This is a genomic window from Achromobacter sp. 2789STDY5608621 (assembly GCF_001299375.1).
Taxonomy (GTDB): domain Bacteria; phylum Pseudomonadota; class Gammaproteobacteria; order Burkholderiales; family Burkholderiaceae_B; genus Achromobacter; species Achromobacter insuavis.
Genome location: NZ_CYTU01000042.1, coordinates 1 through 52,438, shown reverse-complemented (window position 1 = coordinate 52,438; position 52,438 = coordinate 1). Strand labels below are relative to the sequence as shown.

Below are 52,438 nucleotides of genomic sequence, written 5' to 3'. Positions count from 1 at the left end.
GGAACCGCAACGGTTCCCCCGCGCCCGCCACGCGGGCGCGGCCCCCCCTCCCGTCAACCCCGTTTTGCAGCCCGGAGGCGCCGGGCATTTCATCATGCAAAAAACTCAAGCTCCACCACGACCTCCTGACGATGCGGACGCCGTTCAGCAGCTAAACGCTCTGCTGCAGTCGGACACTCGTGCCAGATTTCGAGGCTTACTACCGCTCATCGACGACCTCGTCGGCCAGGGCGTGCCATACGGCGCAATCGCTACCGCTCTGGAAAAAGCTGGGATCACCATGAAAGCGGCATCCATTCGCCAAGCACGATGCCGATGGCGAAAGAGAAAGTCCAAGACCGCGACGCATGCCACTGCGCCTGGGCATGGTGATTTCCCCAAACCGCAGGCCACAGCCCCGGCGCCGCAACTACCCAAAGCGACCGGCACCATCGCAAGCAAGGCGGACCTCGTCCAGTTGCGCAGATCCGCCGACACCCTTGACCTCAACCAGTTGGCCGAACTCGGCCGCCAGAAATAGGAATTTCCCCCATGAAAATCGCAACCCTGAACTACTCCGGTTCCGTCGGCAAGACCATGGCCACCAGCCACGTCTTTGCGCCGCGTGTGCCGGACGCGGAGATCATCGCGGTCGAATCCACCAACGAAAGCGCCGCAGATCTGGGCCTGGACGTCGAGCAGCTGCGCGGCGAACAATTCGGACGTCTCTTTCGCAAGCTGCTCATGGCCGAAGCGGCGATCGTCGACGTGGGCGCCTCCAACATCGAAGACTTCCTGGCCGAACTGGTGAAGTACGACCAGGCCCACCTCGAGGTCGACTATTACGTGCTGCCGGTCGTGGCCTCCGGCAAAGCCCAACGCGAGACCATCAAGACGATCCAGGCCCTGGCCGAGATCGGCGTGCCGGCAGAGCGTGTGCGCGTGCTGTTCAACCGCGTCGACGCTGATGTGCGCGATGAGTTCGCCGCCATCTTCGGCTATGCACGCCAGGCGGGCGGCTTTCTGGCCAACCCCGAGGCCGCCATCTTCGAGAACGAGGTCTTTGACCTGCTGGCCAACAAGCGCACCACCATCAAGGAAATCCTGGCCGACACGACCGACTATCGCCAACTGCTGCGCGAAGCCGACCGCACAGACACCGCGCTCACCTCCCATCTGAGCGACATGCACGCCCTGCAATCGCTGGCCCGCCCCGTCGATCGACAGCTCGACCGAGCCTTCAATGCGCTCTTTGCCTAGGAGCCAGTCATGACCGATGTCCCGCAGACTGCGCCGGCGCCGCCCCGAAGCAAGGTGGAGCTGCTCTACCAGGAGATCCTGCGCGAGAGCCACCAGTTGATCGGCCGCCTCGAGCAGATCGCCCTGCAGCAGGCCGATGTTCAGCAGGCACTGTCGGCATTGCCCGGCACCATCCGCCAAGCGGGCCAAGAGGCCGCCACTCAAGCGGCCGACCACGCCAGCCGGGCCATGCTGGATGCCACACGCGCTCTCGCCCGCGCCACGAGCGAGCTGCGCGTGTCATCGCGCTCGGCCCAGGGCGCGCTTCCCGCCACTGCCTGGCGCGCCGGCCTGCTCTGCGTGGCCAGCAGTTTCTTGGGCGGCGCGCTCTGCGCGGCCGTCCTCGCCCTCACCCTCTGAGCTGCCCTCTGCCCCGCTCTTTCTTGCCGGCCCGGCCATCGCCCGGCCGGCGCCTCGCGCCACGCGCGCAGCACGTCCTCTCTCGCAAGGAAATCCATGGCACCCGATACTCGCCGGCGCATCCTCCGGTTCGCTGTCCTGCTTCTCCCCTGCTTTGCCTGGTTCTTCACCGCCAAGCTGATGTCAGGCATCCCGCTCAATCAGATCACCTGGCTGGTGCTCGCACGCTGGATCCTGGCCACGCCCGAGCATCTTCCGCTCATCGCCGCCCCGATCCTCGGCTTGGTCATCGCCTTCTCGCTTGCCTTCGCGCTCAAGCGCCACGCCACCAAGAAGGGCTTTGATGGCGCGGGCTACGCCAAACACATCCGCGGCACCGAGGCCGTGCCCATCAAGAAGCTGCGCAAACTGTGCACGGAACCCCATACCGCCCAGATCGACGTGGCGGGCGTGCCCATGCCCACCAACATCGAAAACCTGCACACGCTGCTCAACGGCGCCACCGGCAGCGGTAAATCCGTGCTGCTGCGTGCCCTGGTCTTCTCGGCGCAAAAGCGCGCCGATCGCATGGTTATCGTGGACCCCGACGGCGATCTGTACAGCCGCTTCGGGCGCCCCACCGATGTTTTGCTTAACCCCTACGATCAGCGCACCGAAGGCTGGTCGTTCTTCAACGAGGTTCGTGCCGAGTACGACTGGAAGCGGATTGCGCTCTCCATCGTGCCGCTGGGCAAGGACAACAATGCCGAGGAATGGAATGGCTACGCCCGCCTCTTGCTGCGCGAGACCGCGCGCAAGCTCCATGAGCTGGGTACGCCCTCAGTCGAGGAACTGTTTCGCTGGACCACCATTGCCTCGGACAAGGACCTGCGCGCCTTCCTGACGGGTACGCTCGCCGAATCGCTGTTCGCCGGCTCCGCTGAAGCGAGCAAGGCACTCACCAGTGCTCGGTTCGTCTTGTCCAAGTATCTGGCCGAGCACGTCACGGTGCCGGCCGGTAAGTTCAGCATCCGAGATTGGATGGAGACCGGCACCGGCAACCTCTACATCACCTGGCGCGAGGACATGAAGGAGGCCATGAAGCCGCTTGTCTCGACCTGGGTCGATGTCTTTTGTTCGGCGCTGCTGTCACTGCCCGAGAGTTATTTCCGGCGCTGGTGGCTCGTGATCGACGAACTCGCCTCGATGGAGAAACTCGCCAGTATCGAAGACTACCTGACCAAGGGCCGTCGCAAAGGCGGCTGCTGCCTGGCGGGCCTGCAAACCGTCTCGCAGTTGGACGACATCTTCGGTGAAAAAATGGCGCAGACGCTGCGCGCGAGCTTTCGCTCGCTCGTCGTGCTCGGCGGGTCCAAGACGGATCCGGCGACCGCCGAAGAGATGTCCAAGGCCCTGGGCGAGCACGAGGTCGCACGTCCTGAATACACCGACAGCCGCAATCCGGGCAGTGCGCGCAACACCAGCGAACGCATGGTGCGTTCGACCGAGCGCGTCGTCACGCCCGCGCAGGTCCAGACGCTGCCGGATCTGACCGGCTGGGTGGCCTTCGCCGGCGACCGCCCGATCGCCAAGTTCGTCTTGGAGCCTGTCACCTTCGCCGTACGCAACGCGCCCTTCGAAGAATCCACGCGCATGAAGGCGCGTCCCGCCAGGCACCCCGCCGCCCATGCTCCCCAATCTTGGGAGCAAGTCGACCTGCCTGAAGACCCAACGATGGCTGGTCAAGCCGCGGCCGCTGGCTATCGAGCGATCGCCTCCAGATAGGATCTCCGCACATGATTTCTCTCAAGACGGTTCATCGCAGCGCGGCGACGAGAGCGTCCCACTACTACGCTGACCAGAAGGACGACTATTACAGCCGCGACGGCACCGCAGCACAGTGGCAGGGAAAAGCAGCCGAAGCACTGGGACTCACCGGCAGCATCTATAACCAGGACGAATTCCTGGCAGCTTTGCGCGGAGACTTTGGCCCAGACATCAAGCTGTCCAAGTCCATCCGATTGGACTCCGAGGCTCGAGCAGCGCTGGACATCACCTTCTCGCCGCCCAAGAGCGTCAGCATTCAAGCCTTGATCGGCAAGGACGCGGCTGCGATCGCCGCCCATGACAAGGCCGTCACCGCGGCGCTGGCGTTCATCGAGAACGAACTCGTGCGCGCTCGCCAAACTGAGAAAGGCGTAACCACAATGGAACGCACCGGCAATGCCGTCATTGCCAAGTTCCGCCATGAGACCGCTCGGCCGACGGAAGGCCATTATTGCGATCCGCAGCTGCACACCCATGCGGTGATGATGAACATCACCCAGCGCGCCGACGGGCGCTGGACGGCGATTTCCAACGACGAGATCTTCCGGCTGAAGTCGCTGGCCGAATCTGTCTACCATGCCGAACTGGCCAGCGAGCTTGAGCGGGCTGGCCACAGCATTCGCTACGATGGCAAGAGCTTCGAACTGGCCCATATTTCGAGAGAGCAGATCGAGGGCCTGTCAAAACGCTCCGGAGATATCAATGCCGAGCTGGAGGCCATGGGCCTGGACCGCAAGACGGCCAGCCGCGAACTCAAACAAACGATCACCCTCAAGACTCGCAAGGGAAAGGCGCCCGAGGTCACTCGGGAAGAGCTGCAGCGGGACTGGGAACGCCAGGCGACCGAACTTGGCGTGGACTTCAACCGGGAAAGAGAGCCGGCCCAAAAGGCTCGAGAGCATTCGCCGGATGCTCTTGCCCTAGTCGCGGACGAGTGTTTGAAATGGGCGATCAAACACCATACCGAGCGCGAGTCGGTTATGGATGGCAAAGCCCTGCTCAAGACCGCATTGCTCCATTCCCGAGGCTCCGGCGTGCAGCTGCGCGATCTCAAGGCTGCCGTGAGACGTTCGCTCGACAAAGGACATCTGATCCTCGGTACGCTGGAGTATCGCCTGTCTCGCAACCGAGAAGGCGAAGGAATGTCCCGGGCGGCATGGATCAGCGAGCACATGCAGGACGGGATGACAAAGAGGCAGGCCGAAGCCCATGTGCGGCAGGCAGTTTCGCGCGGTGAACTCGTTCCCACTGGTGCCCGATACACCACCCAGGTAGCGCGTGAGCGTGAAAAGCGAATCCTGCAGATTGAGCGTGAAGGAAGAGGAGCGGTCGAGCCGATCCTGCAGACGGAATCGGCTCAAGCAGCATTGCGAGGCCGATCTCTCAAGCCTGGCCAGCTTGCGGCCGCCGAACTGATGCTCACCAGCTCGGACCGCTTTGTCGGCGTGCAAGGGCTTGCCGGCACTGGCAAGTCCCATATGTTGAAACAGGTCAAGGCGGCCGCGGAATCGGCTGGCTTTACCGTCAAGGCTGTTGCCTCCTATGGCAAGCAGATTGAAGCATTGCGCGAACTCGGGATGGAGGCAAGAACTGTGGCTTCGGTGCTGGAAGCGCACCACCAGGATCGTTTCAAACTGGATGCGAATACCGTCTTGGTCATTGACGAGGCGGGCGTGGTGCCGGCTCGCATTATGGAACGCCTCATGAAAATGGCCGAAACGGACGGCGCCCGCGTGGTCATGCTGGGGGATACCGGCCAGACCAAGGCGATCGAGGCGGGGCGCCCGTTCCACCAATTGCAGGTTGCAGGCATGGCCACCGCTCTGATGGGCGACATTGTCCGCCAGAAATCGCCCGAGCTGAAGGAAGCAGTCGAGTTTGCAGCGCGGGGCCAGGCGTCCACTTCGTTGGGGGTCATCGACACCAAGCTGAAGGCGGTACACACCATTGGCGAAGACGTGAAGCGCTATCAGCGCATTGCGGGCGAGTACGCGGCACAGACCGCCGAGGATCGACGCGAAACGCTCATCGTTACAGGAACGAATGAATCCCGGAACGCGTTGAACGAGGCAACGCACCAGGCTCTGGGATTGGCAGGGCGTGGCTTCGACTTCAATCTGCTAACCCGGCGCGACACCACGCAGGCCGAACGCCGGGTGGCGCACTACTACCGTTACAACGACATCATTCAACCTGAGCGAGACTACAAGTTTGGTGATCTCAAGCAAGACGAGATGTACCGAGTGATCGGCGCTACCGGCAAGCCGAACGAGTTGGAGGTCGAGCATTTGGCCACGAAGACGAGATCGACGTTTAACCCAGCCAGGGCCACGAAACTCTCGGTATATCAGCCCGTGGAGGCCGAACTGTCAGCGGGCGACTGGGTCCGCGTGACACGGAACAATGCAGAGTTGGATCTCGTAAACGGCGGACGGTTTGAGGTGCTGGCGGTCACGCCCACTACGGTGACTATTGGCAATGGAGGCAGACGCCTAACGTTGGACGCCTCGGCTACCCCACTCCACCTGGATCGTGCCTATGCGACAACAAGCCATAGTGCGCAAGGGTTGACGTGCAATCGAGTGCTCATCAACGCTGAGAGCTACAGCCGGACAACACAACGGGACGTGTACTACGTTGCCATTTCTCGGGCCCGTCATCAAGCCGACATTTACACCGATAACGCTGGGAAACTCGGTCGCGCAGTCAACCGTCTCGAAGAGAAGACGGCGGCGCTCGATATTGGGATGGAGACGAGCCGCCCATGGCGGCACAAAGAAAACGTGCGGCCAATGGAAAAAGAAAACTAAACGCTGGCTCGCGACCGATGCCGTCCAATATCCGCCCGTCAAAATGGGTGAGCCTCTGACTGGACCCACCAGTCAGAGGCTCGTATCGCGATCGAACTTAAGTCCTTAGGAGAAGCCAAGACAATCGTGATTGCGGGAGGTTATCAAATTGCCGGCTGTAAAACAACACTCGCCCAAGCCCATACAAGATACACAATACAAATTCCGCGCGAGGCGGCCGACTTCCCGCTGACCAAGGCAATTATCCGGCGGCGTAATCGCACCAGGGCCATTACGGCCACCGGGTATCAGCGTTGTACAAGCGCAACTATAGGGCTTATGTCAATTGTCCTATCCACACTCCCCGCTTAAAAACGTTCACCCCCTGCCAACAATAATGAGATCACAAGTCCCGTTCATTGGAGCTATTGGCGGCGGACCCCTTCAATCGAAAATCTATAAAACCGGAGAAGCACTCGTGAAACGTACCGCTCTATCAGTTGCATTCATCAGCCTGGGCCTCGTCGCCGGCACCGCCTCCGCTGAAACCAGCGTTACCCTGTATGGCATCGCCGACGTCAGCATGCGCTACGTTAATACCAGCTCAGGCCAGGTAGGCGAGGACGGCAGCCGCCTGTCGATGGAAAACGGCGCCATCTCCAACAGCCGCTGGGGCCTGCGCGGCTCGGAAGACCTGGGCGACGGCAACCGCGCCTTCTTCCGCTTGGAGCAAGGCTTCAACGTGCAGAACGGCAACTCGTCCAGCTCGGGCAAGACCTTCAACCGCCTGGCCTACGTCGGCCTGGACGGCGGCAGCATCGGCGCGCTGACGCTGGGTCTGCAGAACACGGTGATCCAGGACCTGATGGCGGACTACTTCGATCCGCTGACCGTCGGTAACTATGCGGAGAACTCGTGGCTGCCCGCCGCCATGGGCCGCGTGCGCAACAACAACACCTTCCGCTACTCGAACACGTTGGGCGACTTGAACGTGATCGCGTCGTGGGCCAATGGCGACAAATGGTCGGACCGCAAGGCTGGCCAACAGATGGGCGTGAGCCTGCGCTATACCGCTGGCCAGCTCGGCCTGGGCGGCGCCTTCATGCGCACCTACGAGGGCAACGATTCCGAGCTGCGCCAACAAGTGTGGAACTTCAGCGCGTCGTACCAGTTCGAAAGCGCCAAGGTCTTCGCCGGCTACTTCAACGGCCGCGACCAGACCGGCTGGGTCAATAACGTCATGGGCGGCACCACCACCGCCCAGCTCGACCGCAAGGACAACGGCTACTTCGCCGGCGTGACCTGGCAGGCCACCCCGCGCTGGGCCATCACCGGCGCCGCCTACTACGACCAGAGCAAGAACGTGGTCGAAGACGGCGACAAGGGCAAGCGCTACGCCCTGGTGGCCGTGGCCGAATACGCGCTGTCCAAGCGCACCCAGGTATACGGCACCGTGGATTACAACAAGGTCCGCGACGCCGCCACCGGCGAAATCGCCGGCCGCACCAGCCAGGTCGGCGCCGGCGTGGGCATCCGCCACATCTTCTAAGTCCTACGCGACTCACGGCCCTACCCCCCGGCCGCATATCGAACAGCCCGTCGCTCATGCGACGGGCTTTTTTTTCGCATCAACACGCGTCCTCGTGCGAATTGGCCCCAAATGCAAAGCGCGGGCCAATTATTGTCGGCAAGTCGTCACGGTCACGTAGACACAACGTCACGGCCTGGCGACATTGAGTCACACCGCGTAGACAAGGCGGAACGTCCCGTAGACGTATCGTCACGAGCGGTGCATCTTCAACGCGGGAATCGGCAAAATCGGCCGTTTGTATACGCTGACAATATCCGCCAAGGCCCGAATCGGCGCGGGCTTTCGCCAACGGGACGTTTTCGTTGTCGGACAAAAGAAAACAGCTCGACGCGGGAAAAACAAAAACAAATCAAAGAGATAACTGCACCCGCAGGGTGCGTCCTGTGTGGTGACCTTAAGGGACCCGACGCCGCCCTGGCGGCGGGGGCCTTAAGGGTGCCTGTGAGCGTCCGGGGGACGCTCACGACGTCCGACGGACGGCCCCGCCGGCGCAGCCGGTGGGATCAGCCGCCCCGCTCAAAGCCCCTGCCTCCACAAAGCAAATGGGCCACCCGAAGGTGGCCCATTTGCTTTGGCGCAGGTTTATCGCGTTGGCATAGCCCGGCGCTGGTCAGGTCAACTGGTGAGTCTCAAGCCAGTCCCTCAAGGCATTGTTCATGCGTGTCTGCCACCCCTGCCCAGTCGCCTTGAAAGCAGCCAGGACCTCTACATCGAGACGAATGGTGGTAGCGGATTTACGCACGGCCGCAGTGCTTCCGACAGGCCGGCCCCGGCGGCGCGCCGAGATTTGCTCCGGCGTGTGGACACGGGCGTACCGCCCCGCAACAGCCTGGTCAGCGCTGCGCAAGAGCGCGGCTTCGAATTCAGCCACTTCGGGATCAATTTTCTTGGGCATCGAATTTCTCCTTCAATTTCGCCAGGACGGCAGCCGAGATGTTGTCGAACTTCGCCTTGGCGTACACAATCAGCAGCACCACTTCGCCGTTGGCCAACCGCAAGTAGTAGATGACCCTAGCGCCACCACGCTTTCCCATGCCGGCGCGAGACCAGCGCACCTTCCGGCACCCTCCCGAGCCAGGAATCACGTCACCCGCTTCCGGGTTTGCGGCGATCCAATCTACGAATGCCTCCCGCTCGGATTCGCTCCAGACCTTCGCGGCCCAGGCACTAAATTCGTCGGTTTCGATAACGGTTAGCATGAATTAATTGTACTAACAATTTAATTGCAAGGCAAGCCCTACCCATCTGCCCGCCATTCATCTGTACGACGCGAGCAAGGCCGACTTCGGACGGCCTTGCATTGGAGGGCGTCGCGGGTTACGCCTCCATCTCGCCGATCGGGTGTTCAACCGGCATTTCGATCTCAAGAGGTTGAGCGCGCATCATTTCAGGCACCCAGCCCTTCCCTTCCAGCAGTTGCTCGGCTGCGGCGGCCGCCTGGGCCTTCTTCATGGCAAGCAGCGGCTTCGCCTGCTCTGCATCGAGCGCCTCGGTGACCACTGCCGCAATTCGGTCCTTTGACACGTGTGCAAGGTAGGATTGCGTGGTCGGCTTCCACCACTTGGCCATGTCCAGGCCAATCACTGCGCTCAAGCGGTCAAGGTGACGGGGTTCTTCACCATAGGCATGGCTTTGGCGGCGGTAAATCGAAACGCTGGTAAGCACGGCCAGCAAATCGATGAGGTCCGCGCGCGATTGCTTCAACAGCCAGGGCAGTACCGCCGCGCCGTCTTCTGGAACCTGCTTCGTCACGGCATCAATCTGAGCGTGGACCGCCGACCAGGCCGCACTGTCCTTGATGCCTTCGTCCGTCTTCGCCAGTTCGTAGTGCGCAGTCCGAATCGAAAGATCGAACGTGTCTCCGGCGCTGTTGCGGCGAGTCCTGTCGAAATCACCCAACATCTGCTCGATGAGCAGGCAGAGCGCGAGCGTCGGGCGGGCCATGATTTCGGCCTGGAGGGCAATGACGCGCTGCGATTGGAGCCGGTTGGTCAGGGCCTCGGAATGCACAGGACGGGTCATGACGGGGGGCAAGTCTACCCCCGCCGTCGGCTGGCCTTCTCCGTCGCCGCTGCGCATGGCCTGGGCAACCGCGTCACGCTCGTCCTGGCGGATCAGGCCACGGGTGACGGTCAATTCGCCTTGATAGTCTAGGTGCACAATCGCGCCGCACAGAGCTTTCAAGTCGGCCGGATAGTCGTAAAGCTCGGCCCGGATTTCACGAATCTGCCCTTCATAGCCGCGAATCGAGCCGCGAACTTTGTCCAGGCCGGCCGCGTCCTGGTCTTCAGCCTTTTGCAATTCAGCCAGCTTTGTCCGCGCAGCATCGATCTTCTTTTTCAGTCCGTCGATCAGCTTGGCCTGGGCCTTGCTGGGCTCCTGGTGGACGCGCTGAATTTCGCCAAACGGCTTTTTGTCCCCTTGCTCGAAAGACACGCGGCATTCCACCCACAACCAGCCCTCTGCTTGCACCGCCTTGAACAGCTTGGATCGCTGCATCTTGGCATCGGCCATGCTGCGCGCCTTCTCCGGGTCGACGAGATAGGCGTCGTTCTCGAAGAGGTCACGGCGAACCTCGCCGCCCGCCTTCTCGTACGCGGCGACCGTCACGTACCGCGCCACGGGTGAATCGCCGCGCATTTCCGTTTCAGCCAGCAACTGGCGGATGTGGTAATCGCGGTTCCAGGATTGGCCCGCCGATGCCTTCCATGCCGCCTCCTGGCGGGCATGGTCAGAGACGGATGCCAGCGCTTGCATTTCGTCCATCTTGATTTTTCCGTCACGGAACAACTGCATGAGCTTGGGCGACACGCTCCCCAGCGCTAGCAGCTTCTTGACGGCCGATTCCGCTGCGCCGTGCGCGGCGGCGATGGCCGCGACCGTCCAGTTCTCGTCGCGCAGGCGCGCATATGCGGTGTACACGTCAGCCGGGTGCATCGCCTTGCGCCCGACGTTCTCGATCAGACTGGCGTGGTGCGCGTACTCGGCCGGGATAACGAGGCACGGGACTGGATAATCGGCCGGAAAATCACCGTCGTCGATCAACAGGCCCAGGGCCGTCCAACGCCGCCCACCCGCGCACACCTCATAGAAGCCGTCTGGCGCTGCCACAACAACGAGGTTTTGCAGCAGAACGCGCATCGCCCGGATGGTGGCTTTCAGTTGCAGAATCTCCGCGTCTTGTTTGCGGTCCTGCGCGCCACGCGCTTGATACGTTTCGCTCAAACGCAGTTGCGAATGGGGAATGTCGATGCGCTTGGCAGCGGCATGGATCGCGGCGAGTTCATTGGAATCGAATTGCATGATTGGGTGTCCAGTCGATATCTAGATCAGTGCATTTGGGCGGGAACTTCGGGCGCGTCAAGCGCGGCGATGAGAGCGGTAAGCTGACGCATCGTCATCGCGGGGATGCGAAAGTTCAGGCCCAGCCGATGGGCGCGGCGCATGTCATGCGCCAATCTGATAAAGTCATGGTTCATCACGGTTCTCCTTTTGACGGGTGGGTCGAGGTGCAAGCCCCTATCGGTTGCAGCCGAGTAGGGGCTTTTCGTTTAGTAGCCGAGCCAGTTCAACAGGTCGCGCCCGCGATACAGCGGGTGGTTTCCGTGATCGGCGAAAAAGCCTTCGGCGCTCAGTTGATGGTCGCGAATCTCCTGCATGATTTGGAACCGGGTCAGCACCGCGTCCTCTGCCGCGTCCCTGTCGCGCAGGCCGTGCGCACCAACCGGGCCGGTGTCCATCAAGTCGGCCAGCATTTCGATCAGCTCCGGGCGATGGCCTTCCCATGCGATCAACTCGTTCTCAACTGTGACGGTCAGCACGGGCGCGGACGAGAAGCCTTTCGCCGAGAGGGCGGCTGCGTAATCCGTCGCGCTGCGCAAAGTGAACTTGATCCCACGATCGGTCAGAGCGACTTTAGAAAGGTCGCTTTCGGCGCAAGCAGGCCGGATGTAGAGCACGACGTTGGTAGACATTTGGACTCCTCATTAGAGAGATTCGGGCAAGGTCCAGGTGTAGGCGTGGTCCCACCCCTGGGACCAAGAAGCCGCCAACTCCGGGACGTCCGCGAGCAGCGGCGGCACATCACTCCGCGCACGTCCGGCTTGAAAGTCGTGGTAGCCGTCGCCCTCTGCGACCTGCATGGCGAAAATCGGGTCGTCTTCACGACCTGTTTTTGCCCATTCAAGGCGGGCCGTCAGGCCGCGAAGAAAAACTGCAACCGGCTTGGAGTCGTTGGCGATCTGTACGGTGTTAGCCATGGCGTTTCCTGTGCAATCGTTTGGTTTGAAGTGCTGACCTGGACTGAAGATTCCGAGCCCCTGCGTAGGTTTTCGAATCGGGTTTCGCAGTTCGGCGGCTGCGCGTTGTTTGCCGCCCGTCCTGTTAGTTCGTCGCCCTTGCCGTGCTGGGTCACGGAGAGACGACTGGAAAGGGCGGGCGCGGATGCCGCATGCGGAGCGCAGGCCGAAGGCCGAGCACCGAACGGGAGAGCACCCGGCGAAGCGAACCCTTGGAACGAGGAACGCAGTGATACAGTCGGCGGTTTAGGGCGGCGGACTAACAGGACAGGCATTGCGCCTGCTCGATAGCGATCCCGAGTCGGCCGCGCGGCGAGCGCCCCAAGCCCGTAGGGCTCAAATTCGGCCGAAGGCCGCGCGCAGCGCCGCCAGGCGCGGAGGCGTGAGCCGACCGGAGGGAGGGAAGGATGGAGCCCGAAGGGTCGAGACTGGCCGGGGGTTGGCCAGGCTCGATGCGTAGCACGAGAGCCCGGCCCGTAGCCGCCAGGCGTAGGGACACGCCCTAGCGTCTCTTCCGGTAGTGATCCACCATCCCGGCCAGGTAGGCAGCCTCCAGGGCATCCCTAATGCACCAGACCGCTTGCTCCCGAAAATCCAGGCCACTTTTTCGGGTCTCGAGCGTCTCCAAAAATAGATGCTCGCGTGCAATACGCAGTAGTTCCTGCTGCGCAGCTTCGGAAAGTGTCGGTTTTGCCATGGTTTAGTCCATTTCCAGATGGGCCAGAATGTCGCGGGCTAAGTCGTTGAGATGAATTTCGCCATTCGCTATGGCGACCACTTCGAGATGCGGAAGTGATTCCAGTACCTTCTCCATACGTCGGTCCACCTCCCTGCGGGCAAGTGCCGGCCATCCGCGATATTCGGTAATGGTCACCAAACCATCGCGGTTCGTACGCCCGTACCCCCGCAGGTAAGAAGACAACCCCTCCAAATCGATGCTCTTGTGGCTCATGCTGCGATCCTCTCTTGCTTGGCCAGATGTAGACGCTCCACCGCGGCCGCGTGATATTTGGGGTCCATTTCGATCCCGTAGAACCGCCGGCCGACCTGGCGGGCAGCCACGCACGTCGAACCGGAGCCAGCAAAGGGATCCAGCACAATGTCTCGCGGCCGGCTGAAAGACTCAATCAGCGGCGCCAGGCATCCGACGGGCTTTTGCGTCGGATGGTGGCGGTTGCCGCTGTACTGCCAAGGCATGACGTCCGGCAAGGGCTCGGTTGGCAGCGCCGGCTGGCCCTTGGCCAGCAGGTAGGCGGACTCATGTTGGTACGCCAGGAAACGCGCCTTGGACTGGTACTGCTTTGCGAAGACGAGGTGACCGACGACGCGAAAGCCGGCGGCGCGCCAGGCGGCGAAGAAGCGATCAACACGGTTCCAGCCGTAGAACGAAATGCAGAAGGCATCATCGCGAAGGACGCGAAACATCTGCGCGAATGCCGGCGCCAGCCACTCGTCAGTACGATCGTTCGCAATGCTCCGGCCGGAGCGGTCCACGTAGTTGACGAGGTACGGCGGATCGGTCAGCACCAGGTCGACGCAGCGATCCGGCAAAGTGGGGAGAATGGACAGGCAATCGCCCAGGACAACACGGCTCATGGTTGGCTCCTTGCGTGCAGCAATGTCAGCCGATCTGCATTGCACTGCACGGGGCATGCGGGCGCAGCCCATGAGAGCGCGGTCAAGGGACGTGGAATAAATAGCGAGCATAGCGAGCGGTTTATGCCGCGAAAGCCCTTGAAGATGGGCCGCGGCTACAAAGCCGCGTGCCGCGGCCCGATCGTCCGTGCGGGAGGGGGATGCGACTGTGTGCACCGTGCAGTGCTTGATGGCCCCCGTGGGAAGAAGATGGCGCGCCGCCGGCGCGCCAGGCCCCGCGGGGGCCAATTGCAGTCTCCCTAGAAGAGCGACATCTGGCCAGCTGCAGCAGCTTGGCGGACTGCCTTCGAAATCCCCTGCAACGGCTGCTCGATCTCGGATCGGTCATCGTCAGCGGTATCCCGGAAGGCGTCCGACTGTGCCGTGGCCACCGAGTCTTGAAGGCGGGGTCGAACGCCCTCTTCCGCCTCACGGCGCCGAAGCCGCGCATTCCAGCCACCCAGGATATGAGCCGGCGTTAACCACTGCTCGCGGCATTCCCCCGTCAGGCCGTTGCCGTGAATGACCAGGGCCGGCACGTGCAGCAGAGCGAGTTGGATAAACGTCATATGCACGCAGCGCTGATCGATGTCGATCGCCGTCGCGTGCATGCACAGCTGGTAATTCAGGCCGGCGTCATGCAGCGCATGCGCTGCCGCGATCAACATGCCGCCGGCGCCGCAGGCCGGCTCCAGCACACGGATGAATCCGTGAGCATCTGCCTTGTCGGCCAGCGCCTGGCCGTCGCCCATCATCATGCCTCCCATCAGGCGCGACACCTCGTACGGCGTGAAAAATTGACCGGCGCCCGCGTTGCCCATATCCAGCATCATGAAGGTGCTCCCCAGGACGTCGCCGAAGTCTGCCGCCTCAACGCGCAGTTCGTACGACATAACCAAGTGCGCGAAGGCCTGCACGAGCTTGTCGAGTTCGGCCCGCTCGTACTGGGCGATCACCTGCAGGTAGCGTTGCTCGCGCACCTCCTGTTGCGCGAGATCTGCACGGGCCAATGCGATCGCGCAGATCTCCACCCAATCGCTCCAGACACGGTCGATCCCCCGCGTGTGTGCTACTTGGCGCAGCAAGCCGACGATCTCCTTCTGGTGGGCGTCGGCGTTGTTCAGAAACCGACGCTGTTGTGCATTTGAGGTTTTGGCCATTTGATCTCTCCGGTTGCCAGGGCGGGAATGCCCGGAACTTGAGAGGCACGGCGCAGCGCAGCGCTCAAGTGTCGAAGACGGCCGCGGCCGCAAGCGGTGCCGGCAAAGCCGGCACCGCGCCGCACTTGAACGCGAGAACGGCGTGGCATCATGACCGGGACAGCAGACCCGCCACCCCGTATGGCTTTCAACGGTCCAATTTCAAAGCACAGCCGTCCCCCTGCAGCGCCACTTAGCAGGGGCTGAAGCACGATGATCCGAAGGCGCGTAGAAGAAAAATGGCCCGCCGAAGCGGGCCGGGATAGCGTCAATCGATCGCCGCGAAGATGGCGTTTGCCTCGGCGTGTTCGCCGGCGAAGTCGCGCAGCGCGTGGTACTTCTCAATCAAGTCGACCCTGGGATACTGACCGCACAATTCGCAGAGGGTGAAGAGCGTGGCCACGATGCCGGCGGCGTCCGCCGACATCATGCGATCGCACCGGTTCATCGGCCATTCGATGCGAAGCGTTTTGTAGTCGGCCGGCGCCATGTAAAAGCCGTTCGGAATTTCGTAGTAGTGCCAGTAGCCGCCCGCATAATCTTTCGAAAGACGGTCGAGCCAGTTGTAGACACTGATTTCGCCGCGCAGCATCAGGCGGCGCCCGAACGCCCTGGGCAGAAAGTCGGTGCGATCGCCATCGGGCACCAGGCGTGCGACGGATAGAGTGGCTTGGGTCATATCGTGCTCCTCAGAAGTAGGGCCCGGCCGGGTGGCGGGACGGGAGCACTGGCGCCCTGCGGAACAAGCGCCGGGGGCAAGGGGTCGTGGAATATATAGCGAGCGCAGCGAGCGGCTATATGCCGCGAAAGCCCCTTGAGCCCGGCGCGCGCAGGGCAAAGATGCGCCCAAGGCCTGACACCAGCGCCAGGCCAGGCGCTGCAGGTCAGGGCATGATCCCCTTCTCTACGAACGAGACGATCTTGCCGCCGCCCACGATCAGGTGATCGAGGACGTTGATGTCGACCAACGCGAGCGCATCTTTGAGCTGACGCGTTATTTTGATGTCGGCCGCGCTCGGCTCGGCATGGCCGCTCGGATGGTTGTGCGCCAAGATCACGCTCGCCGCGTTTTGCGCCAGCGCAGCTTTGACGATCTCGCGCGGGTACACAGGCGCGCTGCTCAACGTGCCGCGGAACGGCTCTTCATATGCGATCAGCTCGGCGTGTGGGTTCAGGTACATGACGGCGAACACTTCGTGCTCCAGGCTGTGGTTCAACCGCAGCTGCAGGAACTCGCGCACGAGCTTTGGCGAGTCCATGAGTTGGCCTCGCTGGATCTCCAGCAGAACGACCTCGCGTGCCGCGGCGAGGATTTCTTTTGGCGCGGCCGGCCGCACGGCGCCGGTGGAATCTTGCACGAAGAGTGCTCCCGCGACGTGGTCGATGGTGTTGAAGGCGATGGAATACTGCATTGCTGGATCTCCAGTGCCGGGCGGGATTGCCCGGCGATCCTGGGATACGCTGCAGCGGAGCTGTCAAGTGGCCTGCCGGCCCTGGCCGCAAGCAGCGCCGGCGCCGCCGGCGTTGCGCAGCACTTGACGGCGAGAACAGCGTGTCAAAATCGCCAAAGACGCAAGACCGCCCTCTCCCCCGCTGGTGGCCACCTGCAGCGCGGTACGTGCGCGCCTCTACTGCCGGCGGGGCATCTGCAATCACAGAGATGATCGATGTGCGGTGGAATCGTTCAGAAGCCGGGTGAGCTGGATTACGTTGAGCGGACCTTTACCGAGCAGATCCAGATCTTCGCGGACCCAGCGGGGCCGCGCTTCAACCCCCCTCGGGCGTGAGCCCGCTCGCTTTGCATCGCCCGGATGAAGACGCCGAGGCCCTGATCAGGCTATCGTGGGGATACAAGCGTCCCAATCTAATGGGATCCCGTCCTTCAGAAGCGAGGCCACTATGTGCTATTCCGCGCAAGTCGAAGCTGCCTACAAGAAGCTCGGGCGCCACTATCGCGCCGCTGTCGACTTCGATGAATTCGTCAATCTGTACCTGTATCAACCCAACGGCGCCCGGCCCTTGACGCCCCGGGCGATGGATCGGTCATTCAGTGCAACGGATGGTGGACCTGCAGCCGTGATTGCGGGTGCTGTCGACCGGTGGGATAAGCAGGAAGCGAGCCAGCTCGAGGAGGTGGTCTTCACTCAACGCACGCGCCTGGTCAATGCGGAACGAAGCCTGCAGAACAAAGTGACCAAGAAGGCTCAGAACGACGTGCGTGTAGCCTCAAGCAAGGTCGATCGCGCTCTGGCCAAGCTGTCCCGGTTGCGGAGCGACACGCTCCTGCCATCCGACAGCCGAATTTTTCCGGGGTCCTATGCACCCGTGATCACGGGTCATGGCCAGGATCGCCTCATTCGGCCGATGCGCTATCAGTGCAGGCTCGCGGGCAAACCTGCGAGCTACGACGTGCGGTTCCCGGGCACCTACAACGCGAGGCGGGACAGCCTCGAGCGGTACTGGGGCAATACGTTCGGGCATACCCACGCGATCATGATCGTTCGAAAGTTCTATGAACATGTGGCCAGGCATGCAGTGGAACAGCGCGAACTCGGGCCAGATGAAAAGGAAGAAAGCGTGATAGTGGAGTTCTCCCCCGAACCAGCGCAGGAGATGGTCATTGCATGCCTGTGGGCTGAATGGACTGGCCCTGAAGGGCGCCTTCTGTCGTTTGCTGCGATCACCGATGAGCCGCCTCCTGAGGTCGCTGCAGCTGGCCATGACCGTTGCATCGTTCAGATCAAGCCCGAGAACATCGATGCGTGGCTGAATCCTGATCACCGCGACCTGGCCGCCTGCTACGAGATCCTGGATGACCGCCCTCGTCCTTACTACGAGCACCGCCTGGCCGCCTGAAACCGAGTCTGGCCGTTTGACTTCTCAAAGTGGCCGTCGTACAAATACTGTATATTTGTACAGTATTTGATATGCCAGCCCCTACCGGCGCCAATTCCGCCAACCACACCTGCTTCTGTTGTGCGCACTTCCGTGGCCTGATTGGGACCAAGGCGAACTGCGGCCACCCGAGGTTGAGCCCGACCCATGATGCGCCCGAAACGGGGTGCAAGCGCTGGTCGTTCGCCGCCGGCGCGGATCGCGATATCTGGACCTGCGAAGATTGGCACGTCAATGCCTCTCGCGAGGTGCCCGGATATGTGGATGCGCCGCGGAACAGGTTCCGCGCTCCACTCAGCGGTGCCGATATCCGGCGGCTGTACGACTTCCCTGGCGAAAGTTGGGACGACGTTCGTGCCTCCATCGCCAAGTTGGCCTGGGAAATTGGGCGAGAACGAGATTTCAATTGCCGCCTGCGTCATGCGTTGCTGGCCATGGCCCAGGAGCCGAAGACACCATTGCAGACGCGGATTTACTTGCGGCGACTGGCGCAGCGCATGCTTGAAGATCCTGGTGTGCGAGAAGAGATTGAACGGCAGACGATGATGGACGCCATTACACATCGAGGCGAGTAGGTCAGTAGAGTTCCGCACATCCCGTTTGTGCGCACATGTTTAGCCGCTAAACGCGTCGTTTCCCCTGTCCTAAGCTAGCATCTTCGATATGTATCCGGCATCTTCTTCAGGTCGTACTCCCCTGGATACTGCTTGCCGTGCCGCCCGCGGCGAGACTGAGCCGCATCTACCAACCAAGCCCTGTAGGGATCTCAGCCCAAGCCATGGTGCCTTCGTTCTACAAAGAGTGGACCGCCCCTGCCGATTCACTTCCAAGAATCTACTTGCTTGCAGTCAGAGAAAGGCATCTGCCGAATGGAGAACCGGTCCAATGGATCCTCGTCGAAAGGTCCGAAACCCGATTAGATCGCCAGGACGGCAGCACCATCACTGCGAGCATTAGGCTCTCATTTAAGCCTTTGCGTCTGTCCGAAGAATCGGGGTTCGGAGACCACGAGTCTTTCAACGGCAATTATTCTTCTGGCCCTGGCGGTCACGATGCGAAGATCTCGATAACCGGCGGCTCCCTGATGATCAGGGACCGACGGCTTCGAAGCAAGCGGATCGGTACTCATCTGATGAACGAAGTAGTCCGATGGGCACAACAGTGGCCGACCGCCGTTGTTAGGGCGGTGTCGGTTTCTTCCGTCGACGATTATTTGGACAAAGTTGACGGGCAGGATGGCGAAGGAATAGAGAACAAGCTTCGACGCAATCTGCTTTATGAGAATTTTGGCCTAAAGATGATCTACGCCGACGATCTCAAAGCAGAAGGGCATTCGCTTCCCATGCTGGCCCGAGAGTTGATTCCTCGTGACACGTGGAAGCAGAATATAGAAGTCCGCGACGTCCCTGGATACATCCGAGACCTGCGTAACGACATTGCCGCATTGAAGCGAAAGGATTCACAACGCAGCCAGCACATTGTGCGTTTGAAGAAGCAGATCAAGAGCGCAGAGCGTTCCCCTGTGCTTTGGGCCTGCCACCAGGTGTTGCTTCGACTTCGCGGCAAGGCACCGTGCATTGCATTCCTTGGCTCGATCCCCTTGTTGCTTTGGATGGTGTTCTCGTGGCTCTCACCCGCTTAGACGGCGCATCAGCATCGCCGCTGTTTTGAAGTCAGTATTTCAAACTGGGACGTGATGGGGGCCGGTGGGTATGTGGGTGAAGCCCAGGAGCCTGTGGGCATACCCTGTGGGCAAGCGCGTGGTCAGGCGCAGCCTGTCCACCGTTTGTCCAGCAGGGTTGTCCATGGGCCGAGCGCAGCGAGCTGGGCGGTCGCGCAGCGATCATCCACATATCCACGGGTCCGTGGTTTCGGCTTTGAGGACAGGGATAGGCCGTGCGAATGCCACCAACGGATCATCAATCCGCCAAACGTGCCATGCCGGGCGTCTCCCCGACAGGCCCGCTATCGCTCGGGGAAGTGCAAGAAACGCACTCGGTGCTGCGCTATATGGGCCGATATCTCGAATTGGCGGAAATCGTCGACGCTTTGAAAAGCGAGGGCGCATCCACGCTTGTCTGTCGTTAGGCCGTCGATGGTCCGCAAGACCGACTCTCGATCGATCAGAACCGTATCATCCAATGCCGCGACACCGCGCCTACGCAATGAGGACAGTAGGCGTGTTTTGCCCGAACGGGTGGGGCCTATCAAAACAACGAGGTCACCAGCGTTCAGGCACTGTATCAGTTGCTGGCGACGCCACCACCAGCGGACGCCCGTCTGGCTATGAGACCCGTGCGGAAGCTGGCTCGCAAGCCACGACCTGAACGGTATAGGTTCGCGCTTACCACCGCCAATCTGCGCCATATGCGCAACATTCGCCGCGTGATCGCTGACATACGGGGTCAGAGCGAATGTGCGCTTCGTGCGCTGCTTAGGGAAGAGATCGTCTGCTGTTAATGTCTTTGTCATAGCGCGTGGGACTCATGCAGGTGTAGATGGCCTAATAGCTCTAGCAACCCGGGGAAACTCCGAATCCCTCGGCCGGCTCTTGGCGAAATTCGCCAGCAGAGATCCGCGCCCGCACGCTCTGGAGCACTTCGGCGATTGTCAGTTCCCCCATCACGACGCGGTGCAGTTCCGCAACGGTCGTGGCATCAGGTTCTAGGCCTTCCAATCGTTGATTCGCCACAGCGTTGTCCAGGCCGCGCTGAAGATCTCGCAAGGTGGCTTGGTTTTGCATGGTTACCTCCGTAAGACTCTATTTTAATGCGCCGGGGACGATACTGCTTCGAATTGCCGGTGGCTATCTCTTCGCTGCCACGGCGGAGGGAGTCAGGCCAACCTGGCCAATTCGCTATGTCGCGGTTCTCCCCAGATCTCTCACCACCGCGTACCGCGCCCTACTGGTGGGGTTGAAGGCGATACTCTTCGCGGCTCCTTCCAGCGCCCTCCTCCGCGACCAGCCACCGCGGCGTCCGCCCTCTGCCCGACCAGGTTTCTCCCGTGGTTGGGTGGCGGTACTTGGCGGCAACGGGTCCCCGGGCACGCCCCTTGTTGGGATTTCTCGCTTTAGGCTTCGCGGAGCGGCGGGCGCCAAACGCCTCGGCAACTTCTTGAGGTGTAATGGCGGTGTCTCGCATCAGCACGATGATCTTCCTTACTTCTTCCGTGCGCCGAAGTGTCGCCATCAGTCGTTCCTGCTCCTGCTGCAGGCTCTTGATCTGCGCATCGATGTTCTTGAGTGCAATGTCCATCCGTAGCTCCATGGGTTGTGTTGTTTAGCCGCTAAACGTTGGCATTCGTGGTCCGCCAGGAGTCTTCTCCGTAGAAATCCCTGAACCCCCAGTCCTTCGCCAGCGTCTCCCAGATCTTCGACCCGTGCTCGAAATAGCGGTGAACTTCCTGCTGCGGGCGAGCATCCATTCGCAGCACCGCAATGCAGTCTTCGACCAGTTCGTTGTCCAATCGACGCAGATCGGTGTTGTCGAATGGGAATCTGTTTCCGTTGTAGAGATTCAACAGGAACCGGGCTATCACCTGCGACTGGCCTGTATCCCTCTGCGCGATCGGCAGTAGCCGCTTTAGCGCGGCTTCTCCGGCTTCCATCCGCGCCGGTCGCTCGGCGAGTTCACGAGACCGTTCCTCGCGCATCTTGGCAAAGGCCGCCTGTACGCTGGGCGGGTTTTCAGAAGCTTGTCGCGACGTACCGGCATCGTCGTTGAGGATCACGTGCGTAGAAGCTTGTCGGACTATCCGGATTGCGTCCTCAGCGCTCGGAGTTACCTCCGCAGCACCCTGATGTCCGCTATCGGGTTGTTCCTTGCCTTGTGCCTTCGCCGACTTTCTGATCGCCTTAACTTCTGCCCGCGTGGGCTTTCTTTCCGGAGATTGCAGTAGGCCCTCAACAGCCTTCGGATCTTCGCGATGAGCAACGGCCAGTTCTTTTGCCAACGTGACGTCAGTCAGCTGCCCGTTCGCAACTGCATCGGCAACAGGTTCGGGAAGGCTAAGCATCGACACGTGCATGCTGACCCACGCCTTAGATTTGCCCAATTTACGGGCAATGTCGGCTTGCGTCATTCCTTCCGCGAGTTTCCCGCCGATGAAATCCGCCAGTTCTCGGCCGTTGAGCTTTTCGCGTTGGAGGTTCTCGATCACTTGGTCGAAGTCATCGAAATCATGATCTTCGTGCCCGGGGATCTGCTGGAGGCCCGCCTCGATCGTTCCCAGATAGCGACGGTGACCGTGGTTGATGATGAAGTCGCCGGGAATAGTGGGGTGCGGTCGCAACGAGATGGGGACCATCACCCCCCTCTTCCCCTGGCGCTGGCGTTCCTGAATGGAGGCGGCCATTTCACCGATGCTTTCCTTCGTCAGCCCTTGGTTGCCATCACGTCGTTTGTTGTTCTTGTCCGGGTGAATTCGGGCGACGTCATACATCTTGTAGCCCTCTGCCTGCTTTGGGCCATCCAGCAGCGATGCAAGGTCGCCCAGGCCATCCAGATCTAGGCCTCCCGGCGTAGTGTGCGATGCAGAGTTCATTTGGCGATCCCCATCATTTGCAGTACGTGCTGACCCAACGCATGCATTTCGGCGCCAGCCGCACGTGCGGTCGTCTTCTTGCTTTTCCAGACTGGTTCGCCAGCAGCGAGAGCTTCCGCCACGCTGGCGCGCAGGCCAACGACGACGGGCGCGAGCAGCTTGGCATGAGCGGCCTGGACTTCTTCCAGGTGCTTGACTTGGCGAGGGTTGCGACGGTCGACGCGGTTCGGCACGATGCCGAGAAATTGCAGCCTTGGATTCCTCTGCTTGGCTCCCACGATTACGCGCATCATGTCCTTGATGCCCTCGATGCTGTAGTCCTCCATTTCCACCGGGCTGATGACCGCGTCAGCGGAATTCAGCGCGGTGATTGTTGCAATGCCGATGTTCGCCGGCGTGTCGACGACGCAAAGGTCAAATCCATGGGCTTCGAATTCCTGCAGGTTTGCCGGGTAATTCTTGAAGGCCTTCTCCGCGGGCATGTAGATGACATTTGCGAGCAGGCGGTCCGCATGCACCAAGCTTATGGCCCCGGGGATCGACGGTATGGCGGGCGGCTGATCTAGGAACAATGCGCTCGCCGGCACTTCCAGCCGGTGCTGGCGCATCGTCTTGGAGAGGTTGCCGGTATCGAGGTCGATCACCAGGGTTTTGTAGCCCGCTTCGGCCGCATGGAATGCGATGTGGGCAGCGTCGGCGGTCTTCCCAACTCCGCCTTTGCCGTTCGCTATCACAACAGTCTTCATCATTGCCTCTCGAGAGGATAAGGTCTGGCGGCTGGGCGATATTTCCTCGTTTAGCCGCTAAACGCAGTCAGGGTTCGTGGGTAGTGGGTGGGGATGGCCGCTGCAGGTCGGGCCAAACCTCCCAGTAGTCGGTGGGCCTTAGCTCTTCCCGCGGGATGCCAAGGGTTTTGAAAATCCGCACACAGTGAGTCGACCCCAAAGGGGCCTTGCTCTTGAGCATTTTGTTGACGGCCGGCTGAGTCACTCCCAAGATTCGGGCGAGCGCCTCCTGCGTCCCTCCAGCCAGTGCAATTGCCTTCTTCAGAGCAGGCTGGGAAGGTCCTAGGTCGTCTGAATGATCAGTCATAGAGTTCATTTTATAACTACGGTTATTTTTAGTCCAACGGAAATTTATTACTGCGGTTTTTGACGCGTCACAACTACAAGAATACGCTCCGCGCATGAATCAGACGGCGATTGGCGCCAGGATCAAGCAACGCCGCAAAGAGCTAAAGCTCACCCAAGAACAGCTCGCGGACCTGGCCAACCTCACACAAGCAGCGATCGCCAAAATCGAGCGCGGCGGAGCCACGCGCCATATCACCGACATCGCCAAGGCTCTTGGGGTGGATACCAACTGGCTTGTTTACGGGGAAGAGGCAGAGAACACGCCGACTTCTGGGTACTGGCCGTTCAAGATTGCCCGTCTGCATGACTTCGAGTCCCTTTCTGCCGCCAAGCGTCACGAACTGGATGTCCGGCTTGCAGACTTCATCGCGGGCGCCATCGAAACCAAAAGAACCGCGTAGGCGCAAGGCCTCGGTGCGTCCCTGCCATCTGCAAGGACTGCCCGCGAATCCCCTCCCGAAGCGCTCGCCAGCTCGAGCAAACCTAGCGGTAGTACCCACGTTGTATAGATTTGCCCTCAAGGTAAGCAAATGAGATTTGCGCAACTAAATATTCCTATTTTTATAACCACAGTATTGCGTTATTTTATGACTTCCGTTATATTTTTGCTCACCGGGAAAAAACCCGTCTTGTTCTTTCACAATCCGAAATGTTTGACCGTCCTGCGCTCGCTGTGAAGCGACGCCAAGGGGAGCTTGCCGTGAGGAATGAAAGGCCCTGGGGACAAAAACAAGCGGCAAGAATTGATGTGTCAGCTGGCGACCCGTGAAGTCCGCTGGTCTATCGGGGAAGCGAAAACAACAAAAACAGGGTAGGCGCCGGTGCAAAAGTCAGCGTCCACATCAATCTCGGAGACGTCGAGGCAGAGGCACGAAGTGCCCCCTGACGTCGAGTGAAGCACTCCGAGTGGCTAGCGCTGCCGGAGGAGCCCAGCCCGAGCGCCCAAAGAGTATCTGCATGCCTTCCGTGGCGAGTAACGGATAGGGCGAACACCGAAAGGGCCCAACCCTTTTGCGCCGTGCAAGTCGGCAGGAATTCGCATGCGTCGTGGTATCTCGCATGCGACATCCGAATCGGCATTCTTGTGAAGCCCTGTTTAGCGGCTAAACACGGCCCGGGGCGAGTGCTCCGATTCGGATGAAGAACTTAGCGGTGTCGGTCATGGACGACTTCGGCGCGTTAGTACCCGTCCCATATCCGGAAACCATACTCCCATGTGGATGACGCTCCATGAAGCGCCGTCTTGGAGCCAGTCAATGAAAGTGTCCACTGCCAAACGTAATCGTGTCCTGACCGATATGTGGCTTGAATGCAATAGCCACGACGGGTTGACCAAAACAACAGTGCGCTGTCTAGTTGGGGCCGCCTGGTGGACGTCCTCGACCTTCTGCGCTTTTTGGGCCTTGATGACTACGGCTGCCGCCATGGGCGCCAGGTCTGATGGCAGTCTGATCCTGACGTTCATTGTCAAGCTCTACGCCATGCTGCTCGTGGTTGATCCGCAGGCTCCGCTTTTTTGGGCTTGCTCAATCGTCACTGCGCTTTACGCTGGCGCCGTCGGAGCGAGTGTCGCAATTCGGCTGAGATGGATGGATATTCGAAGGACCCGCACCTATCGGTCCATACCGGGCGGCTAACCAGCCCGCTCCAACGGAGGAACCCCACATGGACAGAAGGCTCTATCCTGTCGAGATCCGGGTGGGCAGCGCACCCCGCTCCTACTCGCCACAATTCCAGACTGAAGAGCAATACGCCGACTCATGGAAGCGAGTATTGCTCCTTTCCCATGGTAAGGCCGAAGTACGCTGCCTTTGCCCTGGATCCGGCGATAAACGCCTGTCGATTCACAGCCGGTCAAGCTCCGATCGTTTCCACTTAGCGCGGTTCCCGGAAACGGGCACCGAACATAGCGAAGACTGCCTTTACTACGCTGCAGACCCCGCAATGTCGGGCCTGGGCTCATATCGGCGCGGTGTCGTGCAGGAGCTGGACGACGGTGCGACGAAGATCAAACTGAAGGTCGGCCTACAACAACGGCCTACGGCGGCGCCCGAAGGTGCTGACACGACATCACCAGGTAATGCCAAGGCTCCACCATCACGGTCGCGCTCCAGCCAGGCCAGCATGACTTTAAAAGGTCTGCTCCACTTTCTTTGGACGCAAGCGGCGCTGAACACCTGGTCACCTGGCATGGAAGGCAAGCGCAATGTGGGTGTCGTGCACCATCATGTCATGCGTGTTGCCGCGACAACGTATGCCGGCCGAGTGCGGCTTGCACAGAATTTGATTGTCGCCACGCCCACCAGCGCAGGCCAGCAGGCCAGCTACAACAGGGCGAAAACCCTGGATGCAGTGAGCCACCGCCGGCGCCTGGTCGTGGTTGCCCCGTTGGCGCAACACCAGGATGGCATGGACGGGGCAAGCTTGATGCCCGTTTCAGCATTTCATGGAATCCCGCACCTGGCGCTCGACGAGGGCATCTGGCACGCGCTCGAGCGCAGCTTCGGTAGGGAGTTGGATGCCTGGCGTGCAGGCAACCCTGTTGTGGCAATTGTTCAGACAGACCCACCGAAGTCCTCTGGCGGCACGGTTCGCGCTCAAGTCGTCGACGCGGCGCTGATGCATGTAACTCGCGAGTGGATCCCGGTGGACTCCGGGTACGAGGCGTTGATTGCCGACCAACTGGTTGCGACAAAGCGCCGATTCGAAAAGCCTCTTCGCTTTGACGCTGGCGAAGACGCGACCTTTCCGGACTTTTGGCTCAAGGACACGGAGAGCCCCATGCCGCTAGAGGTCTGGGGTATGGCCACCGCCGAATACCGAGCTCGGAAAGCCGAAAAGGCCGCTTACTACGACGACACGTACGGCAAAGACGGCTGGTGGTCATGGAACGCCGCGACCGGTGACCCTGTGCCTGGCTTTCCCACTAGATCACCGACCCGCCCAGTGGCCGTGGCCGATCGGGCGCAATGGAGTGAATCCAAATGAATATGGCCGCCCTGCTGTTCTGCTTGGCCACTTTTACGGTGCTCTTGGCTTTTGTGCTTGGCCTGATGCAGGAAGATCCGGACCAGCAAATGGCGTACTTCTTCGGGGCGGTAATAGCTGCGGGCGCCTCAGTGTTCGGGCAGATGATCCTGTGGTAGGCGGAGCCAGTCTGCCAAACCACCAGCGCCTTGACGCCGCCCGGAGCGGCCGGCGTTCCTAGACAGACGCATGTTCCGAACTCGGTGGCTCATGCCCCCAATGACTCCATTGCGCCCCGATGGAGTCGCACCTCATGAAAGGCAATCATGGTCCTCAACTACCGCCCTGTGAACTGGGTTTTGATGGAAAAGGCTTGCGAAGTTACGGGCCGCTCCCTCGACTCATTCCGACACTTGATCCGCAACGGCCATCTCATCGAAGGCACACACTGGAAGTGGTCCCAGGACAACCGACAACACATCAATTTGGAAGCCTACGACGAATGGGTATCAAAGAGCACCTCGAAGGGGTCTACCCGCGGACGACGTCGATCCTCGTCGATTTCCGCTGGAACGGAAAGCGCTATCGCGAGCGCGTAAATCTCCGCCCGACCATCGCCAATCAACGCGTCGCCGCGCGGTTGCGCGACGAAATTCTGCATTCGATCCGCCTCGACAAGTTCACCTGGGCGGACTTCTCCCGGTACTTTCCGGATTCGCCCCGAGCGGTCAATGCGACAGAGTCGGCAGGACCCATGACGTTCGACGCCGCGGCAGATCGCTGGCTCCTGGTCGTCAAGCCACAAGTCGCCGCCACAACCCTGGATGAATACGAGAACACGCTGAACAACTATTGGCGCCCAACTCTCGGTGAGCGGGAAATCGCGGATATCACCTACGAAGACCTGCTGCTTGAAATCTCGGAGCTTCCGCCGCTCGCGGCCAAGACGTTCAACAATGCCATGACGCCTCTACGTGGAATTTGGGCGATGGCAACGAAGACCGGCAGGGTACCCACGAATATCACGTTGGAAATTGACAGCCGGAAAGGGCAAAAGCCGCCACCGGATCCGCTTGAAATCAACGAAGTGCTGTTAGTGCTGGACCACCTCCGAGACCATTTCGCCGAGGGTTGGTGGAACTACTTCGCCGTCGCCTTCTTTGCTGGCCTGCGTCCATCTGAGGCGATAGCCCTTCGCTGGAACCGGGTCGATTTTCGGCGGGAGCAGGTCCGAATCGATAGCGCAAGGGTGCGTCGCGTAGACAAAGGCACGAAGACGATGGTGGTCAGGGATGTCGACCTTCAAGAACTTGCGCTTGAGGCCCTGCAGCGGCAGAAACGCATAACCTACGACCGCGGAGAAATGGTATTTCTGAACCCCGTGACTGGCGATCGGCTAACCGATACTGCAGCGCCTCTCGCAATCTGGCACCAGGCCCTGAAGGAACTTGGGATCCGCGAGCGCGACGCGAGGCAAACGCGCCACACGTACGCGACCATGGGCCTGCACGCGGGTATGAACCCCGGTTACCTGTCGAGGCAGATGGGCCACAAGAACGCAAAGATGTTCTTCGAGGTGTATTCGAAATGGATCGATGGCGCGGCCAATCAACGCGAGAAGGACAAGATGCGCCAGCTCGTCGCCCAGCACCAGCCTGCAGAGTCGAGACAGGCCGACTAGAGGGAACTCACTTAGGCGTTTTGGTCACGCTGCGGTCACGCACAACGCCTAAGTCTTTGATTTTTTGGCGCGCCCGACAGGAATCGAACCTGTATCAAGAGCTTCGGAAACTCTCATTCTATCCATTGAACTACGGGCGCAGCGCAAGGAGGCGGTATTGTACCTAGTTTTATGCGGTCTGCATGAAGTGGATCAATTATGGCCGCAAACTCATCGAAAACCCCTGTCCGGCCGTTGGACGAGTGTCCATGACACCGTTATATAATCCAGCGTTTGCTTGCAAGGCGGTCTGCTTTTGCCGCCCTTTGTGCAGTACTGATTTTCTGTTGCCGCCGCCAGGCGCCCCGGTACCCGTTAGCAGGATTTGGTCATGAGCAACGAGCAGGAACACATAGAAGAGCACTCCTCCCCCATCAAGACCCCGAAGCAACTGATCGTCACGGTCATTCTGGCCTTCGTGGTGCCCATCGCCATCATCATCCTATTGGTGAACATGGTGACCTCGGGCACCAAAGTGGGCGCCGGCTCGGATACGCTGTCCAGCGAAGCCGTCACTAAACGCATTGCCCCGGTAGCAGGTTTCGCCCTCGTCGACGCCAACGCGCCCAAGGTCTTCAAGACCGGCGAGCAAGTCTTCACCGCCGTCTGTACGGCCTGTCATACCGCCGGCGTCGCCGGCGCGCCGAAGATCGGCGACAACGCCGCGTGGGCGCCCTTCATCCAGTCGGGCTTCGATGCCATGATGAACGTGGCCCTGCACGGCAAGGGCGGCATGCCGGCCAAGGGCGGCAACCCGACGCTGTCCGACTTCGAAGTCGCCCGCGCCGTGGTCTACATGGCCAACAAGTCCGGCGGCTCGCTGCCCGAACCGGCCGCGCCCGCTGAAGAAGGCGCCAAGAAGGAAGCCGACGCCACGCCGGCTGCTGCCGCTCCCGCGGCGGCTGCCCCGGCCGCCCCGGCTCCTGTCGCGGCCGCACCGGCCGCAGCAGCACCGGCGCCTGCCGCCGCGCCCGCGCCGCAGCAGACCGCCGCGGTCAATCCCGCTGGCGAGAAGCTCTACAAGAGTGTTTGCTTCGCCTGCCACGCCACCGGCGTCGCCAATGCGCCCAAGTTCGGCGACAAGGCCGCCTGGGACCCGTACATCAAGACGGGCATGGACGCGATGGTCAAGGTCGCCATGCAGGGCAAGCCGCCCATGCCGCCCAAGGGCGGCGCGGCCAACGCCTCGGAAGACGACATCCGCGCGGCCGTGCAGTACATGGTGGACGCGGCCAAGTAAGCCGCGCACCGCTCTCCCGCCGCGCTCCCCCAACGCCGCGCAGGCGAAAAAAAGCCCCTCGATGCATCGAGGGGCTTTTCATTTGGCGCGGCCTCAATCGGCCGCGGACGTCTTCAGCAACGACATGCCCAGTTGCACGCGGCGCTGCAGCCACAGGCTGGGGCGATAGCGCGGATCGCCCGTGACGCGCTGCAGGCTCTTGAGGATCTCGAGGATGCGCTCGGCGCCCAGCGCGTCGCCCAGGGCCAGCGGTCCCACCGGATAGCCCAGGCCCAGCGTCACGGCGCGGTCGATGTCTTCCGGCGTGGCGATCTGCTGCTGCGCGATGTCGGCGGCGATGTTGACGATCATGGCCACGATGCGCTGGGCCACGAAGCCCGGCGAATCCTCGATCACCGAGACCGGCACGCCATCGCCCGCCAGCAGCGCATGCGCGGCGTCGCGCCACTTTTCCTGCGTGGCCGGCGACGCCATGACGGTGCGGCGGGCGGCCTTGTCGAAGGCGAACAGGGTATCCAGGCCGACGCAGCGCGCCGGATCCAGGCCCTGCGCCGACACGGTGGTGGACACGTCCTCGCCGAACGGCGTGACGATGATGAGCGTGTCGGCCGCCGGCGTGGAACCGGACACCAGCGGCGCGCCCAGCTTTTCCAGCAGCGCGGTGGCGCGCGCGTAGCCCTCAGGGTGGCGCGGGCTGACCCAGACCTTCAGGCCTTCCGGCAGCGCCGGCACGGGCGGCTCGGCCGGCACCTGCTTCTGGCCGTCGACGTACTTGTAGAAGCCCTCGCCGGCCTTGCGGCCGATCAGGCCGCCGGCCAGGCGCACGGTGGTGATGGGCGACGGACGGAAGCGCGGTTCGTCGAAGAACTGGCGGTAGATCGATTCCATCACCGGATGCGAGACATCCAGCGCGGTCAGGTCCAGCAGCTCGAACGGGCCCATGCGGAAGCCGGCCTGCTCGCGCATGATGGCGTCGACCTGCGCGAAGCTCGCCACCGATTCCTGCGCCACGCGCAGGCCTTCGGTGTTCATGCCGCGACCGGCGTGGTTGACGATGAAGCCGGGCATGTCCTTGGCGCGCACCGGCGTGTGGCCCATGCGGCGCGCCAGCTCGGCCAGCGCGTCGCCGGTCTCGGGCGCGCTGCGCAGGCCGTCGATGACCTCGACCACCTTCATCAGCGCCACCGGGTTGAAGAAGTGATAGCCCGCGACGCGCTGCGGCAGCTTGCAGGCCGCGGCGATGGCGGTGATCGACAGCGACGAGGTGTTCGAGGCCAGGATGCAGTCGTCGGCCACCACGCCCTCCAGGGCGGCGAACAGGTCGCGCTTGACGTCCAGGCGCTCGACGATGGCTTCGACCACCAGCTGGCATTGCGACATGTCGGTCAGCGCGGTGGCGGACTCGACGCGCGCCAGCGCGGCCTGCGCGTCGGCGGCGGTCAGCTTGCCCTTCTGGGCCAGCTTGTCCCAGGTCTGGCGCAGCGACTCGCGCGCGGCGGCCACGGCGTCGGCGCTGGTGTCGTACAGGCGCACGCGCAGGCCGGCCTGCGCCGCGATCTGGGCGATGCCCCGCCCCATGGCCCCGGCGCCCACGACGCCGATGGTTTGAATCTCCGTCATCAACTTCTCCTGCCTGTCATTGGAATGGTGTGTGCGCCGCGCCAGGCGCGGCGACCGGATGGCGCCGGCGAATCAGGACGGGCTTTGCGCCAGCGCCTGGATTTCCGCGGCCGACAGCCCGAGCTTTTCGGCCAGCACCTGCGCGGTGTGCTCGCCCAGCATGGGCGGCGCGCGGCGGTATTCGACCGGGCTGCCCGAGAACTTCAGGGGGCTGGCGGCCATCGGCACGGTGCCCGCGGTCGGGTGCGGCAGCTCGCGCTTCATGCCGCGCGCCAGCACCTGCGGGTCTTCGTAGACCTGGTCGAGCGTATTGATCGGGCCGGCCGGCACGCCGACGGCCTCGAGCGAGGCGAGCCAGTGGTCGCGCGCGCCGGTGGCCATGCGTTCGGCCAGCAGCGGCACCAGCGCCTCGCGGTTCTTGACGCGCTGCGGGTTGGTGGAGAAACGCGGATCGGCCGACAGCTCGGGCAGGCCGATGGCGCCGCAGTAGTTGCGGAACTGGCTGTCGTTGCCGACCGCGACGATCAGGTGGCCGTCGCTGGCGGCGAAGACCTGGTACGGCACCAGGTTCTGGTGCGCGTTGCCGGCGCGGCGCGGTGCGTTGCCGGAGGTCATGAAGTTCAGGTTCTGGTTCGCCAGCATGGCGACCTGGCAGTCCAGCAGCGCCATGTCGATGTGCTGCCCCAGGCCGCTGACCGAGCGCTCGTGCAGCGCGGCCAGGATGCCGACGGTGGAGTACATGCCGGTCATCAGGTCGGCCACGGCCACGCCCGCCTTCTGCGGACCGCCGCCAGGCAGGTCGTCGCGCTCGCCGGTGATGCTCATCAGGCCGCCCATGCCCTGAATCATGAAGTCGTAGCCGGGGCGGCTGGCGTAGGGGCCGGTCTGGCCGAAGCCGGTGATGGAGCAGTAGATCAGGCGCGGGTTCACTTCCTTGAGACTGGCGTAGTCCAGGCCGTACTTGGCCAGGCCGCCGACCTTGAAGTTCTCGACCAGGATGTCGCTCTGCAAGGCCAGCTCGCGCACCAGTTCGGCGCCGCGCGGCGAGGCGATGTCGAGGGCGACGGAGAATTTGTTGCGGTTGGCCGAGAGGTAGTAGGCCGCTTCGGTGGTGTCGTCGCCGGCCGCGTCCTTCAGGTACGGAGGGCCCCAGGCACGGGTGTCGTCACCGGCGCCGGGGCGCTCGATCTTGATGACTTCGGCGCCGAGGTCGGCCAGGTTCTGGGTGCACCAGGGGCCGGCGAGGACGCGGGTCAGGTCCAGGACGCGGATGCCTGTCAGGGGAGCGGGACGTTGCGACATCTTTTATCTTTTCGCCAAAGAGTATTAGGTCAGTGGGGATATTAGCCGGTGGGGGCTTGGGTGTGTTGGGGTGGTCGGGGTGTGGACCCGATTGGGTTCTTGAGACGCCCTTTGCGGTGGGGCGTGGGGAATGGGGGGCTACGATTGCGGTCCGGAGCGTTCGCTCCGGACTGCCCCGTCCTCAACCTCGTCCGCCTTCGGCTCCCTACGGTTTCCGTCGGGCGCATCTACACGCCCCCCATTCCCCACGCCCCACCGCAAAGGGCTGCGCTGAAGGTTCATGGCGGGTGCTGGGACGGACGGTGTGCTTGGCATTCTGGTGACGACCATCGGGGGGTGGAGAGGTAGTGCGGGGCCCGCCAAAGGCGGCTGCGCGGGCAGCCTTCTTTGGCTTACATGGGCTCTTGCGTTTGATTAATGATGCTGCGCGTGGGTGGAGGACCTGCAGGTTGCATGGGCGCCCGCGGCACATGATGCATGGCGCCCTGCCCTATTGATGAGGTTCCGGTATCGGGCGTGGCGGTCGATGCCCGCCACGCCGTCGCCCTGCTCAGCTGTTGGCCTTGATGACCTCGCGGGCGATGACCAGTTGCTGGATTTGCGAGGTGCCTTCGAAGATGCGGAACAGGCGGACGTCGCGGTAGAAGCGTTCGACGGCATATTCGGACATGTAGCCGGCGCCGCCGTGGATCTGGACGGCGCGGTCGGCGACGCGGCCGACCATTTCGGTGGCGTAGAGTTTGCAGCAGGCGGCCTGCATGGTGGTGTTCTCGCCGCGGTCGCGCAGGCGGGCGGCGTCCAGGACCATGCAGCGGGCGGCGTAGAGTTCGGCCTGGCTGTCGGCGATCATGGCCTGGATCAGCTGGAATTCGGCGATGGGCTGGCCGAACTGTTTGCGGTCGGTGGCGTATTTGACGGCGTCGCGCAGCAGGCGGTCGGCGATGCCGACGCACAGGGCCGAGATGTGCAGGCGGCCCTTGTCCAGCACGCGCATCGAGGTGCGGAAACCATTGCCTTCCTCGCCGCCCAGCAGGGCCGAGGCGGGGACGCGGCAGTTGTCGAACACCACGTCGCTGGTCAGGGCGCCGGCCTGGCCCATTTTCTTGTCGGGTTTGCCGATGATCAGGCCCGGCGTGCCGGCTTCGACCAGGAAGCACGAGATCGAGTTGGCGCGGCGCTCGGGCGCGGTGCGGGCCATCACCGAGAACAGGCCGGCGATGGGCGCGTTGGTGATGTAGCGCTTGGTGCCGTTGAGCACGTAGTGGTCGCCATCGCGTTCGGCCGACAGGCGCAGCGCCATGGCGTCGGAGCCGGCGTCGGGCTCGGTCAGCGCGAACGAGCCGATCAGCTCGCCGCTGGCCAGGCGCGGCAGGTAGCGGGCGCGCTGTTCGTCGGTGCCGGCCAGCACGATGGCCTGCGAGCCGATGCCGATGTTGGTGCCGGCGAGCGAACGGAACGCGGGCGAGGTCTGGCCCAGTTCGAACACCACCTTCACTTCTTCTTCCATCGTCAGGCCCAGGCCGCCGTGGTCGGGCGAGATCGACAGGCCGAACAGGCCCAGCTCGCGCATTTCGGCCACGATGTCCGGCGGCACCTGGCCGCTGGCGGCCAGTTCGTCCTCGGCGGGAATCAGGCGTTCGTGCACGAAGCGGCGCACGGCGTCCAGCAACAGGGTCAGGGTTTCGGTATCCAGGGCCATGATCTGAGTCTCTCGGGTGTGCGGGGCGGCGGCGCTCAGGGGCGCATGCCGCCAACCAGTAAATCGAAATAGCCGGCGGCGATGGCCTCGGCGCTGTCGCCCTGGCCGGGCTTGTACCAGCGCACCATCCAGTTCAGCATCGACAGCACGGCGCGGCCGGTGGCGGGCACGTCCAGCGGACGGAACGCGCCTTCGGTCACGCCCTGAGCGATCAGGTCGCGCAGGCGCTTCTCGTAGCCGTCGCGCAGACGCGCGGCGTCCTCGCGCTCGGGCAGCGCCATGCCGGAATAGCCGATCAGCATGGTGACGAACTCGGCGTGGTGCTGCTCGAAATAGCGGGCGTGGCCCACCATGAAGGCGCGCAGGCGGGCGGCGCCGCCCTCGGCGCGCGCCACGTCCTGGCCAACGCTCTGGTTCAGGCCATTGAGCACCGCCAGGATGATGGCGTCGTAGATGTCCTGCTTGGTGGTGAAGTAGTGATAGATGGCGGCCTTGGACACGCCGATGGCGCCCGCCAGGTCCGACACCGAACTGCCGTCGTAGCCGCTGCGCGCGAACAGCTTGGCGGCTTCGGCCAGGATGCGTTCGCGCGGCGCCGCCAGGGTCGGCGGACGGCCGGCGCGGGCGCGTTTGGAAGCGGGGGCAGGGGAAGTCGCCATGGGCAGGCCTGGTTGGGGCGACGTCGAGGAAGCCAATGCCGGACCACGGGCGGTTCCGTTCCATTGACAGCGGTTCGACGCTTGCCGTTAAATAAAGATTAATTAATTACCGGACGGTCGGTAGGTAATTGTAGGCACATCCCTTTCCGCCATGCAAGCGCGGCTTGGGCGCTCAACCCGAAACCACACGTGACGCCGTTATGCCCCACTCCCTAGTGACAGATCTGTATGGCCAGATGTCCCTGCCGGTCATCAGCGCCCCCATGTTCATCGTGTCCAACCCGAAGCTGGTCGTCGCGCAATGCACGAGCGGCATCGTCGGTTCGTTTCCGGCGCTGAACGCGCGCCCGCAGAGCCTGCTGACCGACTGGCTGGACGAGATCCAGGCCGGCCTGGCCTCGTACCGCGAGGCCAACCCCGGCGCCGCGGTCGCGCCCTATGCCGTCAACCAGATAATCCACCAGTCCAACGACCGGCTCGAACAGGACCTGGCGGTGTGCGCCAGCCATCGCGTGCCGCTGATCATCACCAGCCTGCGCGCCCCCGGCGACCTGGTCAAAGGCGTCCACGACTGGGGCGGCAAGGTGTTCCACGACGTCACCACCATCCGCCACGCCGAAAAGGCGCTGGAAGCGGGCGTGGACGGCCTGATCCTGGTGTGCGCGGGCGCGGGCGGCCATGCCGGCACCCTCAGCCCGTTCGCGCTGGTATCCGAAGTGCGCCGCTTCTATGACGGCCCGCTGATCCTGTCGGGCGCCATCACCTCCGGTGCCCAGGTGCTGGCCGCGCTCGCCATGGGCGTGGACTTCGCCTACATGGGCACGCGCTTCATCGCCAGCGAGGAAGCCAACGCCAGCGAGGGTTACAAGTCCGCCATCGTCGAGGCCAGCGCCTCCGACATCCTCTACACCCCGTTCTTCACCGGCATCCCCGGCAACTACCTGAAGGCCAGCATCAGCGCCGCCGGCCTCGATCCGGCCAACCTGCCGCAGCCGGACAGCGGCGCCTCCAATTTCGGCTCCAGCCGCGTCAAGCCGTGGAAGGACATCTGGGGCGCGGGCCAGGGCGTGGGCAACATCGGCAGCGTGCAGCCGACGCATCAGATCGTCGATACGCTGCGCCGCGAGTACGCCGAGGCCAGGACGCAACTGGCCGCCAGGACCTTCGCATGAGCGCCGGGCTGCGGGTCACGCGCGACGGCGCGGTGCTGACGCTGGTGATCGACCGCCAGGACCGCCGCAACGCCCTCGACACGGCCACCTACGCCGGGCTGACCGAACAGCTCTCGCTGGCCGCCGCCGACACCGGCGTGTCGGCGGTGATCCTGGCCGGCGCCGGCGAACACTTCACGGCCGGCAACGACCTGCGCGATTTCCAGGCCGAGCGCGGCGCCGGCGACAGCGCCGGCCTGACCTTCCTGCGCGCGTTGACGCAGGCCGACGTGCCGGTCATCGCCGCCGTCGAGGGCTATGCCATCGGCATCGGCGTGACGCTGCTGCAGCATTGCGACTTCGTCTATGTCGGCGAGGGCGCCACCCTGCGCATGCCGTTCGTGGCGCTGGGCCTGTGTCCGGAAGGCGCGTCCAGCCTGCTGATGCCGCGCCTGGCCGGCGCCCGCCGCGCCGCCGAATGGCTGCTGCAGGGCAAGGCGTTCTCGGCGCAGGAAGCCTGCGACGCCGGCCTGGCCACCGCGGTCACCGCCAAGGGCGGCGCCCTGGCGGCCGCGCAGGCCACCGCCGCCAGCCTCGCCAGGCAGCCGCCAGCCGCGCTGCGGCTGACCAAGGCCATGCTCAAGCGGCCGGACAGGCAAGCAATCCAGGACACGCTCGATTACGAGGCGCAGCAGTTCCGCGCCCGCCTGCAGACGGACGAAGCGCAAGCCGCGTTCGCGGCGTTCTTCAAGAAGTGAATCCGGCCCGGCGCGGGGCCGGATGCGCTCGGCAGCCGCCCCCTCAGAACGGCGAATCGGGCCGGAAGTTCGGCGCGCGCCGCTCGCGCAACGACTGCACGCCTTCGCGCACGTCCGGGCCGCCGAACCCCATGAACTCCAGCGCCAGCGACGTATCGAAGGTCGGGCCGGCCATGCGCAGCCAGTTGTTCAGCGAATACTTGGTCCAGCGGATCGCGGTCTGCGAACCGGCCGCCAGGCGGTTGGCCACCTCGAAGGCGCGGCCGATCAGCTCGGCCTCGTCCACGCACAGCGACACCAGGCCAATGCGCTCGGCCTCTTCGCCGCTGACGGTTTCGCACAGCATCAGGTAGTACTTGGCGCGCGCCATGCCGCACAGCAGCGGCCAGACGATGGCGGCGTGGTCGCCGGCCGTGACGCCCAGGCGGGTGTGGCCGTCGATGATGCGGGCGTCGCGCGCGGCGATCGAGATATCGGCCAGCAGGCCGGCCACCAGGCCGGCGCCCACGGCGGCGCCGTGCATCGCCGACACGATCGGCTTGCTGCAGTTGATGATGTTGTAGACCAGGTCGCGCGCCTCGCGCCAGACGCGGGTGCGCACGTCGAAGTCGTCCGCCATCTGCTGCACCAGGTCCAGGTCGCCGCCGCCCGAGAAACCCTTGCCCTCGCCGCGGATCACCACCACGCGGGTATCGGGGTCGGTGTCGATATCGCGCCAGATGTCGGCCAGCTCGCGGTGCATGCGGTCGTCGGCGGTGGACAGCTTGCCCGGCTTGCCGTCCTTGGACCCCATGATCAGTTCCAGCACGCCGTTGGGATGGCGGCGCAGCTTGAGGGACTCGTAGGCGGAATAGTGTTCCAGCGTGATATCGGTCATCGTCGTCTCCGGTGGCGCGGGCGGAAGGCCGCGCGTTTTGGGGCACTATAGTGGATAGCCCCTGCCCCGACGCCCCCGCCGATCCCGGAGCCTCAGCCCATGAACACCCCCGCCCCCTCCTTTGCCGGCGAGATCCGCCGCGACGACCTGCCAGCCCTGTTCGCCGTGCGCGACCCGGACACCCATAAGGGCAGTTTCGGCACCGTCGGCGTGGTGGGCGGCGGGCGCGGCATGGAAGGCGCGGCGCTGCTGGCCGCGCGCGCCGCGCTCAAGACCGGCGCCGGCAAGGTGCTGGTGGGCTTCGCCCAGGAAACGGCGCCGCTGCCCTGCGATCCACTGCAACCCGAACTGATGCTGCGCGACGCGCGCTCGCTGCTGGAGGCGGACTGGGGCGTCACCGCCTGGGTCGCCGGGTGCGGCATCGGCGCCGGCGCGGCCGCCGCCAACGCCCTGTCGGAACTGTTCGTGCTGCGCGGCGGCGCGCCGCTGGTGCTGGACGCCGACGGCCTGAACCTGCTGGCCAACGGCGGCATCCAGCCCAACTGGGGCGACGGCCCGGTGGTGCTGACCCCGCACCCGGCCGAGGCCGGCCGGCTGCTCGGCCTGGACACCCCCGGCATCCAGGCCGACCGCCCCGCCGCCGCCCAGGCGCTGGCGCGACGATTTGGCGCCTGGGTGGTCCTGAAGGGCGCGGGCACCGTGGTCTGTGCCCCGGACGGCACGTGGCGCCGCAACACCAGCGGCAACCCCGGCCTGGCCACGGCCGGAACCGGGGACGTATTGGCCGGCATCCTGGGCTCGCTGCTGGCCCAGCGCCTGCCGCTGGCGCAGGCCGTGGCCGGCGCGGTCTGGCTGCATGGCGCTGCCGCCGACGCCCTGGTGGCCCGGGGCATCGGGCCGATCGGGCTGACCGCCGGGGAGCTGGCGGACGCCGCCCGGGAGCTGCGCAATGGCGGTCCGCAGGCCTAAGTCCCCGGGGCAAATACATTTTTACAACATACTAGGGTTTTCCCCTAAAAACGCGTTGCTTTTGATTTAGGGTTATCCCTATAATGGTTTACCCCAAGACGAAACGGACTGGAGCCAACCATGAGCGAACTGACCCTGAACCACACTGCCCGCCTGACCGACGCGCTGGAGCGTGACCTGCTCCGCGGCGCCCTCGAGAACCAACCGAATTCCCACCCGCTGACCAACCTGAAGAAGGCTGGCCAGGCGATCGCCGCCGCCGTTGCTGGCGTGTTCGCCTTCATCGACGAAGTCAACGAATCGATGAACAAGGCCCGCGCCGCCAGCTCGCGCTTCTCCGGTTCGCAGTGGTAAGACCAGCCGTGCCAGGCTGAGTCGCGACCGATCTCCCGCGATTCAGCCCGGCGCGCTGCCGGTGTGACGCCCGCCGCCCACGCGGCGCCCGTCGCATCGGACCCGGCGCCCGGGGCCTCGGGCCCTCCCCCTCACCGGGCGCCATCGCGCCGCGCCGGCCCCTTCACGGGGCCCCCGCGACGCCCTCCACGACGCAATACCCCTGTCGCCCCAGCGCGAAGCCGTCCCGAAGCGGGACCGCCTCGCACTGGGGCGATGGTCATTTTGTGCGCGGCAACGGCGGCATTCTCCCCTCTCGGCGTTTACCCTAGCGTCGGCCCGGCGCGCATTGACAGCGCGCGAACCCCCTACCGATAATCGGCCCCTTGCCGTCGTGCCTGGCGCCAAAAACACCGCAAGCCCCCCGGCCGACGTTGCGTTTCCCCGGTTGGCCCGCCCGCTGTTCCCCGCCGCCAGCACGATCCGGTTCGTTCCCCATCCGGAGTTGTCACCATGAAGTTGCGCACCACCCTGGCCCTCGTGGCCGCCGCCATTCCCTTGGCCGCTGCCCAGGCCCAGACGCTGAAGATCGGCCTGTCCGCCGAACCCACCTCGGCCGACCCCCACTACCACAAGATGACGCAGAACGACGCGTTCTCCGCGCACGTCTACAGTTCGCTGGTGGGCCGCAGTGCCGACATGAAGCTGGTGCCCGCGCTGGCCACGTCCTGGAAGAACCTGGACGACCTGACCTGGGAATTCAAGCTGCGCGACGACGTCAAGTTCTCCAATGGCAAGCCGTTCACGTCCGAAGACGTGCTGTTCACGATCTGCCGCACGCTGAACAACGAGACCAACGTGTCGCAGTCCTACATGGACACGACCAAGCTGATCACCGACGTGCAGACGCCGGATGCGCATACCGTCATCATCAAGACCGGCGCCCCCTTCCCGCTGATGCCCGCCGAAATGGCGCGCTCGCTGCCGATCATCTGGAACGGCATCGTCGAGCACGGCAAGCTGACGTTCGACCCGAAGAAGGGTTGCGGCGTGACCGGCGCCTGGCCGACGGTGGCCGACTTCAACAACGGCAAGGACGCCATCGGCACCGGCCCGTACACCCTGAAGTCCTACGTCAAGGGCACCGGCATCGAACTGGTGCGCAACGAGAACTACTGGGGCCCGAAGCCCTACTGGAAGGAAGTGAAGTTCGTGCCGGTGCCGGCCGCCGGCCCGCGCCTGACCGGCCTGCTGTCGGGTGACTTCGACATGATCGAGAACCCCGCCGCGCGCGACCTGCAGCGCCTGAAGGACAATCCCAAGTTCGGTTTCGTGGCCACGCCCTCGACCCGCCTGGTGTTCTTCCAGCCCGACGTGGCGCGCAACCCGAGCCCGTTCGTCAAGAGCGCCGACGGCAAGAACCCGCTGCAGGACCTGCGAGTGCGCCGCGCGATCTCGATGGCCATCGACCGCAAGACCATCACCGCCCGCATCATGGACGGCATGGCCACCCCGGCCTACCAGTACATGCCCGACGGCATGTTCGGCGCGCTGCCCAAGGCTCCGGAAATCAAGTACGACCCGGAAGGCGCCAAGAAGCTGCTGGCCGAAGCCGGCTACCCCAACGGCTTCGAACTGACGCTGTCGTCGACCAACGACCGCTACGTCAATGACGGCCAGGTGGCGCAGGCCGTGGCCCAGTACCTGGCCCGCGTCGGCATCAAGACCAACGTCGACGCCATGACCGCCTCGATCTACTTCCCCAAGCGCGCCAAGCGCGAGTTCAGCTTCTCGATGGGCGGCTGGCCGGCGGAAACGGGCGAAGCCTCGGCGCTGTTCCAGCTGTGGGTCGCCTCGCTCGACTCGCCCAACAGCCTGGGCACCAGCAACTACGGCGGCTTCACCAACGCCGACTTCGACAAGGTCTACAAGCAGGCCATCGTGACGGTCGACGCGCCCAAGCGCGAGAAGCTGCTGCAGGAAGCCACCCAGATCGCGCTGGACAACGTGCCGCTGATCCCGCTGCACTTCGAAAGCAGCATCTGGGCCTTCCGCAAGGGCATCTCCTATGAAGGCCGCCGCGACCAGTTCACGCTGGCCACCTCGGTCAAGCCCGACGCCAAGTAATCCGGCGCGCGCCCTATGAAAACGGCTGCCTTCGGGCAGCCGCTTTTCTTTGCGCGCCTGCAGCGCCCCCGGCTGGCGTCGCGAGCCAGCGGCCGCCTCAGGCGCCCGGCCCTTGCGCCAGCAGCACGTCCAGCTCGCGCGACAACAGGTCAATGAAGGCTTCCGTCTTGGAAGGCAGCTGGCGCCCCTGCATGACGTGCAGCTGCAAGGTGCGCGACTGCAACTGCGCGTTGGAGATCGGCACCGCCACCAGTTCGTCGCGCTTCAGGCTCCAGGCCACCGAGATGTAGCCGCTGAGCATGATGGCGTCGGAACCGAACACGAAGCCATGCAGCGGCGAGGAATCGTTGCAGGTCAAGGTAGGTTCGAGCTGCACCGACTCCAGCAGGCAGCCCATCTCGAACAGGTGGCGGGTGGTGGTGCCCGGGCCGGTCAGCGCCAGCGGATAGCGGCCCAGGTCCTGCAGGCTGACGCTCTTGCGGCCGGCCAGCGGATGGCCCGCGGCCATGACGGCGTGCACCGGCGCGCGCCGCGAATAACGCACGCTGACGCCGCTGAGACGCTCGACGTTGAAGGTCATGCCCAGTTCGACGCTGCCTTCGGCGACGCGGCGCGCGACATCGGCCGGCGTGCCCACGTGCAGGTCGAAGCGCACCTCGGGCCAGTCGCGGCGAAAGCGCGCCATGGCCGACGGCAGGAAAATGCGCGCCACGCCCTCGACGGCCGCCATGCGGATCTCGTTGCGCGCCATGCCCTTGAGCGCGGCGATCTCCTGCAGCACCGAATCCGATTCCAGCAGCGTGCGGCGCGCATGGGTCAGCAGCAGCCGGCCGGCCTCGCTCAGCACCATGCCGCGCGCGGCGCGCTCGAACAGCGGCGCGCCCGCTTCTTCCTCCAGCTTGGCGATCTGGCGGCTGATGGCGGACACCGCCACGTGCAGGCGTTCGGACGCCCCGCTCAGGCTGCCCGCCTGGGCAACCTCGACAAAGTAACGCAGGGCGATGCCGTGCATGTTTCCCCCTCGCTGGGGCCTGACGCCGATGAAAATAGCTTTGCCTTTTTTGCAAAGCTTCCGATAAATATTCTAATTGTAGAGAAAGCTTCCCTGATCCTAGAATTTGCGCAACGATTCAGCAGGGTGCGCAATGACGCGCCCCGCCAGACAAGGGGAAGTCCGTGCCAGCAGCAGTCACGAGCGCCAGCCGCGCCGCCGCCATCGGCCGCGCGGTCGCGTACGCCGATAGCGGCGCCTTGCAGCGCGACCTGGCGGAGCTGGTCGCGCACCGCACCGAAAGCCAGAACCCGGACCAGCGCGCCGCGCTCTACGACTACCTGCGCGCGGCGGTCGCCCCGCGCCTGGACGCGCTGGGCTGTTCCTGGCGCGTCGAGGACAACCCCGTCGCCGGCGGCCCGCCGTTCCTGCTGGCCGAGCGCATCGAAGACCCCGCCCTGCCCACCGTGCTGATGTACGCCCACGGCGACGTGGTGCGCGGCTACGACGAGCAGTGGCGCGACGGCCTGGCGCCCTGGCGGCTGACCGCCGAGGGCGACCGCTGGTACGGCCGCGGCACCGCCGACAACAAGGGACAGTACTGCGTCAACATGACCGCGCTGGAACAGGTGCGGGCCGAACGCGGCGGACGCCTGGGCTTCAATCTGCGCATGCTGGTGGAATGCGGCGAGGAAGTCGGCTCGCCCGGCCTGCACCAGGCCTGCGCCGCGTGGCGCGAGTCGCTGGCGGCGGACGTCTTCATCGCCTCCGACGGGCCGCGGCTGGCGGCCGACCTGCCGACGCTGTTCCTGGGGTCGCGCGGCACGCTGCTGTTCGACCTGACGGTGGACCTGCGCGGCCACGCCCACCACTCCGGCAACTGGGGCGGCGTGCTGCCCAATCCCGGCATCATCCTGGCGAACGCGCTGGCCAGCCTGGTGGACGCGCGCGGCCGGCTATTGGTCGACGGCCTGCGTCCGCCGGCGATTCCGCCCGCCGTGCGCCAGGCGCTGGCGGACATCCAGGTCGGCCAGGACGACGACGCCCCCGACATCGACCCGGACTGGGGCGAGCCCGGCCTGTCGCTGGCCGAGCGCCTGTTCGGCTGGAACACGCTGGAAGTGCTGGCCTACAAGACCGGCAACCCCGACAACCCGGTGGGCGCGATTCCGCCGCGCGCCAGCGCCACCTGCAACCTGCGCTTCGTGGTCGGCACCGACTGGCGCCAGGCCGAGGGCATCCTGCGCCGGCACCTGGACGCGCGGGGCCTGCGGCAGGTCCAGGTCCGCGTGCGGCGCGGCACGCCGGCCACCCGGCTGGACCCGGACGATCCGTGGGCGCGCTGGGCCGTGGCCTCGCTGGCCGCCACCACCGGCAAGACGCCCGCGCTGCTGCCCAACCTGGGCGGCACCGTGCCCAACGACGCCTTCTCGGACGTGCTGGGGCTGCCCACCGTGTGGGTGCCGCACTCGTATCCCGCCTGTTGCCAGCATGGCCCCGACGAACATCTGCTCGCCTCGGTGGCGCGCGAGGGCGCGGCCGTGATGGCCGGCCTGTTCTGGGACCTGGGCGAGCAAGGCTCGGCCGTGGCCGCGCAACGCGGGCGCCTGACCGCCACCTGACCGCCTCCGGGCGCCATCCCTTATACAATCCCCCTCGCTTGATCGGAGTTCCCATGTCCTCGTCCTCTCCCGCGCCCCGTCCGCGTCCCTTCCTTCTCGCCTGTCCGGATCTGGCGGCCGAGCGCGTGGGCAACACGGATACCCCCGGCGTCTGGCATTTCGACTCCGGCGTGCCGGGCAAGCGCGTGATGCTCAGCGCCCTGGTCCACGGCAACGAGCTGTGCGGCGCCTGGGCCCTGAAGGACGCGCTGGCCGCCGGCCTGCGCCCGCGCCGCGGTTCGCTGACGCTGGCGTTCTGCAACCTGACCGCGTTCGACCGCTTCGATCCCGCCAATTACGCGCCGGCGCGCTTCGTCGACGAAGACATGAACCGGGTCTGGAGCGACGACAAGCTGGCCCAGCCCATCAGCCAGGAACGCCGCCGCGCCGCCGCCCTGCGTCCGTGGGTGGCGCAGGCCGACTGGCTGCTGGACTTCCACTCGATGAGCAATTCCGACGTGCCGCTGCAGCTGACCGGCATGGAACAGCGCAACATCGACCTGGCCCTGTCGCTGGGCAACCCCGCCACCATCATCGCCGACGCCGGCCATGCGGCCGGCGTGCGCATGCGCGACTATGGCCGTTTCGGCGAGGCCGGCGACAACGGCACCCGTTCGCTGCTGATCGAATGCGGCTTCCATGGCGCGCCCGAGGCGCGCGGCGTGGCGGTCGACCAGATGGCGCGCTTCCTGGCGGCCGCCGGCACGGTGGACGAGGCCGACCTGCCCGCCGCCTGGTTCGCCCCCCAGGCCAGCGCCCAGCGCGCGCTGCGCGTGACCCACGCGATCGCCGCCAAGAGCGCCGATTTCCGTTTCGCCGAGCCCTGGAAGGGCCTGGAGACGCTGGCGCGCGCCGGCACCGTCATCGGCTGGTCCGAGGGCGAGGCCGTGACCACGCCGTACGACAACTGCGTCCTGATCATGCCGTCGACCGCCAACCTGCGGGCCGGGGTGACGGTGGTGCGGTTGGCGCAACCGATCGGCTAGAGCCATTGCGCGGCGCGCCCTCGACGGCGCGCCGCCTTCTATAAAAAACCACCAAGGGAAGCAGCATGTCCGCAAACGTTTTCATCCGCAGCGCGTTATCGACCTGTACGCTGGCGGCCGCCCTGGCCGCCGGGGCGCCCGGCGCCATGGCCCAAGCGGCCCCGCAGACGCTGCGGATCGGCCTGTCGTCCGAACCCACGGCGATGGACCCGCACTACCACCAGGTCACGCCCAACGACGCGATGACCTCGCACATCTTCGAGACCCTGATCGGCCAGGACGCCAAGATGAACCTGGTGCCACGGCTGGCCACCGCCTGGAAGGCGGTGGACGACACCACCTGGGAATTCACGCTGCGCGACGGCGTGAAGTTTTCCAATGGCCAGCCGTTCACGCCGCAGGACGTGATCTTCACGCTGTGCCGCGCGTTCCACAACGAGCAGTCGATCGGCGGCTCGTACCTGAGCGTGGTGCAGAAGCTGGCCAGCATCGACGTGCGCGACGGCAACGTGCTGGTCATCAAGACCCACCTGCCCTACCCGTTGCTGCCCAACGACCTGACCCGCAACGCCATGCTGTGGAGCGGCATCGTCGAGCATGGCCCGATCCGCTTCGAGCCCAAGAACAATTGCGGCGTGACCGGCCCCTGGCCGACCATCAGCGACTTCAACAGCGGCAAGTCCGCCATCGGCACCGGCCCGTACACGCTCAAGTCCTATGTCAAGGGCAGCGCCATCGAGCTGGCGCGCAATGACGCCTACTGGGGCGACAAGCCGGCCTGGCCGAACGTGCGCCTGATCCCGGTGCCGGCCGCCGGCCCGCGCCTGACCGGTCTGCTGGCCGGCGACTTCGACCTGATCGAGAACCCCGCCGCGCGCGACGTCAAGCGCATCTCGGAAACACCGGGCTTCGGCTACGTCATCACGCCGTCGGTGCGGGTGGTGTACTTCCAGTTCGACGTGGCGCGCAGCCCCAGCCCGATGGTGCGCGCCGCCGACGGCAAGAACCCGCTGCAGGACGTGCGCGTGCGCCGCGCCATTTCGATGGCGATCGACCGCAAGGCCATCACCGACCGCATCATGGACGGCGCCGCCACCCCGGCCAACCAGTTCCTGCCCGACGGCATGTTCGGCACGCTGCAGCCGCCGCCCGAACTGAAGTACGATCCGGCCGCCGCCAGGAAGCTGCTGGCCGAGGCCGGCTACCCGGATGGCTTCGAGCTGACCATCTCGTCGACCAACGACCGCTATATCAACGACGCGCAGATCTCGCAGGCCGTGGCCCAGTACCTGTCGCGCGTGGGCATCAAGACGACCGTGGACGCCATGACGCGCTCGGTCTACTTCCCCAAGCGCGCCAAGCGCGAGTTCAGCTTCGCCATGGGCGGCTGGTCGTCGGAAACCGGCGAGGCCTCGTCGTTCCTGCAGTACTGGGTCAGCGCCTTCGACAAGGAACACGGCCTGGGCACCAGCAACTACGGCGGCTATGACAACCCGGCCTTCGACAAGGTCTTCAAGCGCGCCCTGACCACCGTCGATCCGGCGGTGCGCGAAAAGCTGCTGCAGGAGTCCCTGACCCTGGCGCTGGCCGACCTGCCCAGCATTCCGCTGCATTTCGAGAGCAGCATCTGGGCGTTCCGCAAGGGCCTGACGTACGAAGGCCGCGCCGACCAATACACCCTGGCCATGTCGGCCAAGCCCGCTAATTAAGATCGCCGTTTCCGGCGCCTGCAACCCCGAGCCCACCAAGGAAATATCACGTGGCCCTTTTCATCCTACGCAGACTGATCCAGAGTCTGTTCGTGCTGCTGGCCGTCTCGGTCGTGGTCTTCTTCGCGGTGTATGCCGTGGGCGACCCGATCGAACTGCTGGTCAGCCCCGAAGCCAGCCAGGCGGCGCGCGAGGCGATGATCGCCCGCCTCGGCCTGGACCTGCCCGTGTGGCAGCAATACACAGGATTCCTGTGGCGCGCGCTGCACGGCGACCTGGGCACGTCGTTCGTGCACGGCATCCCGGCCATCGAGTTGATCGTGCAACGCATCCCCGCCACCTTCGAGCTGGTGATCGTGGCCATCGGCCTGACCTGTGTGATCGGCATTCCGCTGGGCCTGGTGGCCGGCCTGTACCGCGATGAGCCCCTGGGCCGCGGCATCATGGCGTCGTCGGTGCTGGGCTTCTCGCTGCCCAACTTCTGGCAGGGCATGATGCTGATCCTGCTGTTCGCGGTGTGGCTCGGCTGGCTGCCCGCCACCGGCCGCGGCGACACCGTGACGGTGCTCGGCGTGCGCCTGTCGATCCTGACGGCCGACGGCTGGTCGCACCTGATCATGCCGGCGATCAACCTGGCGCTGGCCAACATCGCGCTGGTGCTGCGCCTGACCGCCTCGGGCGTGGTCGAGGCCCGCAGCCAGGACTACGTGAAGTTCGCGCGCGCCAAGGGCATCAAGCCCGGCCGCATCGTGCGCCGCCACATCCTGCGCAACATCCTGATCCCGGTGGTCACCGTCATCGGCATGGAATTCGGCAGCCTGATCGCCTATTCCACCATCACCGAGACCGTGTTCGCGTGGCCCGGCATGGGCAAGCTGCTCATCGACAGCGTCTACCAGCTCGACCGGCCCGTGGTGGTCGCGTACGTGATGCTGGTCACCCTGATCTTCGTGGTCATCAACCTGGTTGTGGACATCCTGTACGCCGCGCTCGATCCGCGCGTGCAGCTCGTGACCCCCGCTCAATAATCGCCATGGCTCAATCTCCCAATACCGGCCGCACCCGTACCGTCCAGCCCCTGGCCGATACGCCCAAGCGCGCCTCGATCCTGAAGAAACTGCGGGCCCGGCCGACCGTGCGCGGCTCGGTCATCGCGCTCACCATCCTGGTGCTGCTGGTGGTGTTCGCGCCCTACTTCGCGCCGCAGAATCCCTATGACCTGGCCAACCTGTCGCTGATGGACGGCCGCCTGGCGCCGCGCCAGGCGCTGATGGACGGCAGCATCGCCTGGCTCGGCACCGACGACCAGGGCCGCGACATGCTCAGCGCCATTCTCTATGGCCTGCGCATCAGCCTGATGGTGGGCCTGTCGGCCGTGGTGCTGGCCACCGCCGTGGGCGGCGCGGTCGGCCTGGTGGCCGCCTATATTGGCGGCCTGGTCGACACCGTGCTGATGCGCATCGTCGACTTCATCCTGGGTTTCCCGACCATCCTGGTGGCGCTGGTGCTGCTGGTGGTGCTGGGGCGCGGGGTCGACAAGGTGATCCTGGCGCTGGTGCTGGTGCAGTGGGGCCACTATGCCCGCATCATGCGCAGCCGCGCGCTGCAGGAACGCCGCAAGGAATACGTCGAGGCCGCCGCCAACCTGGGCTTTCCGGCCTGGCGCATCATGGTGTTCCACCTGCTGCCCAACTGCCTGGGTCCGGTCATGGTGTTCGCCACCATCCAGATCGCCACTGCCATCGCGCTGGAAGCGACGCTGTCGTTCCTGGGCGTCGGCGTGCCGATCACCGAACCCTCGCTGGGCCTGCTGATCTCCAACGGCTTCCAGTACCTGCTGTCGGGCGACTACTGGATCAGTCTGTTCCCGGGCATTGCGCTGTTGCTGCTTATCCTTTCCATCAATATCGTCGGCGACCGCCTGCGCGAAAGCCTGGACCCCAAGCGATGAGTGACGTCCTTCTTGATGTGCGCGGCCTGCGCACCGCATTCCATACCGAGGCCGGCGCCTGGCTGGCGGTCGACGGCGTCGACCTGACCGTGCGCCGCGGCGAGATCGTGGGCCTGGTCGGCGAGTCCGGCTCGGGCAAGTCGGTCACCGGCTTCTCGCTGCTGGGGCTGATCGATCCGCCCGGAGAAGTCGTCGACGGCGAAGTGAAGTTCAAGGGCAACGACCTGCGCAAGCTCTCAGAAGAGCAGATGCGCCAGTTGCGCGGCAACCGCATCGCCATGATCTTCCAGGACCCCCTGATGACGCTCAATCCGGTCCTGCGCATCGGCGAGCAGATGATGGAAGCCATCCTGACGCACGAGGACGTGCCGCGCGCCGAGGCCATGGAACGCTGCCGCGAGGCGCTGGCCATGGTCGGCATTCCGTCGCCGGAGAAGCGCCTGAAGAGCTACCCGCACGAATTCTCGGGCGGCATGCGCCAGCGCGTGGCGATCGCCATCGCCATGCTCAACAAGCCCGACCTGATCATCTGCGACGAGCCGACCACGGCGCTGGACGTGACCATCCAGGGCCAGATCCTGTACCGCATGCAGGAGATCTGCCGCGAGCACAACACGGCGCTGATCTGGATCACCCACGACCTGGGCGTGGTGGCCGAGCTGGCCGACCGCGTCGCGGTCATGTACGCCGGCCGCATCGTCGAGAGCGGCCCGGTCGAACAGGTGCTGGACGCGCCGCGCCATCCCTACACCCGGGGCCTGCTGGACTCGATGCCTGGCGCCACCACGCCGGGCGCGCGCCTGCACCAGATCAACGGCATGGCGCCGAGCCTGGCCGGCCGCCCGTCGGGCTGTGCCTTCCGGCCGCGCTGCACCCACGCGGTCACGCGCTGCACCGAGCAAGCCCCCACCGTCACCACCGAAGGTTCGCGCAGCTATCGCTGTTACGTCCCGATCGCCCGCGAGGCCGAGCAAGCATGAGTCAAGCCGATACCCCTGTCATCGAGCTCAGGAACGTCCACAAGCGCTTCGAACAGCGTCCCGACCTGGCCCAGCGCATCCTGGCCCTGGGCGGCCGCCCGATCGACCGCCGCACCGTGTATGCCGTCAACGGCGTCGACCTGCGCATCGGCCGCGGCGAAGTCGTCGGCCTGGTGGGCGAGTCCGGCTGCGGCAAGTCCACCCTGGGCCGCGTCGTCGCCGGCCTGCACCGCCAGACCGAAGGCGATCTGCTCTATCAGGGCCAGGACGCGCGCCGCCTGCGCGGCGCCGACAAGCTGGCCTATACGCTGGGCGTGCAGATGATCTTCCAGGATCCGCAGGCCTCGCTCAATCCGCGCCAGCGCCTGCGCCAGATCCTGGGCGAATCGCTCAAGGTGCACAAGCTGGCGCCGTCGGCCGAGATTCCCGCGCGCATCGACCAGGCGCTGACCGAAGTCGGCCTGGACACCGAGTACCGCGACCGCTTCCCGCACCAGATCTCGGGCGGCCAGCGCCAGCGCATCGGCATCGCCCGCGCGCTAATGGTGGCGCCCAAGTTCCTGGTGTGCGACGAACCGGTGGCGGCGCTGGACGTGTCGATCCAGGCGCAGGTCATCAACCTGTTCATGGACCTGCGCGAGCAGCACGGTTTCACCTACCTGTTCATCAGCCACGACCTGGGCGTGGTGCGCCACATCTCGGATCGCGTGGCTATCATGTACCTGGGCAAGATCGTCGAGATCTCGACCTCGGCCGAGATCTTCGCGCGCGCCAACCATCCGTACACCCAGGCCCTGATGGCCGAGGTGCCGGACGTGGCCCGCCGCGGCCGCAAGTTCACGCCCATCAAGGGCGAAATCCCGTCGCCGCTGAACCCGCCGTCGGGCTGTACCTTCAACCCGCGCTGCCCGCACGCCATGCCGCGCTGCCGCGAGCAGGCGCCGACGTTGAAGGAAATCTCTCCGGGCCACTGGTCGGCCTGCCATCTGAACGAAGCCACCGCCTGAACGCCATGAAACCCTCTGACATGTCCAACGTGGACCGCATCGCCATCGAAATGGGCCATGCCGGCCGCAACGCCATCGCCTATATCGACGAGGATCGCAATTCCGATCGCCCGTTCAAGCTGCAGACCTATCGCCCCTACGGCTACACCCCGGACCGTCCGGTGGTGATCGTGCAGCACGGCGTGCTGCGCAACGGCGACGAATACCGCGACTTCTGGGTCGAGGCCGCCGACAAGCACAAGCTGCTGATCGTGGCGCTGACCTTCTCCAACGAGATCTGGCCGGGCGTCGAGAGCTACAACAACGGCCGCGTGTTCTCGGCCGGCGGCAACCCGCGCCACATCGACGGCTGGACCTACGCGCTGGTGGGCAACGTGATCCGCGACATGATCGACGCCGAGATCACCGACGGCCAGAACGTCTACCTGTTCGGCCACTCCGCCGGCGGCCAGTTCGTGCACCGCCTGATGAGCAGCCAGTCGCACGCGCCGTTCAAGGCCGTGGCGGCCGGCAACCCGGGCTGGTACACGCTGCCGACCTTCGACCATCCGTTCCCCGAAGGCATGGACGGCGTCGGCCTGACCGAAGACCACCTGGTCAAACTGCTGGCGTACCCGATGACGATCCTGGCCGGCGACCAGGACATCGCCACCGACGATCCCAACCTGCCGTCGGAACCGGCCGCCATGCGCCAGGGCCCGCACCGCTTCGCTCGCGCCCACAACTATTTCGAGGCCGGCCGCAAGGAAGCCGAGCGCCGCGGCGTGCCGTTCAACTGGACGCTGCAGGTGGTGCCCGGCATCGGCCACGACGGCCGCGCCATGTCCGCGGTCTGCGCCAGCCTGTGGTTCGACGGCGCCATGCCGAGCGATGCCGAGCTGGCCCGCCTGGCCGGCCAGCAGGTCGCCTGAACGTTCCCTTTCATTCCCGCTAGCAGAATCGCCATGTCCACTTCCCGCACTGAACAACTCGTCGCCGGCATCCAGAGCTGGCTGCAATGCGAATCGCCCTCGAACTTCCCCGACGGCATCGCCGCGATGGCCCGCATCATCGCCGACTACGCCGCCGCGGCCGGCCTGACGGTGGAACTGTCGTCCCTCGGCCCCACCACCGGCCCGCTGCTGTACGCCACCAACCGCGCCCCCGGCGACACCCGCCCCGGCATCCTGATCCTGGCGCACATGGACACGGTGCATCCGGTCGGCACGCTGCTGGAGAATCCGGTGCGCATCGACGGCGACCGCCTCTACGGCCCCGGCAGCTACGACATGAAGGCCGGCATCTACCTGGCGCTGACGGCGCTCGCCAGCGTGGCCCGCCCCGGCGCGACGCAACTGCCGGTGGACTTCCTGGTGGTGCCCGACGAGGAGACCGGCAGCCACGCCTCGCGCGTGCACATCGAGCGCTTCGCCGCCAACGCCAAGTACGCGCTGGTGTGCGAACCGGCCCGCCCCAACGGCGGCAAGTGCGTGACGGCGCGCAAGGGCACCGGCATGCTGAACCTGAACGTCAAGGGCCGCCCGGCCCACGCCGGCATGCAGCACGAGAAGGGCCGCAGCGCGATCCGCGAAATGGCGCACCAGGTGCTGGCGCTGGAAGCGATGACGGACTACGAGCGCGGCATCACCGTGAGCGTGGGCACCATCGCCGGCGGCACGGTGACCAACACCGTGCCGGCGCTGTGCCGCTGCGTGGTGGACTTCCGCGTGCCCGACATGGGCGCGGCCGAAGACGTGCTGCGCCGCATGCGCGAGCTATGCGCGGTGGGCCCGGACGTGGAACTGGACATCGACGTGGAACTGAACCGCCCGCCGATGGTGAAGACCGAAGAAGCCGCCGCGCTGCTGGCGCTGGTGCAAGGCTACGCGGAACGCGCCGGCTTCCTGCTGGAAGACGCGCCGATGACCGGCGGCGGCAGCGACGCCAACTTCACCTCGGCCATGGGGATTCCGACGCTGGATGGCCTTGGGGCCGACGGAGACGGCGCACATACGTTGAATGAGTACATTCTGGTTTCTACGTTGGAGCAGCGGTTGAAGTTTTGGGAGTTGTTGTTGAAGGAACTTGCTTAACGGGCATATTTAATGCGGCTCTGTTGAGTTCTTGAGCCGCGGGTGGCGGGGTCGGCGGGGGATGGCGGGGCTACGATTGCGGTCCGGAGCGTTCGCTCCGGACTTGCCTAGGCGGCCCCCCCCTTCGTCA

General features: G+C 64.5%; 52 protein-coding genes, 1 tRNA gene and 1 pseudogene. 30 read left to right on the top strand and 24 right to left on the bottom strand.

The window, feature by feature from the left end; translation table 11 throughout:
* The 7 genes and pseudogenes from AOZ53_RS34475 to AOZ53_RS26700 all read left to right on the top strand — a co-directional run.
* On the top strand, positions 1-520 hold a 520-nt coding region (locus AOZ53_RS34475), incomplete at its 5' end, for a hypothetical protein (RefSeq protein ID WP_231690696.1).
* An 11-nt stretch (positions 521-531) separates the two neighbouring features.
* Positions 532-1,239, top strand: coding sequence for a StbB family protein (gene stbB / locus AOZ53_RS26720; protein WP_054490091.1), 708 nt, complete (start codon positions 532-534; stop codon positions 1,237-1,239).
* A 9-nt stretch (positions 1,240-1,248) separates the two neighbouring features.
* Positions 1,249-1,638: a hypothetical protein gene (locus AOZ53_RS26715; RefSeq protein ID WP_054490089.1), complete on the top strand. Its 390-nt coding sequence runs from the start codon at positions 1,249-1,251 to the stop codon at positions 1,636-1,638.
* A gap of 96 nt (positions 1,639-1,734) precedes the next feature.
* Positions 1,735-3,402, top strand: coding sequence for a type IV secretion system DNA-binding domain-containing protein (locus tag AOZ53_RS26710; RefSeq protein ID WP_054490087.1), 1,668 nt, complete (start codon positions 1,735-1,737; stop codon positions 3,400-3,402).
* A gap of 11 nt (positions 3,403-3,413) precedes the next feature.
* A pseudogene (gene mobF, locus AOZ53_RS35300) lies at positions 3,414-4,295 on the top strand (MobF family relaxase); the annotation flags it as partial.
* 129 nt (positions 4,296-4,424) lie between these two features.
* The gene (locus AOZ53_RS35295; protein ID WP_369816856.1) at positions 4,425-6,254 is read left to right on the top strand and encodes an ATP-dependent DNA helicase; all 1,830 of its coding nucleotides are present in this window, start codon (positions 4,425-4,427) and stop codon (positions 6,252-6,254) included.
* A 457-nt stretch (positions 6,255-6,711) separates the two neighbouring features.
* On the top strand, positions 6,712-7,782 hold the full coding sequence (locus AOZ53_RS26700; protein WP_054490083.1) for a porin: 1,071 nt from the start codon (positions 6,712-6,714) through the stop codon (positions 7,780-7,782).
* 652 nt (positions 7,783-8,434) lie between these two features.
* On the opposite strand, the gene AOZ53_RS26695 is transcribed toward AOZ53_RS26700, so the two are convergent.
* The 12 genes from AOZ53_RS26695 to radC all read right to left on the bottom strand — a co-directional run bounded on the left by AOZ53_RS26695 (position 8,435) and on the right by radC (position 16,368).
* Complete coding sequence (locus tag AOZ53_RS26695) at positions 8,435-8,719, bottom strand: BrnA antitoxin family protein (protein WP_054490081.1); 285 nt, start codon at positions 8,717-8,719, stop codon at positions 8,435-8,437.
* The gene (locus tag AOZ53_RS26690; protein WP_054490079.1) at positions 8,703-9,023 is read right to left on the bottom strand and encodes a type II toxin-antitoxin system RelE/ParE family toxin; all 321 of its coding nucleotides are present in this window, start codon (positions 9,021-9,023) and stop codon (positions 8,703-8,705) included. Before AOZ53_RS26690 ends, AOZ53_RS26695 begins: the two co-directional genes overlap by 17 nt.
* Positions 9,024-9,141: 118 nt before the next feature.
* Entirely contained in the window at positions 9,142-11,127 is a 1,986-nt protein-coding gene (locus AOZ53_RS26685) for a ParB/RepB/Spo0J family partition protein (RefSeq protein WP_054490077.1), read from the bottom strand.
* A 26-nt stretch (positions 11,128-11,153) separates the two neighbouring features.
* Positions 11,154-11,303, bottom strand: a complete 150-nt coding sequence (locus tag AOZ53_RS34860) for a hypothetical protein (RefSeq protein ID WP_197286530.1) — start codon at positions 11,301-11,303, stop codon at positions 11,154-11,156.
* A gap of 72 nt (positions 11,304-11,375) precedes the next feature.
* Positions 11,376-11,798, bottom strand: coding sequence for a thioredoxin domain-containing protein (locus AOZ53_RS26680; protein WP_054490075.1), 423 nt, complete (start codon positions 11,796-11,798; stop codon positions 11,376-11,378).
* A gap of 12 nt (positions 11,799-11,810) precedes the next feature.
* Positions 11,811-12,083 (bottom strand): hypothetical protein, encoded by a 273-nt coding sequence (locus AOZ53_RS26675; RefSeq protein WP_054490072.1) that lies wholly within the window; start codon positions 12,081-12,083, stop codon positions 11,811-11,813.
* 541 nt (positions 12,084-12,624) lie between these two features.
* Positions 12,625-12,819: a DUF6900 domain-containing protein gene (locus tag AOZ53_RS26670; protein ID WP_054490071.1), complete on the bottom strand. Its 195-nt coding sequence runs from the start codon at positions 12,817-12,819 to the stop codon at positions 12,625-12,627.
* 3 nt (positions 12,820-12,822) lie between these two features.
* A complete protein-coding gene (locus AOZ53_RS26665; protein WP_054490069.1) occupies positions 12,823-13,074 on the bottom strand; it encodes a hypothetical protein in 252 nt (83 codons plus the stop codon).
* On the bottom strand, positions 13,071-13,718 hold the full coding sequence (locus AOZ53_RS26660) for a DNA methyltransferase (protein WP_054490067.1): 648 nt from the start codon (positions 13,716-13,718) through the stop codon (positions 13,071-13,073). Before AOZ53_RS26660 ends, AOZ53_RS26665 begins: the two co-directional genes overlap by 4 nt.
* Positions 13,719-14,017: 299 nt before the next feature.
* Entirely contained in the window at positions 14,018-14,917 is a 900-nt protein-coding gene (locus tag AOZ53_RS26655; RefSeq protein WP_054490065.1) for an N-6 DNA methylase, read from the bottom strand.
* A 307-nt stretch (positions 14,918-15,224) separates the two neighbouring features.
* Positions 15,225-15,635, bottom strand: coding sequence for an antirestriction protein (locus AOZ53_RS26650; protein ID WP_054490063.1), 411 nt, complete (start codon positions 15,633-15,635; stop codon positions 15,225-15,227).
* A gap of 205 nt (positions 15,636-15,840) precedes the next feature.
* Positions 15,841-16,368 carry a RadC family protein gene (radC, locus tag AOZ53_RS26645; RefSeq protein ID WP_054490061.1) on the bottom strand — a complete coding sequence of 176 codons (528 nt, stop codon included), beginning with the start codon at positions 16,366-16,368 and terminating at the stop codon, positions 15,841-15,843.
* A gap of 487 nt (positions 16,369-16,855) precedes the next feature.
* Here radC and AOZ53_RS26640 point away from each other — a divergent pair, with 487 nt between their 5' ends.
* The 3 genes from AOZ53_RS26640 (at position 16,856) to AOZ53_RS34465 (ending at position 19,493) form a co-directional block, all read left to right on the top strand.
* Positions 16,856-17,812, top strand: coding sequence for an SOS response-associated peptidase family protein (locus tag AOZ53_RS26640; RefSeq protein WP_054490059.1), 957 nt, complete (start codon positions 16,856-16,858; stop codon positions 17,810-17,812).
* A 71-nt stretch (positions 17,813-17,883) separates the two neighbouring features.
* The gene (locus AOZ53_RS34470) at positions 17,884-18,426 is read left to right on the top strand and encodes a hypothetical protein (protein WP_231690695.1); all 543 of its coding nucleotides are present in this window, start codon (positions 17,884-17,886) and stop codon (positions 18,424-18,426) included.
* A 203-nt stretch (positions 18,427-18,629) separates the two neighbouring features.
* Positions 18,630-19,493, top strand: a complete 864-nt coding sequence (locus AOZ53_RS34465) for a hypothetical protein (protein ID WP_156333538.1) — start codon at positions 18,630-18,632, stop codon at positions 19,491-19,493.
* Between the two features lie 870 nt (positions 19,494-20,363).
* Here AOZ53_RS34465 and AOZ53_RS34855 read toward each other — a convergent pair.
* The 5 genes from AOZ53_RS34855 to AOZ53_RS35290 all read right to left on the bottom strand — a co-directional run bounded on the left by AOZ53_RS34855 (position 20,364) and on the right by AOZ53_RS35290 (position 23,488).
* The gene (locus AOZ53_RS34855; RefSeq protein ID WP_162876380.1) at positions 20,364-20,594 is read right to left on the bottom strand and encodes an antitoxin VbhA family protein; all 231 of its coding nucleotides are present in this window, start codon (positions 20,592-20,594) and stop codon (positions 20,364-20,366) included.
* A 160-nt stretch (positions 20,595-20,754) separates the two neighbouring features.
* The gene (locus AOZ53_RS26630) at positions 20,755-21,108 is read right to left on the bottom strand and encodes an H-NS histone family protein (protein WP_231690694.1); all 354 of its coding nucleotides are present in this window, start codon (positions 21,106-21,108) and stop codon (positions 20,755-20,757) included.
* Positions 21,109-21,139: 31 nt separating this feature from the next.
* Positions 21,140-22,396: a DUF7673 family protein gene (locus AOZ53_RS33840; protein WP_082385783.1), complete on the bottom strand. Its 1,257-nt coding sequence runs from the start codon at positions 22,394-22,396 to the stop codon at positions 21,140-21,142.
* Complete coding sequence (locus AOZ53_RS26615; RefSeq protein ID WP_231690693.1) at positions 22,393-23,145, bottom strand: ParA family protein; 753 nt, start codon at positions 23,143-23,145, stop codon at positions 22,393-22,395. Before AOZ53_RS26615 ends, AOZ53_RS33840 begins: the two co-directional genes overlap by 4 nt.
* A 64-nt stretch (positions 23,146-23,209) precedes the next feature.
* Positions 23,210-23,488 (bottom strand): transcriptional regulator, encoded by a 279-nt coding sequence (locus AOZ53_RS35290; protein ID WP_162876381.1) that lies wholly within the window; start codon positions 23,486-23,488, stop codon positions 23,210-23,212.
* A gap of 94 nt (positions 23,489-23,582) precedes the next feature.
* Between AOZ53_RS35290 and AOZ53_RS26610 the strand changes: the two genes are divergently transcribed.
* From AOZ53_RS26610 to AOZ53_RS26595, 5 genes are all read left to right on the top strand, one after another.
* On the top strand, positions 23,583-23,930 hold the full coding sequence (locus tag AOZ53_RS26610) for a helix-turn-helix domain-containing protein (RefSeq protein WP_054490050.1): 348 nt from the start codon (positions 23,583-23,585) through the stop codon (positions 23,928-23,930).
* 855 nt (positions 23,931-24,785) lie between these two features.
* On the top strand, positions 24,786-25,166 hold the full coding sequence (locus AOZ53_RS26605) for a hypothetical protein (RefSeq protein WP_156333537.1): 381 nt from the start codon (positions 24,786-24,788) through the stop codon (positions 25,164-25,166).
* Between the two features lie 28 nt (positions 25,167-25,194).
* The gene (locus tag AOZ53_RS26600; protein ID WP_054490046.1) at positions 25,195-26,517 is read left to right on the top strand and encodes a DUF1173 family protein; all 1,323 of its coding nucleotides are present in this window, start codon (positions 25,195-25,197) and stop codon (positions 26,515-26,517) included.
* A complete protein-coding gene (locus tag AOZ53_RS34455; protein ID WP_156333536.1) occupies positions 26,514-26,675 on the top strand; it encodes a hypothetical protein in 162 nt (53 codons plus the stop codon). Before AOZ53_RS26600 ends, AOZ53_RS34455 begins: the two co-directional genes overlap by 4 nt.
* Before the next feature lie 323 nt (positions 26,676-26,998).
* Entirely contained in the window at positions 26,999-28,177 is a 1,179-nt protein-coding gene (locus AOZ53_RS26595; RefSeq protein WP_054490044.1) for a site-specific integrase, read from the top strand.
* Positions 28,178-28,242: 65 nt separating this feature from the next.
* Here AOZ53_RS26595 and AOZ53_RS26590 read toward each other — a convergent pair.
* A tRNA-Arg gene (locus AOZ53_RS26590) sits at positions 28,243-28,317 on the bottom strand.
* A 230-nt stretch (positions 28,318-28,547) separates the two neighbouring features.
* Between AOZ53_RS26590 and AOZ53_RS26585 the strand changes: the two genes are divergently transcribed.
* A complete protein-coding gene (locus AOZ53_RS26585; RefSeq protein ID WP_054490042.1) occupies positions 28,548-29,456 on the top strand; it encodes a c-type cytochrome in 909 nt (302 codons plus the stop codon).
* Between the two features lie 93 nt (positions 29,457-29,549).
* Here the strand turns inward: AOZ53_RS26585 and AOZ53_RS26580 are convergent, their stop codons facing one another.
* From AOZ53_RS26580 to AOZ53_RS26565, 4 genes are all read right to left on the bottom strand, one after another.
* Positions 29,550-31,121: a 3-hydroxyacyl-CoA dehydrogenase gene (locus tag AOZ53_RS26580; RefSeq protein ID WP_338076694.1), complete on the bottom strand. Its 1,572-nt coding sequence runs from the start codon at positions 31,119-31,121 to the stop codon at positions 29,550-29,552.
* A gap of 27 nt (positions 31,122-31,148) precedes the next feature.
* Positions 31,149-32,378 (bottom strand): CaiB/BaiF CoA transferase family protein, encoded by a 1,230-nt coding sequence (locus tag AOZ53_RS26575; protein WP_054433105.1) that lies wholly within the window; start codon positions 32,376-32,378, stop codon positions 31,149-31,151.
* A 550-nt stretch (positions 32,379-32,928) separates the two neighbouring features.
* Positions 32,929-34,077: an acyl-CoA dehydrogenase family protein gene (locus tag AOZ53_RS26570; RefSeq protein WP_054433104.1), complete on the bottom strand. Its 1,149-nt coding sequence runs from the start codon at positions 34,075-34,077 to the stop codon at positions 32,929-32,931.
* 35 nt (positions 34,078-34,112) lie between these two features.
* Positions 34,113-34,736 (bottom strand): TetR/AcrR family transcriptional regulator, encoded by a 624-nt coding sequence (locus AOZ53_RS26565; protein ID WP_054433103.1) that lies wholly within the window; start codon positions 34,734-34,736, stop codon positions 34,113-34,115.
* A 200-nt stretch (positions 34,737-34,936) separates the two neighbouring features.
* Between AOZ53_RS26565 and AOZ53_RS26560 the strand changes: the two genes are divergently transcribed.
* Complete coding sequence (locus AOZ53_RS26560) at positions 34,937-35,908, top strand: NAD(P)H-dependent flavin oxidoreductase (RefSeq protein ID WP_054433102.1); 972 nt, start codon at positions 34,937-34,939, stop codon at positions 35,906-35,908.
* Positions 35,905-36,645, top strand: coding sequence for an enoyl-CoA hydratase-related protein (locus AOZ53_RS26555; protein WP_054433101.1), 741 nt, complete (start codon positions 35,905-35,907; stop codon positions 36,643-36,645). Before AOZ53_RS26560 ends, AOZ53_RS26555 begins: the two co-directional genes overlap by 4 nt.
* A gap of 43 nt (positions 36,646-36,688) precedes the next feature.
* Here AOZ53_RS26555 and AOZ53_RS26550 read toward each other — a convergent pair whose 3' ends face one another.
* Complete coding sequence (locus AOZ53_RS26550; protein WP_006392559.1) at positions 36,689-37,522, bottom strand: enoyl-CoA hydratase/isomerase family protein; 834 nt, start codon at positions 37,520-37,522, stop codon at positions 36,689-36,691.
* 99 nt (positions 37,523-37,621) lie between these two features.
* Here AOZ53_RS26550 and AOZ53_RS26545 point away from each other — a divergent pair, with 99 nt between their 5' ends.
* From AOZ53_RS26545 to AOZ53_RS26535, 3 genes are all read left to right on the top strand, one after another.
* A complete protein-coding gene (locus AOZ53_RS26545; RefSeq protein ID WP_054433100.1) occupies positions 37,622-38,491 on the top strand; it encodes an NAD(P)H-hydrate dehydratase in 870 nt (289 codons plus the stop codon).
* 120 nt (positions 38,492-38,611) lie between these two features.
* Complete coding sequence (locus AOZ53_RS26540) at positions 38,612-38,845, top strand: hypothetical protein (protein ID WP_006392557.1); 234 nt, start codon at positions 38,612-38,614, stop codon at positions 38,843-38,845.
* A 492-nt stretch (positions 38,846-39,337) separates the two neighbouring features.
* Positions 39,338-40,951 (top strand): ABC transporter substrate-binding protein, encoded by a 1,614-nt coding sequence (locus AOZ53_RS26535; protein ID WP_054433099.1) that lies wholly within the window; start codon positions 39,338-39,340, stop codon positions 40,949-40,951.
* A 97-nt stretch (positions 40,952-41,048) separates the two neighbouring features.
* Here the strand turns inward: AOZ53_RS26535 and AOZ53_RS26530 are convergent, their stop codons facing one another.
* Positions 41,049-41,963, bottom strand: a complete 915-nt coding sequence (locus tag AOZ53_RS26530; RefSeq protein WP_054490040.1) for a LysR family transcriptional regulator — start codon at positions 41,961-41,963, stop codon at positions 41,049-41,051.
* Positions 41,964-42,127: 164 nt separating this feature from the next.
* Here AOZ53_RS26530 and AOZ53_RS26525 point away from each other — a divergent pair, with 164 nt between their 5' ends.
* The 9 genes from AOZ53_RS26525 (at position 42,128) to AOZ53_RS26485 (ending at position 52,308) form a co-directional block, all read left to right on the top strand.
* Positions 42,128-43,564, top strand: coding sequence for a M20 family metallopeptidase (locus tag AOZ53_RS26525; RefSeq protein WP_054490038.1), 1,437 nt, complete (start codon positions 42,128-42,130; stop codon positions 43,562-43,564).
* Positions 43,565-43,617: 53 nt separating this feature from the next.
* Positions 43,618-44,589, top strand: coding sequence for a M14 family metallopeptidase (locus tag AOZ53_RS26520; RefSeq protein ID WP_054490036.1), 972 nt, complete (start codon positions 43,618-43,620; stop codon positions 44,587-44,589).
* A 65-nt stretch (positions 44,590-44,654) separates the two neighbouring features.
* Complete coding sequence (locus AOZ53_RS26515) at positions 44,655-46,298, top strand: ABC transporter substrate-binding protein (RefSeq protein ID WP_054490034.1); 1,644 nt, start codon at positions 44,655-44,657, stop codon at positions 46,296-46,298.
* 50 nt (positions 46,299-46,348) lie between these two features.
* Entirely contained in the window at positions 46,349-47,326 is a 978-nt protein-coding gene (locus AOZ53_RS26510) for an ABC transporter permease (RefSeq protein ID WP_006392551.1), read from the top strand.
* Positions 47,327-47,331: 5 nt separating this feature from the next.
* Positions 47,332-48,249, top strand: coding sequence for an ABC transporter permease (locus tag AOZ53_RS26505; RefSeq protein ID WP_054433094.1), 918 nt, complete (start codon positions 47,332-47,334; stop codon positions 48,247-48,249).
* The gene (locus AOZ53_RS26500; protein ID WP_054433093.1) at positions 48,246-49,229 is read left to right on the top strand and encodes an ABC transporter ATP-binding protein; all 984 of its coding nucleotides are present in this window, start codon (positions 48,246-48,248) and stop codon (positions 49,227-49,229) included. Before AOZ53_RS26505 ends, AOZ53_RS26500 begins: the two co-directional genes overlap by 4 nt.
* Positions 49,226-50,236 carry an ABC transporter ATP-binding protein gene (locus AOZ53_RS26495; RefSeq protein ID WP_006392548.1) on the top strand — a complete coding sequence of 337 codons (1,011 nt, stop codon included), beginning with the start codon at positions 49,226-49,228 and terminating at the stop codon, positions 50,234-50,236. Before AOZ53_RS26500 ends, AOZ53_RS26495 begins: the two co-directional genes overlap by 4 nt.
* 5 nt (positions 50,237-50,241) lie before the next feature.
* Positions 50,242-51,147: a prolyl oligopeptidase family serine peptidase gene (locus tag AOZ53_RS26490; protein ID WP_006392547.1), complete on the top strand. Its 906-nt coding sequence runs from the start codon at positions 50,242-50,244 to the stop codon at positions 51,145-51,147.
* A 33-nt stretch (positions 51,148-51,180) separates the two neighbouring features.
* Positions 51,181-52,308, top strand: coding sequence for a M20 family metallopeptidase (locus tag AOZ53_RS26485; protein WP_006392546.1), 1,128 nt, complete (start codon positions 51,181-51,183; stop codon positions 52,306-52,308).
* Positions 52,309-52,438 lie beyond the last annotated feature (130 nt).

Excerpts from the sequence above, each read along its gene's own strand:
- stbB (WP_054490091.1), top strand. The coding sequence starts at position 532 with ATGAAAATCGCAACCCTGAACTACTCCGGTTCCGTCGGCAAGACCATG.
- AOZ53_RS26715 (WP_054490089.1), top strand. The coding sequence starts at position 1,249 with ATGACCGATGTCCCGCAGACTGCGCCGGCGCCGCCCCGAAGCAAGGTG.
- AOZ53_RS26710 (WP_054490087.1), top strand. The coding sequence starts at position 1,735 with ATGGCACCCGATACTCGCCGGCGCATCCTCCGGTTCGCTGTCCTGCTT.
- AOZ53_RS35295 (WP_369816856.1), top strand. The coding sequence starts at position 4,425 with ATGGATGGCAAAGCCCTGCTCAAGACCGCATTGCTCCATTCCCGAGGC.
- AOZ53_RS26695 (WP_054490081.1), bottom strand. The coding sequence starts at position 8,719 with ATGCCCAAGAAAATTGATCCCGAAGTGGCTGAATTCGAAGCCGCGCTC.
- AOZ53_RS26690 (WP_054490079.1), bottom strand. The coding sequence starts at position 9,023 with ATGCTAACCGTTATCGAAACCGACGAATTTAGTGCCTGGGCCGCGAAG.
- AOZ53_RS26685 (WP_054490077.1), bottom strand. The coding sequence starts at position 11,127 with ATGCAATTCGATTCCAATGAACTCGCCGCGATCCATGCCGCTGCCAAG.
- AOZ53_RS34860 (WP_197286530.1), bottom strand. The coding sequence starts at position 11,303 with ATGAACCATGACTTTATCAGATTGGCGCATGACATGCGCCGCGCCCAT.
- AOZ53_RS26680 (WP_054490075.1), bottom strand. The coding sequence starts at position 11,798 with ATGTCTACCAACGTCGTGCTCTACATCCGGCCTGCTTGCGCCGAAAGC.
- AOZ53_RS26675 (WP_054490072.1), bottom strand. The coding sequence starts at position 12,083 with ATGGCTAACACCGTACAGATCGCCAACGACTCCAAGCCGGTTGCAGTT.
- AOZ53_RS26670 (WP_054490071.1), bottom strand. The coding sequence starts at position 12,819 with ATGGCAAAACCGACACTTTCCGAAGCTGCGCAGCAGGAACTACTGCGT.
- AOZ53_RS26665 (WP_054490069.1), bottom strand. The coding sequence starts at position 13,074 with ATGAGCCACAAGAGCATCGATTTGGAGGGGTTGTCTTCTTACCTGCGG.
- AOZ53_RS26660 (WP_054490067.1), bottom strand. The coding sequence starts at position 13,718 with ATGAGCCGTGTTGTCCTGGGCGATTGCCTGTCCATTCTCCCCACTTTG.
- AOZ53_RS26655 (WP_054490065.1), bottom strand. The coding sequence starts at position 14,917 with ATGGCCAAAACCTCAAATGCACAACAGCGTCGGTTTCTGAACAACGCC.
- AOZ53_RS26650 (WP_054490063.1), bottom strand. The coding sequence starts at position 15,635 with ATGACCCAAGCCACTCTATCCGTCGCACGCCTGGTGCCCGATGGCGAT.
- radC (WP_054490061.1), bottom strand. The coding sequence starts at position 16,368 with ATGCAGTATTCCATCGCCTTCAACACCATCGACCACGTCGCGGGAGCA.
- AOZ53_RS26640 (WP_054490059.1), top strand. The coding sequence starts at position 16,856 with ATGTGCTATTCCGCGCAAGTCGAAGCTGCCTACAAGAAGCTCGGGCGC.
- AOZ53_RS34470 (WP_231690695.1), top strand. The coding sequence starts at position 17,884 with ATGCCAGCCCCTACCGGCGCCAATTCCGCCAACCACACCTGCTTCTGT.
- AOZ53_RS34465 (WP_156333538.1), top strand. The coding sequence starts at position 18,630 with ATGGTGCCTTCGTTCTACAAAGAGTGGACCGCCCCTGCCGATTCACTT.
- AOZ53_RS34855 (WP_162876380.1), bottom strand. The coding sequence starts at position 20,594 with ATGCAAAACCAAGCCACCTTGCGAGATCTTCAGCGCGGCCTGGACAAC.
- AOZ53_RS26630 (WP_231690694.1), bottom strand. The coding sequence starts at position 21,108 with ATGGACATTGCACTCAAGAACATCGATGCGCAGATCAAGAGCCTGCAG.
- AOZ53_RS33840 (WP_082385783.1), bottom strand. The coding sequence starts at position 22,396 with ATGAACTCTGCATCGCACACTACGCCGGGAGGCCTAGATCTGGATGGC.
- AOZ53_RS26615 (WP_231690693.1), bottom strand. The coding sequence starts at position 23,145 with ATGATGAAGACTGTTGTGATAGCGAACGGCAAAGGCGGAGTTGGGAAG.
- AOZ53_RS35290 (WP_162876381.1), bottom strand. The coding sequence starts at position 23,488 with ATGACTGATCATTCAGACGACCTAGGACCTTCCCAGCCTGCTCTGAAG.
- AOZ53_RS26610 (WP_054490050.1), top strand. The coding sequence starts at position 23,583 with ATGAATCAGACGGCGATTGGCGCCAGGATCAAGCAACGCCGCAAAGAG.
- AOZ53_RS26605 (WP_156333537.1), top strand. The coding sequence starts at position 24,786 with ATGAAAGTGTCCACTGCCAAACGTAATCGTGTCCTGACCGATATGTGG.
- AOZ53_RS26600 (WP_054490046.1), top strand. The coding sequence starts at position 25,195 with ATGGACAGAAGGCTCTATCCTGTCGAGATCCGGGTGGGCAGCGCACCC.
- AOZ53_RS34455 (WP_156333536.1), top strand. The coding sequence starts at position 26,514 with ATGAATATGGCCGCCCTGCTGTTCTGCTTGGCCACTTTTACGGTGCTC.
- AOZ53_RS26595 (WP_054490044.1), top strand. The coding sequence starts at position 26,999 with ATGGGTATCAAAGAGCACCTCGAAGGGGTCTACCCGCGGACGACGTCG.
- AOZ53_RS26585 (WP_054490042.1), top strand. The coding sequence starts at position 28,548 with ATGAGCAACGAGCAGGAACACATAGAAGAGCACTCCTCCCCCATCAAG.
- AOZ53_RS26575 (WP_054433105.1), bottom strand. The coding sequence starts at position 32,378 with ATGTCGCAACGTCCCGCTCCCCTGACAGGCATCCGCGTCCTGGACCTG.
- AOZ53_RS26570 (WP_054433104.1), bottom strand. The coding sequence starts at position 34,077 with ATGGCCCTGGATACCGAAACCCTGACCCTGTTGCTGGACGCCGTGCGC.
- AOZ53_RS26565 (WP_054433103.1), bottom strand. The coding sequence starts at position 34,736 with ATGGCGACTTCCCCTGCCCCCGCTTCCAAACGCGCCCGCGCCGGCCGT.
- AOZ53_RS26560 (WP_054433102.1), top strand. The coding sequence starts at position 34,937 with ATGCCCCACTCCCTAGTGACAGATCTGTATGGCCAGATGTCCCTGCCG.
- AOZ53_RS26555 (WP_054433101.1), top strand. The coding sequence starts at position 35,905 with ATGAGCGCCGGGCTGCGGGTCACGCGCGACGGCGCGGTGCTGACGCTG.
- AOZ53_RS26550 (WP_006392559.1), bottom strand. The coding sequence starts at position 37,522 with ATGACCGATATCACGCTGGAACACTATTCCGCCTACGAGTCCCTCAAG.
- AOZ53_RS26545 (WP_054433100.1), top strand. The coding sequence starts at position 37,622 with ATGAACACCCCCGCCCCCTCCTTTGCCGGCGAGATCCGCCGCGACGAC.
- AOZ53_RS26540 (WP_006392557.1), top strand. The coding sequence starts at position 38,612 with ATGAGCGAACTGACCCTGAACCACACTGCCCGCCTGACCGACGCGCTG.
- AOZ53_RS26535 (WP_054433099.1), top strand. The coding sequence starts at position 39,338 with ATGAAGTTGCGCACCACCCTGGCCCTCGTGGCCGCCGCCATTCCCTTG.
- AOZ53_RS26530 (WP_054490040.1), bottom strand. The coding sequence starts at position 41,963 with ATGCACGGCATCGCCCTGCGTTACTTTGTCGAGGTTGCCCAGGCGGGC.
- AOZ53_RS26520 (WP_054490036.1), top strand. The coding sequence starts at position 43,618 with ATGTCCTCGTCCTCTCCCGCGCCCCGTCCGCGTCCCTTCCTTCTCGCC.
- AOZ53_RS26515 (WP_054490034.1), top strand. The coding sequence starts at position 44,655 with ATGTCCGCAAACGTTTTCATCCGCAGCGCGTTATCGACCTGTACGCTG.
- AOZ53_RS26505 (WP_054433094.1), top strand. The coding sequence starts at position 47,332 with ATGGCTCAATCTCCCAATACCGGCCGCACCCGTACCGTCCAGCCCCTG.
- AOZ53_RS26500 (WP_054433093.1), top strand. The coding sequence starts at position 48,246 with ATGAGTGACGTCCTTCTTGATGTGCGCGGCCTGCGCACCGCATTCCAT.
- AOZ53_RS26495 (WP_006392548.1), top strand. The coding sequence starts at position 49,226 with ATGAGTCAAGCCGATACCCCTGTCATCGAGCTCAGGAACGTCCACAAG.
- AOZ53_RS26490 (WP_006392547.1), top strand. The coding sequence starts at position 50,242 with ATGAAACCCTCTGACATGTCCAACGTGGACCGCATCGCCATCGAAATG.
- AOZ53_RS26485 (WP_006392546.1), top strand. The coding sequence starts at position 51,181 with ATGTCCACTTCCCGCACTGAACAACTCGTCGCCGGCATCCAGAGCTGG.